At 70.3% G+C, this 56663-nt stretch carries 55 protein-coding genes and 2 tRNA genes (2 of these 57 running past the window's edge); 17 read left to right on the top strand and 40 right to left on the bottom strand.

All coding sequences use genetic code 11. The annotated features are described in order from the left end of the window. On the bottom strand, positions 1–1710 hold the 5' portion of the coding sequence (locus J8M50_RS10580; RefSeq protein ID WP_010354866.1) for a S41 family peptidase. 1488 nt of this gene lie to the left of the window's left edge; the window shows 1710 of its 3198 coding nt (coding positions 1–1710); the start codon lies at positions 1708–1710; its stop codon lies beyond the left edge, outside the window. A 66-nt stretch (positions 1711–1776) separates the two neighbouring features. On the opposite strand from J8M50_RS10580, the gene J8M50_RS10575 reads away from it, so the two are divergent. Further along, positions 1777–2133, top strand: a complete 357-nt coding sequence (locus J8M50_RS10575) for a hypothetical protein (RefSeq protein ID WP_223786191.1) — start codon at positions 1777–1779, stop codon at positions 2131–2133. Here the strand turns inward: J8M50_RS10575 and J8M50_RS10570 are convergent. The 4 genes from J8M50_RS10570 to hrcA form a co-directional block, all read right to left on the bottom strand. After that, entirely contained in the window at positions 2128–2874 is a 747-nt protein-coding gene (locus tag J8M50_RS10570) for a 16S rRNA (uracil(1498)-N(3))-methyltransferase (protein ID WP_010354868.1), read from the bottom strand. The two genes, J8M50_RS10575 and J8M50_RS10570, sit on opposite strands and share 6 nt — an antisense overlap. Continuing rightward, complete coding sequence (locus tag J8M50_RS10565; RefSeq protein WP_010354869.1) at positions 2874–3983, bottom strand: nitronate monooxygenase; 1110 nt, start codon at positions 3981–3983, stop codon at positions 2874–2876. Before J8M50_RS10565 ends, J8M50_RS10570 begins: the two co-directional genes overlap by 1 nt. A 112-nt stretch (positions 3984–4095) precedes the next feature. Continuing rightward, positions 4096–5232 (bottom strand): molecular chaperone DnaJ, encoded by a 1137-nt coding sequence (gene dnaJ / locus J8M50_RS10560; protein WP_010354870.1) that lies wholly within the window; start codon positions 5230–5232, stop codon positions 4096–4098. Continuing rightward, entirely contained in the window at positions 5233–6249 is a 1017-nt protein-coding gene (gene hrcA, locus J8M50_RS10555) for a heat-inducible transcriptional repressor HrcA (RefSeq protein WP_010354871.1), read from the bottom strand. Positions 6250–6369: 120 nt separating this feature from the next. Here hrcA and J8M50_RS10550 point away from each other — a divergent pair, with 120 nt between their 5' ends. Together J8M50_RS10550 and J8M50_RS10545 are read left to right on the top strand one after the other, a co-directional pair. Then, entirely contained in the window at positions 6370–7071 is a 702-nt protein-coding gene (locus tag J8M50_RS10550; protein WP_010354872.1) for an MBL fold metallo-hydrolase, read from the top strand. A gap of 41 nt (positions 7072–7112) precedes the next feature. Continuing rightward, on the top strand, positions 7113–7916 hold the full coding sequence (locus J8M50_RS10545; protein ID WP_010354873.1) for a DUF3097 domain-containing protein: 804 nt from the start codon (positions 7113–7115) through the stop codon (positions 7914–7916). 125 nt (positions 7917–8041) lie between these two features. On the opposite strand, the gene hemW is transcribed toward J8M50_RS10545, so the two are convergent. After that, positions 8042–9274 (bottom strand): radical SAM family heme chaperone HemW, encoded by a 1233-nt coding sequence (gene hemW / locus J8M50_RS10540; RefSeq protein ID WP_010354874.1) that lies wholly within the window; start codon positions 9272–9274, stop codon positions 8042–8044. A 30-nt stretch (positions 9275–9304) separates the two neighbouring features. Then, entirely contained in the window at positions 9305–11218 is a 1914-nt protein-coding gene (locus J8M50_RS10535; RefSeq protein WP_010354875.1) for a SpoIIE family protein phosphatase, read from the bottom strand. Positions 11219–11360: 142 nt separating this feature from the next. Between J8M50_RS10535 and J8M50_RS10530 the strand changes: the two genes are divergently transcribed. Beyond that, on the top strand, positions 11361–15314 hold the full coding sequence (locus tag J8M50_RS10530; protein WP_178855131.1) for a HAMP domain-containing protein: 3954 nt from the start codon (positions 11361–11363) through the stop codon (positions 15312–15314). Positions 15315–15405: 91 nt separating this feature from the next. Here the strand turns inward: J8M50_RS10530 and J8M50_RS10525 are convergent, their stop codons facing one another. Continuing rightward, entirely contained in the window at positions 15406–17283 is a 1878-nt protein-coding gene (locus tag J8M50_RS10525) for an AMP-dependent synthetase/ligase (protein ID WP_010358531.1), read from the bottom strand. A 200-nt stretch (positions 17284–17483) separates the two neighbouring features. Then, positions 17484–19352 (bottom strand): translation elongation factor 4, encoded by a 1869-nt coding sequence (gene lepA / locus J8M50_RS10520; protein ID WP_010358529.1) that lies wholly within the window; start codon positions 19350–19352, stop codon positions 17484–17486. 1041 nt (positions 19353–20393) lie between these two features. Here lepA and rpsT point away from each other — a divergent pair. Next, a complete protein-coding gene (gene rpsT, locus J8M50_RS10515) occupies positions 20394–20660 on the top strand; it encodes a 30S ribosomal protein S20 (protein ID WP_010355388.1) in 267 nt (88 codons plus the stop codon). Between the two features lie 440 nt (positions 20661–21100). Here rpsT and J8M50_RS10510 read toward each other — a convergent pair whose 3' ends face one another. The 9 genes from J8M50_RS10510 to J8M50_RS10470 form a co-directional block, all read right to left on the bottom strand. Then, positions 21101–21877 carry a class I SAM-dependent methyltransferase gene (locus J8M50_RS10510; RefSeq protein WP_010355387.1) on the bottom strand — a complete coding sequence of 259 codons (777 nt, stop codon included), beginning with the start codon at positions 21875–21877 and terminating at the stop codon, positions 21101–21103. 46 nt (positions 21878–21923) lie between these two features. Further along, entirely contained in the window at positions 21924–22910 is a 987-nt protein-coding gene (gene holA / locus J8M50_RS10505; protein WP_178855015.1) for a DNA polymerase III subunit delta, read from the bottom strand. 48 nt (positions 22911–22958) lie between these two features. Then, positions 22959–23204 carry a hypothetical protein gene (locus J8M50_RS10500; protein WP_040837049.1) on the bottom strand — a complete coding sequence of 82 codons (246 nt, stop codon included), beginning with the start codon at positions 23202–23204 and terminating at the stop codon, positions 22959–22961. 226 nt (positions 23205–23430) lie between these two features. Beyond that, positions 23431–25833, bottom strand: coding sequence for a ComEC/Rec2 family competence protein (locus J8M50_RS10495; RefSeq protein ID WP_010355384.1), 2403 nt, complete (start codon positions 25831–25833; stop codon positions 23431–23433). Then, complete coding sequence (locus J8M50_RS10490) at positions 25830–26840, bottom strand: ComEA family DNA-binding protein (protein ID WP_223786190.1); 1011 nt, start codon at positions 26838–26840, stop codon at positions 25830–25832. The genes J8M50_RS10495 and J8M50_RS10490 overlap by 4 nt, the downstream gene beginning before the upstream one ends. A gap of 167 nt (positions 26841–27007) precedes the next feature. After that, complete coding sequence (locus J8M50_RS10485; RefSeq protein WP_010355382.1) at positions 27008–27853, bottom strand: DegV family protein; 846 nt, start codon at positions 27851–27853, stop codon at positions 27008–27010. A 94-nt stretch (positions 27854–27947) separates the two neighbouring features. Next, positions 27948–28652, bottom strand: coding sequence for a hypothetical protein (locus J8M50_RS10480; RefSeq protein WP_010355381.1), 705 nt, complete (start codon positions 28650–28652; stop codon positions 27948–27950). A gap of 325 nt (positions 28653–28977) precedes the next feature. After that, positions 28978–29187, bottom strand: coding sequence for a DUF397 domain-containing protein (locus tag J8M50_RS10475; RefSeq protein WP_029184096.1), 210 nt, complete (start codon positions 29185–29187; stop codon positions 28978–28980). Then, a complete protein-coding gene (locus J8M50_RS10470) occupies positions 29184–30011 on the bottom strand; it encodes a helix-turn-helix domain-containing protein (RefSeq protein ID WP_029184095.1) in 828 nt (275 codons plus the stop codon). The genes J8M50_RS10475 and J8M50_RS10470 overlap by 4 nt, the downstream gene beginning before the upstream one ends. Positions 30012–30118: 107 nt before the next feature. Here J8M50_RS10470 and J8M50_RS10465 point away from each other — a divergent pair, with 107 nt between their 5' ends. From J8M50_RS10465 to J8M50_RS10440, 6 genes are all read left to right on the top strand, one after another. Beyond that, the gene (locus J8M50_RS10465; protein WP_010355378.1) at positions 30119–30376 is read left to right on the top strand and encodes a hypothetical protein; all 258 of its coding nucleotides are present in this window, start codon (positions 30119–30121) and stop codon (positions 30374–30376) included. Next, on the top strand, positions 30373–30720 hold the full coding sequence (locus J8M50_RS10460) for a hypothetical protein (protein WP_141655596.1): 348 nt from the start codon (positions 30373–30375) through the stop codon (positions 30718–30720). The genes J8M50_RS10465 and J8M50_RS10460 overlap by 4 nt, the downstream gene beginning before the upstream one ends. A 156-nt stretch (positions 30721–30876) precedes the next feature. Further along, positions 30877–31104, top strand: a complete 228-nt coding sequence (locus J8M50_RS10455) for a hypothetical protein (protein WP_010355376.1) — start codon at positions 30877–30879, stop codon at positions 31102–31104. Between the two features lie 318 nt (positions 31105–31422). After that, the gene (locus J8M50_RS10450) at positions 31423–32283 is read left to right on the top strand and encodes a radical SAM/SPASM domain-containing protein (RefSeq protein ID WP_010355375.1); all 861 of its coding nucleotides are present in this window, start codon (positions 31423–31425) and stop codon (positions 32281–32283) included. A gap of 26 nt (positions 32284–32309) precedes the next feature. Further along, a complete protein-coding gene (locus J8M50_RS10445; RefSeq protein ID WP_029184094.1) occupies positions 32310–33455 on the top strand; it encodes a methyltransferase domain-containing protein in 1146 nt (381 codons plus the stop codon). A 285-nt stretch (positions 33456–33740) separates the two neighbouring features. Continuing rightward, complete coding sequence (locus J8M50_RS10440; RefSeq protein ID WP_141655595.1) at positions 33741–34145, top strand: hypothetical protein; 405 nt, start codon at positions 33741–33743, stop codon at positions 34143–34145. Here J8M50_RS10440 and J8M50_RS10435 read toward each other — a convergent pair. Then, entirely contained in the window at positions 34142–34414 is a 273-nt protein-coding gene (locus J8M50_RS10435) for a GntR family transcriptional regulator (RefSeq protein ID WP_029184093.1), read from the bottom strand. The two genes, J8M50_RS10440 and J8M50_RS10435, sit on opposite strands and share 4 nt — an antisense overlap. A 183-nt stretch (positions 34415–34597) precedes the next feature. On the opposite strand from J8M50_RS10435, the gene J8M50_RS10430 reads away from it, so the two are divergent. Beyond that, complete coding sequence (locus J8M50_RS10430) at positions 34598–34945, top strand: hypothetical protein (RefSeq protein ID WP_010355371.1); 348 nt, start codon at positions 34598–34600, stop codon at positions 34943–34945. Continuing rightward, a complete protein-coding gene (locus J8M50_RS10425) occupies positions 34942–35151 on the top strand; it encodes a hypothetical protein (protein WP_010355370.1) in 210 nt (69 codons plus the stop codon). Before J8M50_RS10430 ends, J8M50_RS10425 begins: the two co-directional genes overlap by 4 nt. Before the next feature lie 161 nt (positions 35152–35312). Here J8M50_RS10425 and leuS read toward each other — a convergent pair whose 3' ends face one another. Then, the gene (leuS, locus tag J8M50_RS10420; protein ID WP_010355369.1) at positions 35313–38198 is read right to left on the bottom strand and encodes a leucine--tRNA ligase; all 2886 of its coding nucleotides are present in this window, start codon (positions 38196–38198) and stop codon (positions 35313–35315) included. A gap of 408 nt (positions 38199–38606) precedes the next feature. On the opposite strand from leuS, the gene J8M50_RS10415 reads away from it, so the two are divergent. Both J8M50_RS10415 and J8M50_RS10410 read left to right on the top strand, forming a co-directional pair. After that, entirely contained in the window at positions 38607–39776 is a 1170-nt protein-coding gene (locus J8M50_RS10415) for a hypothetical protein (RefSeq protein ID WP_010355368.1), read from the top strand. Further along, a complete protein-coding gene (locus J8M50_RS10410; protein ID WP_010355367.1) occupies positions 39773–41398 on the top strand; it encodes an NADH-quinone oxidoreductase subunit NuoF family protein in 1626 nt (541 codons plus the stop codon). The genes J8M50_RS10415 and J8M50_RS10410 overlap by 4 nt, the downstream gene beginning before the upstream one ends. 112 nt (positions 41399–41510) lie before the next feature. Here the strand turns inward: J8M50_RS10410 and J8M50_RS10405 are convergent. The 4 genes from J8M50_RS10405 to J8M50_RS10390 form a co-directional block, all read right to left on the bottom strand. Then, positions 41511–41583 (bottom strand) — tRNA-Ala (locus J8M50_RS10405). Between the two features lie 74 nt (positions 41584–41657). Next, entirely contained in the window at positions 41658–41891 is a 234-nt protein-coding gene (locus J8M50_RS10400; RefSeq protein WP_003976229.1) for a hypothetical protein, read from the bottom strand. 3 nt (positions 41892–41894) lie between these two features. Then, complete coding sequence (locus J8M50_RS10395) at positions 41895–42068, bottom strand: hypothetical protein (protein ID WP_010355366.1); 174 nt, start codon at positions 42066–42068, stop codon at positions 41895–41897. A gap of 69 nt (positions 42069–42137) precedes the next feature. Continuing rightward, positions 42138–43568, bottom strand: coding sequence for an MFS transporter (locus tag J8M50_RS10390; RefSeq protein WP_078480949.1), 1431 nt, complete (start codon positions 43566–43568; stop codon positions 42138–42140). Positions 43569–43673: 105 nt separating this feature from the next. On the opposite strand from J8M50_RS10390, the gene J8M50_RS10385 reads away from it, so the two are divergent. Beyond that, positions 43674–44591: a helix-turn-helix transcriptional regulator gene (locus J8M50_RS10385; RefSeq protein WP_010355364.1), complete on the top strand. Its 918-nt coding sequence runs from the start codon at positions 43674–43676 to the stop codon at positions 44589–44591. On the opposite strand, the gene J8M50_RS10380 is transcribed toward J8M50_RS10385, so the two are convergent. The 7 genes from J8M50_RS10380 to J8M50_RS10350 all read right to left on the bottom strand — a co-directional run bounded on the left by J8M50_RS10380 (position 44573) and on the right by J8M50_RS10350 (position 48741). Then, positions 44573–44645: transfer RNA gene (locus tag J8M50_RS10380), tRNA-Ala, on the bottom strand. The genes J8M50_RS10385 and J8M50_RS10380 overlap by 19 nt on opposite strands. A gap of 98 nt (positions 44646–44743) precedes the next feature. Beyond that, entirely contained in the window at positions 44744–45415 is a 672-nt protein-coding gene (locus J8M50_RS10375; RefSeq protein ID WP_029184092.1) for a histidine phosphatase family protein, read from the bottom strand. Beyond that, positions 45412–45849 carry a ribosome silencing factor gene (gene rsfS, locus J8M50_RS10370; RefSeq protein ID WP_010355362.1) on the bottom strand — a complete coding sequence of 146 codons (438 nt, stop codon included), beginning with the start codon at positions 45847–45849 and terminating at the stop codon, positions 45412–45414. The genes J8M50_RS10375 and rsfS overlap by 4 nt, the downstream gene beginning before the upstream one ends. Before the next feature lie 75 nt (positions 45850–45924). After that, positions 45925–47595, bottom strand: coding sequence for an LCP family protein (locus J8M50_RS10365; RefSeq protein WP_010355361.1), 1671 nt, complete (start codon positions 47593–47595; stop codon positions 45925–45927). Between the two features lie 25 nt (positions 47596–47620). Beyond that, positions 47621–48247 (bottom strand): nicotinate-nucleotide adenylyltransferase, encoded by a 627-nt coding sequence (gene nadD / locus J8M50_RS10360; RefSeq protein WP_029184091.1) that lies wholly within the window; start codon positions 48245–48247, stop codon positions 47621–47623. A gap of 45 nt (positions 48248–48292) precedes the next feature. Then, complete coding sequence (locus J8M50_RS10355; RefSeq protein ID WP_029184090.1) at positions 48293–48457, bottom strand: hypothetical protein; 165 nt, start codon at positions 48455–48457, stop codon at positions 48293–48295. A gap of 131 nt (positions 48458–48588) precedes the next feature. Then, positions 48589–48741 (bottom strand): hypothetical protein, encoded by a 153-nt coding sequence (locus J8M50_RS10350; RefSeq protein WP_010355358.1) that lies wholly within the window; start codon positions 48739–48741, stop codon positions 48589–48591. A gap of 141 nt (positions 48742–48882) precedes the next feature. On the opposite strand from J8M50_RS10350, the gene J8M50_RS10345 reads away from it, so the two are divergent. Beyond that, the gene (locus J8M50_RS10345) at positions 48883–49974 is read left to right on the top strand and encodes a M48 family metallopeptidase (protein ID WP_029184089.1); all 1092 of its coding nucleotides are present in this window, start codon (positions 48883–48885) and stop codon (positions 49972–49974) included. A gap of 91 nt (positions 49975–50065) precedes the next feature. Here the strand turns inward: J8M50_RS10345 and J8M50_RS10340 are convergent, their stop codons facing one another. The 9 genes from J8M50_RS10340 to rfbA form a co-directional block, all read right to left on the bottom strand. Then, complete coding sequence (locus J8M50_RS10340) at positions 50066–50347, bottom strand: type II toxin-antitoxin system RelE family toxin (protein ID WP_010355355.1); 282 nt, start codon at positions 50345–50347, stop codon at positions 50066–50068. A 4-nt stretch (positions 50348–50351) separates the two neighbouring features. Further along, positions 50352–50633, bottom strand: a complete 282-nt coding sequence (locus J8M50_RS10335; RefSeq protein ID WP_223786189.1) for a type II toxin-antitoxin system Phd/YefM family antitoxin — start codon at positions 50631–50633, stop codon at positions 50352–50354. A 72-nt stretch (positions 50634–50705) separates the two neighbouring features. Then, positions 50706–51776, bottom strand: coding sequence for an SCO2583 family membrane protein (locus J8M50_RS10330; RefSeq protein WP_010355353.1), 1071 nt, complete (start codon positions 51774–51776; stop codon positions 50706–50708). A gap of 77 nt (positions 51777–51853) precedes the next feature. Next, entirely contained in the window at positions 51854–52396 is a 543-nt protein-coding gene (locus J8M50_RS10325) for an SCO2584 family spore wall biosynthesis protein (RefSeq protein WP_010355352.1), read from the bottom strand. A gap of 100 nt (positions 52397–52496) precedes the next feature. Beyond that, positions 52497–53780 (bottom strand): glutamate-5-semialdehyde dehydrogenase, encoded by a 1284-nt coding sequence (locus J8M50_RS10320; protein WP_010355351.1) that lies wholly within the window; start codon positions 53778–53780, stop codon positions 52497–52499. Between the two features lie 60 nt (positions 53781–53840). Then, positions 53841–54266, bottom strand: coding sequence for a DUF8830 family protein (locus J8M50_RS10315; RefSeq protein ID WP_029184087.1), 426 nt, complete (start codon positions 54264–54266; stop codon positions 53841–53843). Positions 54267–54469: 203 nt separating this feature from the next. Beyond that, positions 54470–55600: a glutamate 5-kinase gene (gene proB, locus J8M50_RS10310; protein ID WP_010355349.1), complete on the bottom strand. Its 1131-nt coding sequence runs from the start codon at positions 55598–55600 to the stop codon at positions 54470–54472. Between the two features lie 68 nt (positions 55601–55668). After that, on the bottom strand, positions 55669–56274 hold the full coding sequence (rfbC, locus tag J8M50_RS10305; RefSeq protein ID WP_010355348.1) for a dTDP-4-dehydrorhamnose 3,5-epimerase: 606 nt from the start codon (positions 56272–56274) through the stop codon (positions 55669–55671). Between the two features lie 18 nt (positions 56275–56292). After that, positions 56293–56663: the final stretch of a glucose-1-phosphate thymidylyltransferase RfbA gene (gene rfbA, locus J8M50_RS10300; RefSeq protein ID WP_010355347.1), read on the bottom strand. It continues 499 nt past the right edge of the window; 371 of the gene's 870 nt are visible here — the last part of the coding sequence; its start codon lies off the right edge, out of view; it ends in the stop codon at positions 56293–56295.

Here is a 56663-nt window from a genome sequence, read left to right as displayed (position 1 = left end):
CGACGAGTACCGACCAGCCTCGACAGGGAACGGAACGATGCGATCGGCGAGCCCGTCAAGGTCGATGCGGGTCGCGGGCGTCCCCTCGCTGTCGGGCGTCTCCTCCTTGTCGGGCGCCTCGAAGGCACGCCCGTGCCGCTGAGGCCCGAAGGGGGACGGGGTCGTCGCGGCGAGGGTGATGAGGTGGGGCCGGGCGCCGGCGAGGAAGGACAGGTCGAAGGCGTGCTGGTCGTAGACGGGATCGAAGGCCCGCGTGGAGAGGAACGCGAGATGCTTGCCGTCAAGGGTGAACGCGGGAGCGTAGTCGCGGAACCGCAACGGCGTCGCCTCAGTGACGGACAGATCAGTGGTGTTGGCCAGCATCAGCTGACTGAGCGGATTGGGCCCGGGATGGGACCAGGCGAGCCACCCGGAGTCGGGAGAAAAGACCAGGTCGGACACGTCACCATCGTCGCTGCGAACGACCTCGCGAACCTCCCCGCTCTCCCGCTCGACGAACAACAGCCGCCCGTCGTGCGAGGCGACAGCGGCCCGACTGCCATCGGGAGCCATGGCCAGCTCAAGCACCCGCCCCAGCGCACCCCCCGCGAGCCGCCGAGGCGTGGCCCCCGGCGCGAGCCCGGTCGCGGGCGCGAACTCCAGCGCGTCCTCCCCCTCCGCGTCCGTCACCCACACGACCCACTCCTCCCCCTCCGGCGTACGGAAGGTCCGCGGCAGCCGCGCCCGCACCCCGGGCTCGGCGGCGAGCGCGCGGGCGGGTCCGGCGCGGTGGGTGACCCAGTGCAGGCCACCGCGTACCTCTACGGCGCTGCCGCGCGCGGTGTGGTCGGGCGCGGCCTCGCCGAGCCAGCCGGCGGGGGCGAGGGGGCGGGGCCTGCGGTCCATCCGCTGGCCGCCCAACTGGACGTCCAGGAGCCGGGGTTCGGCCCCGTCGAGGTCGTCGAGGAGCCACAGTTCGCCGCCTGACGCGTACACGAGCCGGGTGCCGTCACCGGTCAAGTGCCGTGCGTAGAAGCCGCCTTGGGGAGTGTGTCGGCGCAGATCGGAGCCGTCGGCGAGCGAGGAGTAGACGGCGCCGGTGCCTTCGTGGTCGGACAGGAACGCGATGCGGTCCCCCGCCCACACCGGCGACTCCAGGTTCCCGTCCAGCCCTTCGTGCAGCCGTACGAACTCCCCCTCACCCTCCCGGTCGATCCACAACTTCCCCGCCATACCGCCCCGGTAGCGCTTCCAGTGCGCGGCCTCGCGGCCGTGGCGCGCGGAGAGCAGGACGACGGACGGTCCGCCGAGCGCGAGGTCGTCGACGAGTCCGTACGGCAGGGTCGTCGCCGGTCCCCCGTCGAGCGGGACGGCGCGGGCCCAACTCCGGGAGCGGGACGCCTGGTCGTACGTCGACACGACGAGGACGTGCCCCTCGGGGGTCCAGCCGCACACGCGGGTGGACGAACTCCCCCAGTACGTCAGCCGGGTCGACGGCCCCCCGTCGACCGGGGCGACCTGGACCTCCCGGGCCCCGTCACGCGTCGACGCCCACGCGACCGTCGTACCGTCGGGGGATATCCGGGGCGCGGTGACGGGCATGTTGTCGGCGCTCACCCGCCACGCGCGACCACCGTCGAGCGGTGCGAGCCATACGTCGTCCTCGGCGGTGAAGGCCACCAAGTCGCCGTGCAGATGCGGGAACCGGAGATACGCAGCGGGCTGGGTCACCGGCTCACCCTATGCAGCGAACGCCCGAAGAGACACCGCTTTCGGATCACTTGCGCGCATACCCGGATGCCTGTCACCACCGGACACGGCAGGATGACGGCCATGCGCGTACGGAAACTCACGACGGACCGGGAGTACTACCGGTCCGTCCGCCACTCCCACCCACCTTGCCGGGACACCCTCACCCTGGGCCGTGACAACGTCCGGCTGCGCCTGGTCTTCGCCGAGGGCCCGGGCCGTATCCCCTCCGACGTCCACATGGGCACGGTCAGCACCGGCGGCCACTACCTCAACCTTCATCTCCCGTCCGTGGTACGGGCGTTCGCGGAGGAGGCGGAGAAGAGGGGCCTGTTCAGCCGGACTTCGGACGCGGACGGCTGGGAGCTGTTCGACGCGGTGATCCAGCGCACCACAGGTCTATGACCAGCGCCCAGTCCGCCCCAACACCAGCGCCGCAGCCGCAGTCCCCGCCGTGGACGTCCGCAACACACTCCGCCCCAACCGGCACGTCACCGCCCCCGCCTCCTCGAAGAGCGCCAACTCCTCGGGAGACACGCCCCCTTCGGGACCGACCACGAGCACGATCTCACCGGCGGACGGCAACTCCACCCCCGCGAGCGGCGCACTCCCGTACTCCCGGTCCTCGTGCAGCACAACAGCGAGATCCGCCCCCGCCAGCAGCGCAGCGACTTGCTTCCCGCTCGACAACTCCGCGACCTCGGGAAACCGCACCCGCCGCGACTGCTTCCCCGACTCCCGAGCCGTGGCACGCCACTTGGCCAGCGCCTTCGCCCCCCGCTCGCCCTTCCACTGCGTGATGCAGCGGGACGCGGCCCAGGGAACGATCGCGTCGACCCCCACCTCGGTCATCGTCTCGACGGCCAACTCCCCCCGGTCGCCCTTGGGAAGAGCCTGCACGACGGTGAGGCGAGGCACCGGAAGCGGCTCCTCGGACACCGGAGAAAGCCGGACCACGAGCCGGTCCTTGCCCTCGGCAGCGGTCACGACCCCCTCGGCCCAGCGCCCCGCGCCATCCGTGAGGACCACCGCCTCACCCGCCTGGAGCCGCTTCACGGAGACCGCGTGCCGCCCCTCGGGCCCGTCGACGACGAACTCCGCCCCGGCGCCGAGGAGTTGCTCGACCACGAAGACCGGAGCGGTCATCAGGCCACGCCCCCGTCGGCGGTGGGAGCGTCGTCGGGAAGGGGCGCCGTCGCGGCCAACGCGGTACGCGCCGCGTCCAGTTCGGCCGCGAGCACCTCGACGAGGTCCCCGGCGGGAAGGTCACGCGCCATCCGGTGCCCCTGCCCCGCCCAGAGCGCCATCCCCTGCGCGTCCCCGGCCTTGGCGGCGGCCTTCCGCAGCGGCGAGGTCAGATGGTGGATCTCCGGGTACGCGGCGGGCGCGTACGGCCCGTGCTCGCGCAGGAACCGGTTCACCAGCCCCCGCGCCGGCCGCCCGGAGAAGGCCCGCGTCAACTCCGTACGCGCGAACAGCGGGTTGGTCAGCGCGGCCTTGTGCACGGCCGCCGCCCCGGACTCCGCCGTCGCGAGGAACGCGGTACCGAGCTGAGCCGCAGAAGCACCCGCAGCCATCACCGCCGCGATCTGACTCCCCCGCATGATCCCGCCGGCCGCGACCAGCGGCAGCGACACGGCCTCACGGATCTGCGCGAGCAGAGCCAGCAGTCCGACCCCCGCACGGTCGTTCTCCGGGTTGTCCCGGTGCGTCCCCTGGTGACCGCCCGCCTCGACCCCCTGCACGATCACCCCGTCCGCGCCCGCCCGCTCGATCGCGACGGCCTCCTCCGGAGAGGTCGCGGTGACGAGGGTGTACGTCCCGGCCCGCCGGAAGTTCGCCAGCACCTCGGGGCTCGGCACGCCGAAGTGGAACGACACGACGGGTACGGGGTTGCCGAGCAGAACGGCGAGCTTCGCCTCGTACCCGTCGTCCCGTCCGCTGTCGGGGTCGCCCAGCTCCGTCTCGTACCAGGTGGACTCACCGGCGAGCTGATGCGCGTAGAGCTCGACCGCGCCCGCCTCGGCATATTCGGGCTGGGGCATGAAGAGGTTCACACCGAACGGCCGCGAGGTCTGGCCACGGACCTGCTTGATCTCCTCGTACATGCCGTCGGCCGTCTTGTACCCGGCGGCGAGGAAGCCGAGGCCGCCGGCCTCGGACACGGCGGCAGCCAGCCGCGGCACGGAGACGCCACCCGCCATGGGGGCCTGCACGATCGGGAGAGGAAAGAGATCGGTCAGTTCGGAGGACATGACGGCATGTTGTCACGTCCTCCGAACATCCTCGAACCGACCCCAGGTTTGGCACATGCCAACAAGGATCACCGGCCTGCCGCTGAGGCCCCGGCTCCCGCCGAACGCGACCTCAGCGCCCGTTGAAGGCGTCCTTAAGCCGCGAGAACAGCCCCTGCTGCCCCGGCTGGAACTGCCCCGTAGGCCGTTCCTCGCCCCTCAGCTTGGCCAGTTCCCGCAGCAGCCGTTCCTGTTCCGGGTCCAGCTTCGTCGGTGTCGTGACCTCGACGTGCACGATGAGGTCACCGCGTCCGCCGCCCCGCAGATGCGTGATGCCCCGCCCGTGCAGCGGGATCGACTGGCCGGACTGCGTGCCGGGCCGGATGTCGACCTCCTCCAGCCCGTCCAGCGTCTCCAGCGGCACCTTCGTGCCGAGGGACGCCGCCGTCATCGGGAGGGTGACCGTGCAGTGCAGGTCGTCGCCCCGGCGCTGGAACATCGCGTGCGGCAGCTCGTGGATCTCGACGTACAGGTCACCGGCGGGACCGCCACCGGGCCCGACCTCGCCCTCACCGGCGAGCTGGATGCGCGTGCCGTTGTCGACACCGGCCGGGATCTTGACGGTGAGCGTCCGCCGCGACCGGATGCGGCCGTCACCGGCGCACTCGGGGCACGGCGTCGGCACGACCGTACCGAAGCCCTGGCACTGCGGACACGGCCGCGAGGTCATGACCTGGCCCAGGAAGGACCGCGTGACCTGCGAGACCTCGCCACGGCCCCGGCACATGTCGCAGGTCTGCGCGGTGGTGCCGGGTGCGGCGCCCTCTCCGCTACAGGTGTTGCAGACGATGGCCGTGTCGACCTGGATGTCCTTGGTCGTACCGAAGGCCGCCTCGTCGAGGTCGATCTCCAGCCGGATCATCGCGTCCTGGCCGCGCCGGGTGCGCGAGCGCGGGCCGCGCTGGGACGCCGTGCCGAAGAACGCGTCCATGATGTCGGAGAAGTTGCCGAAGCCACCGGCGCCGAAGCCGCCCGCGCCTCCGCCGCCGCTCTGCGAGAGCGGGTCGCCGCCTAGGTCGTAGACCTGCTTCTTCTGCGGGTCCGACAGAACCTCGTAAGCGGCGTTGATCTCCTTGAACCGCTCCTGGGTCTTCGGGTCCGGGTTGACGTCCGGGTGCAGCTCGCGTGCGAGCCGACGGAACGCCTTCTTGATCTCATCCTGCGACGCGTCACGGCGCACGCCGAGTACGGCGTAGTAGTCCGTGGCCACTTACGACTCCGCCAGGATCTGTCCGACGTACCTCGCCACTGCGCGTACCGCTCCCATCGTTCCCGGGTAGTCCATGCGGGTCGGTCCGACCACGCCGAGCTTGGCGAGTGCCTCGCCGCCCGAACCGTAACCGACCGACACGACGGACGTGGAGTTGAGTCCCTCGTAGGCGTTCTCGTGCCCGATGCGCACGGTCATGCCCGAATCCCCGGCCTCGCCAAGCAACTTGAGAAGCACGACCTGCTCCTCCAAAGCTTCCAGGACGGGCCGGATGGTGAGGGGAAAGTCATGTCCGAAGCGGGTGAGATTGGCGGTTCCGCCGATCATCAGCCGCTCCTCGTTCTCCTCGACGAGCGTCTCCATCAGCGTGGAGAGCACGATCGAGACCGTACCCCGGTCCTCGCGCTCGAAAGCCTCCGCGAGGTCCTCGACGAGCATCGGTACGTCGCTGAACCGGCGCCCCGCGACCCGGCTGTTGAGCCGCGCGCGCAGATCCGCCAGCGACGACTCCCCGAAGGGCGCCGGGCAGTCCACCATCCGCTGCTCCACCCGGCCCGTGTCCGTGATCAGCACGAGCATCAGCCGCGCGGGCGCGAGCGCCAGCAGCTCGACGTGCCGGACGGTGGAGCGGGTGAGGGAGGGGTACTGGACGACGGCGACCTGACGGGTGAGCTGCGCGAGCAGCCGGACCGTCCGCGCCACCACGTCGTCCAGGTCGACCGCGCCGTCCAGGAAGTGGTGGATGGCGCGGCGCTCGGGCGCCGTCATCGGTTTGACGCCGGCCAGCCGGTCGACGAACAGGCGGTAGCCCTTGTCGGTGGGGATGCGCCCCGCACTCGTGTGCGGCTGCGCGATGAACCCCTCGTCCTCCAGGACGGCCATGTCGTTGCGCACGGTCGCCGGGGAGACGCCGAGGTTGTGCCGCTCGGTGAGTGCCTTGGAACCCACCGGTTCCTCGGTCCCCACATAGTCCTGGACGATCGCGCGCAGCACCTGGAGCCTGCGTTCACTCAGCACCGCGCACACCTCCAGAAGTCCGCCTTGGCACTCTTCACCTACGAGTGCCAGTGTACGGCGGTCGGGTACCACGGGGGCAAGGTCGTCCCCGTCGCCGGATGGTACGGCTAGCGTCTCTGTATGACGGTGACTTGGGAAGAGCTGGGCTGGGAACGTCTCGCGGAAGGTGTCGGCCGGGTCCGGCTGCCGGGTTGGGACTGCACGACGGGGCTGGTGATCACCCCCGGCGCGGCCCTCGTGATCGACTCCGGCTCCAGCCTGGCGGAGGGGGCTCGGCTGCGGTCCGACGCAGAGCGGATCGCCGGCGTCAATGTGACCCATCTCGCGTTGACCCACCCGCACTTCGACCACGTGTTCGGCACGGCGGCTTTTCCGGGGGCGGAGGTGTACGCGGCTCACGCCGGGTACGACGCCGACGAGCTGGCCGGGGACGCGGTGCGGGGCGGCCTCGACGCCGGGCTCGCCGAGGAAGCCGCGTCCGCACTGACCGCCCCACGGCACGTGGTCTCCGGTACGTGTACGCCGGTTCCCGGCGTCCTCCTCGCTTCGCTGGGGCCCGCGCATTCGCCGTACGACCTTGTCGTCGTCGTTTCCGGTGCCGTGCCGGTGGTGTTCTGCGGGGACCTCGTCGAGGAGTCCGGGGAGCCGCAGGCGGGGTCGGACGCGGCGGTGTCGCGCTGGCCCTCCGCGCTGGACGCCTTGCTGGCGCTCGGCGGGGAGGACGCCGTGTACGTGCCGGGGCACGGGGCTGTCGTCGACGCGGCTTTCGTACGGCGGCAGCGGGACGCTCTCAGCGAACGGTTCGGCGTGTCGCGCGCGTGAGGGGTCTGTTCGGTGCGGGGGTTTCTCCTATCGTCATCCGAATGCGCCAGTACTCTCCGGACCTCACCCCGCCGTGGAAGAAGCAGGCCCCCGCGCCCGAGATCCCGGCCGACCCCGGCCTAGTCGTCGAGGAGCCCGGCACCGGGTTCTGCGGGGCGGTGATCCGCTGCGAGGCGGGGACGGTGACGCTGGAGGACCGCTTCGGCAAGCACCGGGTGTTCCCGCTGGAGCCGCGCGGGTTCCTGCTGGAGGGGAAGGTGGTGACGCTGGTGAAGCCTTCGGGAGCTTCGGTACGTCCCACCCGCACCGCTTCCGGTTCCGTCGCCGTCCCCGGCGCCCGCGCACGCGTTGCCCGTGCGGGCCGCATCTACGTCGAGGGCCGGCACGACGCCGAACTCGTCGAGAAGGTCTGGGGCGACGACCTGCGCATCGAGGGCGTAGTAGTCGAATACCTGGAGGGAGTGGACGACCTCCCCGCGATCGTCGCCGAGTTCGCGCCCGGCCCGGACGCCCGCCTCGGCATCCTGGTGGACCACCTGCTGCCGGGCACGAAGGAGTGGCGGATCGCCCAGTCGGTGACCAGCGAACACGCGCTCGTCGTCGGCCACCCGTACATCGACATCTGGGAGGCGGTAAAGCCGTCGTCCCTGGGAATCACGGCCTGGCCCCGGGTCCCGCACGGCCAGGACTGGAAGACGGGGGTGTGCCGCGCCCTGGGCTGGCCGTCCGAGAACACGGGCGCGGTATGGCGGGCGATCCTGGACCGGGTGACGTCGTACAAGGACCTGGAGCCGGAGTTGCTGCGTTGTGTCGAGCACCTCATCGATCACGTGACCGTGCCCTGAGGCCCGCCGAGTCGTTGACGCAACGGACCTGGTGGACTGTTTCTCCGCCGACGCGGAGGTGTTCCGTCGATCAGCTCGTCCACTCGCCCGAGCAGATCATCGTCCCCGCGCCCGCGGGGTTGTGATCAGTCCACCAGATCCCTGACGACGGCGTCCGCCAGCAGCCGCCCCCGCAGCGTCAGCACCGCCCGCCCCGCCTCATACGCCCCCCGCTCCAGCAGCCCCTCCCCCAGCACCCGCCCCGCAGCGGCCAGCCCCGCTTCCCTGAGCAACGTCAGCGGTACCCCCTCCCGGAGCCGTAGCTCCAGCAGGATCCGTTCCACCCGGCGGTCCTCCTCGGAGAGCAGCTCCCGCCCGGCGCCCGGCGACTTCCCCGCGCTGAGCGCCGCCGCGTACGCTCCCGGGTGTTTCACGTTCCACCAGCGCACGCCGCCCACGTGCGAGTGCGCGCCGGGGCCCGCGCCCCACCAGTCCGCGCCCCGCCAGTACAACTCGTTGTGCAGGCAGCGGGCCGCCTCCGAGGTGGCCCAGTTGGACACCTCGTACCACTCGAAACCGGCCCCGGACAGCACGGACTCGGTGATGAGGTAGCGGTCCGCGTGGACGTCGTCGTCGGTCATCGGGACCTCGCCGCGCCGGATCCGACGCGCGAGCTGCGTTCCCTCCTCGACGATCAGCGCGTACGCACTGACGTGGTCGGGACCGGCGCCGAGCGCGGCGTCAAGGGAGGCCCGCCAGTCGTCGTCGGACTCGCCGGGGGTGCCGTAGATCAGGTCGAGGTTCACGTGCTCGAACCCGGCGGCGCGGGCCTCCCGGACGCATGCCTCGGGCCGCCCGGGGGTGTGCGTACGGTCCAGCACCTTCAGCACATGCTGCCGGGCACTCTGCATCCCGAAGGACACCCGGTTGAACCCGCCCTCGCGCAGAGCGGCGAGATAGGCGGGGTCCACGGTCTCCGGATTGGCCTCGGTGGTGACCTCGGCGTCCTCCGCGAGCCCGAACTCCTCGCGGATCGCCTCCAGCATCCGTACGAGATCCCCGGCGGCCAGCAGCGTGGGCGTCCCCCCGCCCACGAACACGGTCCGCACCTCCCGCGGGTCGTCCCCCAGCACCTTCCGAGCGAGCCGGATCTCGTCGATCAGGGTGTCGGCGTAGTTGTCCCGGGAGGCCAGCACACCCCCCGTACCCCGCAACTCGGTGGCGGTGTAGGTGTTGAAATCGCAGTACCCGCACCGCGTGGCGCAGTAAGGAACATGCAGGTAGAAGCCGAGTGGCCGCTCCGCACCCCCAGCAAGCGCGGCAGCGGGCAGCGCACCATCGTCGGGGACGGGTTCACCGTCGGGCAGTACGGAAGGCATGGGCCCATTGTCCCGCACCGCCCCCGTCACTCACTCCGCCTGGAGCACCAGCAGCGCCAGATCGTCCTCCGGCGGCTCCGAGCCGAACCCGTGGACCAGTTCCTGGATCCGTTCGGCGATCAGCTCCGCGTCGTACCCCGCGCACCCGGCCAGCGCGACGGCCAGCCCGTCCCCGTCGTCGAACTGCCGCCCGCCGTTGCGGCGTTCGGTCACGCCGTCGGTGACGCACAGGAGGCTCTCGCCGGGGAGGAGGTGGAGGACCTCGCTCCGGTAGGTCGCGTCCTCGACGACCCCGATGAGCGTCTGGGGCTGGGCGACAGGGGTGACGGTCCCGTCGGGGCGCAGCAGCAGCGGCAGGGGGTGACCGGCGGACGCGAGGGTGACCCGTACACCCCCGTCGTACGGGACCAGCTCGCCGTAGAGGAGGGACAGGAACCGCGTCTGGGGCCCCTCCCCGGGCCCGGCGGGGCCTACGTACGCGCGGGCGGCGGCGTCGGCGGCCTCGGTCGCGTCGTCGAGGAGCAGCTGGTTCAGCCGGTCGAGGACGTCCGCGACCCCGTACCCCTCCCGCGCCAGCAGCCGCAGCCACGGCCGGGCCAGCCCGATGACGACGGCGGCCTCGGGCCCCTTCCCCTGGACGTCGCCGATGGCGAAGCACCAGCGCCCGTCGTCGGCGGGGAAGAGGTCGTAGAAGTCGCCGCTGGGGCCGCCCTTCTCCCGGGGCTCGTAGATGAGCGCGCTCTGTACGCCGGGGATCTCGGCGACGGCCCCGGGCAGCAGCCCGCTCTGGAGTACGGAGCTGATGGTGACCTGTCGGGCGTACTGCCGGGCGGCGCCGACCGCGAGCGCGACCCGCCGGCTGAGGTCCTCGACGAGCCCGGTGACCTCGTCGGGGAACCGCAGGATCCCGCACCGCCCGATGACGAGCGTCCCGAGGAGCCGTCCCCCGGCGACGAGCCGGTACGCGAGGGCGGCGCCGGTCCCGCCGAGGGACTGGCCGGGCCAGGGGTGGTCGTAGGGCTGGGTGTCGGGGGGCCGCCCGTTGTGCTCGGGGGGCCGGGGCGGCGTCTGCTCCAGCTCCCGCTTGAGCGCTTCGAGGAACCCTTCGCTCTTGTGCCACACGCGCGCGAGGCGGCCGCCGCCCCCGGTGGTCTCGTCCTCCAGCCATACGGCGCACCAGTCGGCGACGCGGGGGACGACGACCTGTCCGGTGAGCGCGGCGACCAGGTCCTCGTCGAGCTGCCCGGCGAGCAGGTCGGACGCCTCGGCGAGGAAGGAGAGCGCACCGCGCCCGAGCCAGTCCTGCTCGTTCGGCGGGGGCTCGGGCGCGAGGGCGAGGGCGAGCCCGAGGGAGGGCAGGGGGGCGAGCACGGAGACGGGGCCGTGGGCGCCCTGGTCTCCGCCACAGGCGCCACAGCCGGTCCCGGAGCTGTCGTCCCCGCCACACTCCTCGTCCCCGCACCCGCCCATCTCCCCCAACCGCGCCCACACCGTCTTCCCGTCCCGCCGGTACGTCACCCCCCACTCCATCGCGAGCGCGGTGACGAGCCTCAACCCCCGCCCGTACTCGGCGGGTTCGTACGACGGATCGGGGTCCCCGTCCCGCAGCGTCCGCGACGGATGCCGGTCGGAGACCTCGACGACGAGGTCGTACGACGCCCCCGCCCCCTCCTTCGGCTCCTCCAGCCGGCAGCTGATCTCGACATCGGTCCCGGCGTGGACGACCGCGTTGGTGACGAGTTCGCTGAGGACGAGGAGGGCCTCGTCCCCGGTGCGGGCGGTGGCGTGCCAGCCGGCGGTGGCCCACTCGTCGAGCGCCCGGCCGAGCACCTCGCGCGCGGTGCCCGGCGCGAGCGCGCTCCCCGCGAGGGTCGTACCGATCCGCGCCGGCCGGCGGAGCCGGGAGCGCGGGGTCGATTCCCGTTGTGTCGGAATGGTCCCCATGAACGGCTCCCCTCCCCGAGTGGTTGTCCGGCGGTTGGTCCGGCAGTTGGTCCGGCGTTTGGTTCGAATACGCCTCGGTCGTCAGGGACAGGGTGACAGACTGACTACGCCCATAAGCGTCGAGTTACCGAAGTGGGCCGTCATGAGTGAGAACAGTGCTGTGTGTGTGCTCGAAGACGGATCATTTGAGGGCGGGATTCGAGCATCCGCGCTACGCCCTCTGCTCACCGCGCTGCTCGCGGCCCGGGACGGGGACTTAGTCCGGGCGGCGATGCCGGTGGAGGACGACGGGATCGTGGCCGAACTGACCACGGTCTTCAACCAGATCGTGGACCGCAGTACGCACTTCAACGACGAGGTGCGCCGGGTCAAGCGCGAGGTGATCCGGCACGGCAGGCTGGACGAGCGGGTCTCGGCCAGCCCGGGGCAGGGCCGTTGGACGTCACGGGTGGACGACGTGAACCAGCTCCTGGACGCCCTGGCGGCGCCGGCGGCGAACGCGGCCCGCGTCCTGGACGCGGTGGCGGGCGGCGACCTCACGCAACGCGTCGACCTGCACGACGGCACCCGCCAACTCCGGGGAGATCTACGCCGGTTGGGCCGGGCCGTGAACAAGATGGTCGACCAGCTCTCGCTGTTCACCGGCGAGGTGACCCGCGTCGCCCGCGAGGTCGGCACCGAGGGCCGCCTCGGTGGCCGCGCCAAGGTCCAGGGCCTGTCGGGGAGTTGGCGGGACGTGACGGAGGCCGTCAACACGATGGCGTCCCGGCTGACCGCGCAGGTACGGGACATCGCGCTGGTGACGACGGCGGTGGCGCGCGGCGACCTGACCCGTACGGTGACGGTCGAGGCGACCGGCGAACTCCTCGAACTGAAGCTGACCGTCAACACGATGGTGGAGCAGCTCTCGGCGTTCGCGGACGAGGTGACCCGCGTCGCCCGGGAGGTCGGTACGGAGGGCCAGTTGGGCGGCCGGGCCCAGGTCCGGGGCGTGTCCGGCGTCTGGAAGGACTTGACGGACAACGTCAACTTCATGGCCTCGAACCTGACTTCACAGGTACGCAACATCGCCCAGGTGACGACGGCCGTGGCGAACGGCGACCTCAGTCAGAAGATCACCGTGGACGCGCGCGGCGAGATCCTGGAGCTGAAGGACACGGTCAACACGATGGTCGACCAGCTCTCGGCGTTCGCGGACGAGGTCACCCGGGTCGCCAGGGAGGTCGGCACCGAGGGCAACTTGGGCGGCCGGGCCCAGGTCCGAGGCGTCTCCGGCGTCTGGAAGGACCTCACCGACAACGTCAACTTCATGGCGGACAACCTGACTTCACAGGTCCGCAACATCGCCCTCGTCTCGACGGCCGTCGCTCAGGGCGACCTCGGCAAGAAGATCACCGTGGAGGCGAAGGGCGAGATCCTGGAGCTGAAGACGACCATCAACACGATGGTCGACCAGCTCTCGGCGTTCGCGGACGAGGTGACCCGCGTCGCCCGAGAGGTGGGCACGGAAGGCAACTTGGGCGGCCAGGCACAGGTCCGGGGCGTCTCCGGGGTCTGGAAAGACCTCACGGACAACGTCAACTTCATGGCCCTGAACCTGACTTCACAGGTGCGGAACATCGCCCAGGTGACGACCGCCGTGGCCAACGGCGACCTCTCCAAGCAGATCACGGTCGACGCGCGCGGCGAGATCCAGCAGCTGAAGGACACCGTCAACACGATGGTGGAGCAACTGCGGGCGTTCGCCGACGAGGTGACGCGGGTCGCCGCCGAGGTGGGCACAGAAGGGAATCTGGGCGGCCGGGCGCAGGTGCGGGGCGTGTCCGGGGTGTGGAAGGACCTCACCGACAACGTCAACTACATGGCGGACAACCTGACTTCACAGGTCCGCAACATCGCGCAGGTGGCGACCGCGGTGGCGCAGGGCGACCTGTCGAAGAAGATCGACGTGGACGCGCGCGGCGAGATACTCGAACTGAAGACGACCATCAACACGATGGTGGACACGCTCTCCGCGTTCGCCTCGGAGGTCACCCGCGTCGCCCGCGAGGTCGGCTCCGAAGGCCAACTCGGCGGCCAGGCACGGGTGGAGGGCGTCTACGGCACCTGGAAGCGGCTCACGACCAACGTCAACGAACTCGCGCTGAACCTCACGACGCAGGTCCGCGCGATCGCCGAGGTCGCCTCGGCGGTGGCCCAGGGCGACCTGACGCGGGCGATCACCGTCGAGGCGCGCGGCGAGGTCTCCGAGCTCAAGGACGACATCAACCTGATGGTCGCCACCCTGCGCGAGACGACCCGCGCGAAGGACTGGCTGGAGTCCAACCTCGCCCGCCTCGCGTCGCTGATGCAGGGCCACCGGGACCTGATGGAGGTCGCGGACCTCATCCTGCGCGAGCTGACGCCGCTGGTGAACGCGCAGTACGGGGCGTTCTACCTGGCCGACCCGGAGGACCACACCGCCGGTCCGGCGAAGGGTCTTGCGTTCATCGCCGGGTACGGCGCCGTCGAGACGGGCGGGCTGCCGGTGCACGGGCTGGTCCGGCAGGCGGCGCGGGAGAAGAAGCGCATCCTGGTGGAGGAGACCCCGGCGGACTACATCAAGATCGCCAGCGGTCTCGGGGAGGCTCCGCCGACGACCGTCGTCATCATCCCGATCCTCTTCGAGGACACGCTCCTCGGTGTCGTCGAACTCGCCTCGTTCTCCCGCTTCTCGGACGTCCACCTCGCGTTCTTCGACCAGTTCGTGAACACGATCGGCGTCGCCATCAACACGATCATCGCCAACTCCCGTACGGAGTCCCTGCTGAGCGAGTCCCAGCGGCTCATGCGCCAGCTCCAGGAACGCTCGGACGAACTCCAGAAGCAGCAGGCGGAGTTGCGGCGCTCCAACGCCGAACTCGCGGACAAGGCGGCCCTGCTGGCGACGTCCTCGCAGTACAAGTCGGAGTTCCTGGCGAACATGTCGCACGAGCTGCGCACGCCGCTCAACTCCCTGCTGATCCTGGCCCGGTTGCTCTCCGACAACCCGGACGGCCATCTCTCCGAGCAGGAGGTGCAGTTCGCGACGACGATCCACCGCTCCGGCTCCGACCTGCTCCAGCTCATCAACGACATCCTCGACCTGTCGAAGATCGAGGCGGGCCGGATGGACGTACGCCCCAAGACGCTCCCGCTGAACAAGCTCCTCGACTACGTGCACGCCACGTTCCGGCCGCTCACCCTCGACCGGGGGCTCGCCTTCGAGGTGTCGGTCGGCGAGGACGTACCGCGCACGATGCACTCCGACGAGCAGCGCATCCAGCAGATCCTGCGCAACCTGCTGTCCAACGCGGTCAAGTTCACGTCCTCGGGCCGCGTCGAGCTACGGGTGACGCGGGCCCCCGAGGACATGGTCGCGTTCGCCGTCACCGACACGGGCATCGGTATCGCGCCGGACCAACTCCCGGGCATCTTCGAGGCGTTCCAGCAGGCCGACGGCACCACGAACCGCAAGTACGGTGGCACGGGGCTGGGGTTGTCCATCAGCCGCGAGATCGCCGGGCTGCTCGGCGGCAGGATCGTCGCCCAGAGCGCGCCCGGCCTCGGCTCGACGTTCACGCTGTACGTCCCGCTGGTCAGCCCCGGCCACCTCGCGCCGCCGGCCACGGAACCCGCCGAGACCTGGCCACCGGCCACCACGCCGGAGACCTGGCGCACCGGCCGCGCCGCCGAGGTGCTGCCCGGCCGCCGGGTCCTGATCGTCGACGACGACATCCGCAACGTCTTCGCGCTGACCCACGTACTCGGGCGGGTCGGAATGCACGTCCAGTACGCGGAGAACGGCCGCGAGGGCATCGAACTCCTGGCGTCCGACCCCGACATCGAGCTGATCCTGATGGACATCATGATGCCGGAGATGGACGGCTACGAGACGATCACCGCGATCCGCAGCTCCCCCCGCTGGACCGACCTCCCGATCATCGCCCTCACGGCGAAGGCGATGCCGGGGGACAGGGAGAAGTCGATCACGCAGGGGGCGGACGACTACGTACCGAAGCCGGTGAACATCGACGAACTGTTGGCTGCCATGGCCGGGTTACTGGAACGCCGATAGGGGCGCGGGGCTGTGTGAATTATGCGGCTCCGCCGCGTGGGCGCGAATGACCACGACGGCGCAGCACTCGCCAACGCTCCCCGGCCACCCCCTACGCTTCGCGCGTCCCCGCGTACATCTCCTCCAGCAGCCCCTTGTACGCCTTCTCCACAACAGGCCGCTTCAGCTTGAGACTCGGCGTGATCTCGCCATGCTCGACGTCCAAGTCACGGGGCAGCAACCGGAACTTCTTGATCGTCTGCCAGCGCTGAAGCCCCGAGTTCAGCTCATCCACGTACCCCTGGATCAGCTCAACCGCCGCAGGCGAGCCGACGACCTCCGCGTACGACTTGCCTCCGAGCCCGCTCTCCTCCGCCCACGCGAGAATCGACGGCTCGTCCAGCGCGATCAGCGCCGTACAGAAGTTCCGATCGGCCCCGTGCACCAGGATGTTGGAGACGTACGGGCAGACCGCCTTGAACTGCCCCTCGACCTCGGCGGGCGCGATGTACTTGCCGCCGGACGTCTTGATGAGGTCCTTCTTGCGGTCGGTGATCTTCAGGAACCCGTCCGGGGACAGCTCGCCGATGTCACCCGTGTGGAACCACCCGTCGGACTCCAGCACCTCGGCGGTCTTCTCGGGGAGCTTGTGGTACCCCTCCATGATCCCGGGGCCGCGCAGCAGGATCTCCCCGTCGTCGGCGATGCGCACCTCCGTGCCGGGCAGCGGCTTGCCGACGGTCCCCGTGCGGTACGCCTCGCCGGGGTTGACGAAGGACGCGGCGGACGACTCGGTGAGCCCGTACCCCTCAAGGATGTGGATACCGGCGCCGGAGAAGAAGTACCCGATCTCGGGGGAGAGCGCGGCGGACCCGGAGACGCAGGCGCGCAGCCGCCCGCCGAACGCCTCGCGGATCTTCGCGAAGACGAGCGCGTCGGCGGCCTTGTGCTTCGCGGTGAGCGCGAAGGGCGCCGTCCGGTCCCCGGTCCGCATGAAGTTGTCCTGCGTGACCTTCGCGTACTCCCGGCCGACCTGCGAGGCCCACTGGAACACCTTGTACTTCGCGCCGCCCCCGGCCTTGGCCTTCGCGGCGACGCCGTTGTAGACCTTCTCGAAGATGCGGGGGACGGCCGCCATGTACGTCGGCTGGACGACCGGCAGGTTCTCGATGATCTTGTCGACGCGCCCGTCGACGGCGGTGACGTGCCCGACCTCGATCTGTCCCGAGGTGAGGACCTTGCCGAAGACGTGCGCCAGCGGGAGCCACAGGTACTGCACGTCGTCCGCGCTGATCAGCCCGGTCGCGGCGATGGCCTTGGCCATGTAGGACCAGTTGTCGTGCGGAAGGCGTACCCCCTTGGGGCGACCCGTCGTACCCGAGGTGTAGATCAGCGTGGCCAGCTGGTCCTTGGTGATCGCGGCGACCTTCTCCTCGATCAGCCCGGGCTCCTTGGCCAGCCGGTCGGCGCCGCGCTGCTCCAGCTCGTCCAGCGTGAGGATCCAGTCCTCGCCGGTGTCCGCGCCGGTCGCGTCGATGACGACGACGTACGCCAGATCCGGCAGCTCGCCCCGCCGGGCGACGGCCTTGGCGAGCTGGGCCGCGTCCTCCGCGATCAGCACCCGGCTCTCGGAGTCGGAGAGGATGTACGCCGACTCCTCGTCGTTGGTCTGCGGGTAGACGGTCGTCGTCGCGGCGCCCGCGCACATGATGCCGAGGTCGGCGAGGATCCACTCGATACGGGTGGAGGAGGCGAGCGCGACGCGCTGCTCCGGCTCGACGCCGAGGCCGATGAGTCCGGCCGCGATGGCATGGACGCGCGTAGCGGCCTGCGCCCAGCTGAGCGACTTCCATTCGTCGGGCCCCTGGCCACCGGCCGCCGGCACCGGGTACCGGTACGCCTCGCCGTCCGGCGTCGCCGTCACGCGGTCCAGGAAGAGGCCCGCCACGGACGGCGGCCGGTTCTCGATCAGGGTCTGTGTGTCGCTCACGACGTCCTCCGGGGCCCGCGACGGTGCGGCGGTTGTGCTGCGCGGCTATTTAACTCACGAGTAACTACCAGGCAGGGATCAGAGTAAAGGGCGTCCGGCCCGGGCGTAAGGGGTCTCTTCCCGCTGATCCGGTACCGGTACGACAACGGGGCCCGCCACGCTCACACGCGACGGACCCCGCATACACAGGCGTACGGGCCCTACTTCTTGCCCTTGCCCGAACCCGCGTTCTCGTCACTGCTCAGGACGGCGATGAAGGCGTCCTGCGGAACCTCCACGGAACCCACCATCTTCATCCGCTTCTTGCCTTCCTTCTGCTTCTCCAGCAGCTTCCGCTTCCGGGAGATGTCACCGCCGTAGCACTTGGCGAGGACGTCCTTGCGGATGGCGCGGATGGTCTCGCGGGCGATGACCCGGGAGCCGACGGCCGCCTGGATCGGCACCTCGAACGCCTGGCGCGGGATCAGCTCGCGCAGCTTCGCGACCAGCCGTACGCCGTACGCGTACGCCGCGTCCTTGTGCGTGACCGCCGAGAACGCGTCGACCTTGTCGCCGTGCAGCAGGATGTCGACCTTGACGAGGGAGCTGGTCTGCTCGCCGGTGGGCTCGTAGTCCAGCGACGCGTAGCCGCGCGTCTTCGACTTCAGCTGGTCGAAGAAGTCGAACACGATCTCCGCGAGGGGGAGCGTGTAGCGGATCTCGACGCGGTCCTCGGAGAGGTAGTCCATGCCGAGGAGGGTGCCGCGCCGGGTCTGGCACAGCTCCATGATCGAGCCGATGAACTCGGTCGGCGCGAGGATCGTGGCGCGTACGACGGGCTCGTACACCTCCATGATCTTGCCCTCGGGGAACTCGCTCGGGTTGGTGACGACGACCTCGCTGCGGTCGTCCAGGACGACGCGGTACACCACGTTCGGCGCGGTCGCGATCAGGTCGAGGCCGAACTCGCGCTCCAGGCGCTCGCGGACCACGTCCAGGTGCAGCAGGCCGAGGAAGCCGACGCGGAAGCCGAAGCCGAGGGCGGCGGAGGTCTCCGGCTCGTAGACGAGCGCGGCGTCGTTCAGCTGGAGCTTGTCGAGGGCCTCGCGCAGCTCCGGGTAGTCCGAGCCGTCCAGCGGGTACAGGCCGGAGAAGACCATCGGCTTCGGGTCCTTGTAGCCGCCGAGGGCCTCGGTCGCGCCCTTGGCCTGGCTGGTGACGGTGTCGCCGACCTTGGACTGGCGGACGTCCTTCACGCCGGTGATCAGGTAGCCGACCTCGCCGACACCCAGTCCGTCCGCGCCGAGCATCTCCGGCGAGTTGGTGCCGATCTCCAGCAGCTCGTGGGTCGCGCCGGTCGACATCATCTTGATGCGCTCACGCTTGTTGAGCTGGCCGTCGATGACACGGACGTACGTCACGACGCCGCGGTACGAGTCGTACACCGAGTCGAAGATCATCGCGCGGGCGGGCGCGTCCTTGACGCCGACGGGGGCCGGGACCTCCTGGACGACCCGGTCGAGCAGCGCGTCCACGCCGATGCCGGTCTTGGCGGACACCCGCAGGACGTCACTCGGGTCGCAGCCGACCAGGTTCGCCAGCTCCTCGGCGAACTTCTCCGGCTGCGCGGCCGGGAGGTCGATCTTGTTCAGCACCGGGATGATCGTGAGGTCGTTCTCCATCGCGAGGTACAGGTTCGCGAGGGTCTGCGCCTCGATGCCCTGTGCCGCGTCGACGAGGAGGACGGTGCCCTCGCAGGCCGCGAGCGAGCGCGAGACCTCGTACGTGAAGTCCACGTGACCCGGGGTGTCGATCATGTTCAGGATGTGCGTGTTGCCCTTGTCGTGGGTCGGCGCCCACGGCAGCCGCACAGCCTGCGACTTGATCGTGATACCGCGCTCGCGCTCGATGTCCATCCGGTCGAGATACTGAGCACGCATCTGCCGCTGATCCACCACACCGGTCAGCTGGAGCATCCGGTCGGCAAGCGTGGACTTGCCGTGGTCGATGTGAGCGATGATGCAGAAATTCCGGATCAGCGCCGGGTCGGTACGACTCGGCTCGGGCACGTTCTTAGGGGTCGCGGGCACGCAGGGTCCTGTCTCTTGAGGCGCCTTGTGCCTCGGGTCGGATCGATACGTAGCTTCTATGGTCCCATGGGCGGGGGGTGGGGGTGGTTCGGGCGGGGTGGGGCGGGGGGTGTGGTGCCGGGGCGGGGGGGCGGGATGCCTGGGGGCGGGGGCCTGACGCCGGGGTCGGGAGGCGGGACCCGAGGTCGGGAGACGGGGCGCCCGGGGTGGGGACCCTAACGTCGGGGCCGGTAGGCGGGGCGTCTAGGACGGGCAGCCTGACGCCAGGGGCGGAGTCCATGACGCCGGGGGCGGGAGGCGGGACGTCTGGTTCAGGAGGCGGGGTGTCTGGGGTGGGAACCTGAACGCCGGGAATCGGGAGGCAGGGCGCCCGAGGGTGGGAATCTGACGCCGGGGGGGCGGGGGCGCTGCGCTCGGGGCGGTGACTGTCGTGGGGGTGTTGCTCGGGCGGCGGGTGGTGGGGCGGCCCTTGTGGTGCGGGGCGTTGGTCGTGTTGCAGCCGCCGGTGACTCGGGTGGTGACGGGGCGGCCGTCGCCCCCCGGGGCGGGGCTACGGAGGCGGGAGGCTGGGCGCCTGGGGTGGGGAGTGTGACGCCGGGGATCGGAGGCGTCGCGCCGATGCGGAGTCCGTGACGCCGAAATCGGGATTGCGAGACGTCTGGTTCAGAGGCGGGACGCCTGGGGTGGGAACCTGACGCCGGGGATCGGGAGGCAGGGCGCCCGGGGTGGAAGCCTGACGCCGGGGGCGGGAGGCGGGATGCCGAGGTCGGGAGGCGAGGCGTCTGAGGGGGGAGTGTGACGCCTGGGGCGGGGAGCGCGGCGTCGGTGTGGGCGGCTTGGCGACGTGCCTCTCGCTCCGGGGGCCTCGGCGGGGAGGCAGTCGGTCCCTCGGGCCGGGCGGCCCCGGTTTGGGTCGGGCGTAGGGCCGCTGGTAGTGTGGACAGCTGTGTCTCTTGCCCTCTCAGCGCGAGGCACAAACCCAAGAAATCACCTGGTGAAGCCCGCGAGGGCAGCTCACCTGAACCTGAAAAGGCTCAATCAGTGGCGAACATCAAGTCCCAGATCAAGCGGATCAAGACCAACGAGAAGGCCCGGCTGCGCAACAAGGCCGTCAAGTCCTCCCTGAAGACCGCGATCCGCAAGGCCCGCGAGGCCGCCGCCGCGGGTGACACCGAGAAGGCCACCGAGTACCAGCGCGCTGCCGCGCGTCAGCTCGACAAGGCCGTCTCCAAGGGCGTCATCCACAAGAACCAGGCTGCCAACAAGAAGTCGGCGCTCGCTTCCAAGGTCGAGGCGCTCAAGGGCTGAACACCTTCCTGATCTGACCGCCGACGGAATCTAGCGGGCCCTCTCTCCTCCGCTCCCGTCCGGCACCCAACCGATCACGCGCGGCCTGCGTTCGCCACGCGGGCGTGATCACCAAGCTCAAACCAAAGGCCCCGGCCCCCACCCTTCCCCAGGGCGTGAGCCGGGGCCTTCGGCGTACGCGGACGGGGTTGACGCACTGCCCCCGGCGGCCGGAACCCTGGCGGGGCGATGTCGATGCCCCGGAACCCCTACGCCTGCCCCTCGGCGGACGAGCAAGATACGGACAGCCCACCAGCCCGGCCTGTACGAAGCCCCTGCCCCCGGCACAGAGCCGCCCCCGATGCCCTCTGCATATCCCGGCGGCGCCAACGCCCTCGACGCCCCGCCCCGAAAGACACCACACCGTAAGGGCGCCCCGCGTCGACCCCGCCGTACCGTCGTCACCCCGTCTTCGCCGCCCGCACCGAGTACACCCGAGGCACCCCCCGCCCCGCAGGAAGCCGGAAATGGCCACGGTCATGCTCGTGCAGAAACTCCACCCTGAGGCCGGCCGCAGCCAGAGCGCTGACCACCTCACCGACCCCGTGCCTCCACTCGACGGTCAGCGTGGCGTCCATGGACGCGGCGGCATCGGCGTACGTCCCCGGCGCATCGACCACGAACGGCTCACGGCGGAAGTAGTCGCTCTCCACAGTGACCCCGTCATCGGCAAGCAACTCGGCGACGGGATGATACTCAGCCAGATACAGGAACCCGCCCTCGGCGACCAACGCGGCAACCGTCCGCGCCCACCCGGCGATATCAGGAAGCCAGCACAGCGCACCGAAGCCGGTGTACACGATGTCGAAGCGCTCCCCGCCGACCGCCTCGACGGCGTCGTACACATCCGCCGTCACGAACCGCGCCGTATCCGCACCGACCCGCCCCGCCAACTCCCCGGCAACCGCGACAGCGGCCGGCGAGAAGTCGAGCCCGGTGACGACGGCGCCGCGCCGGGCCCAGGACAGGGTGTCCAGCCCGATATGGCATTGCAGGTGAAGCAGGCTCTTCCCCCTGACATCACCGACCTCGTCGACCTCGAAGCCCTGAAGCGATTCCCGGCCCGCGACGAAGGAGGGCAGGTCGTAGAAAGAACCGGCCGCATGGATCGGAACACGCTCGTCCCAGTTGGCGCGGTTGACCGCGAGCCAGTCGGCGGCGTCCGGAGTCGTCGTCATACCGGAAACGCTAGCCAGTCCCACGGACGACGATCAATCCGTTTCCCTACCGCCCCCGGGACCGAGCCGCCCGGGCGATCGCCACGACCGCCTTCTCCAGCGCGTACTCCGGGTCGTCCCCCCCGCCCTTGACCCCGGCATCCGCGTCAGCGACGGCCCGCAACGCCACCGCCACCCCGTCCGGCGTCCACCCCCGCATCTGCTGCCGGACCCGGTCGATCTTCCACGGCGGCATCCCCAGCTCCCGCGCGAGATCAGCCGGCCGCCCCCCACGCGCTGACGACAGCTTCCCGATCGCCCGCACCCCCTGGGCCAGCGCACTGGTGATCATCACCGGCGCCACCCCGGTGGACAGCGACCACCGCAACGCCTCCAGCGCCTCCGCCGCCCGCCCCTCGACGGCCCGATCGGCGACGGTGAAGCTGGACGCCTCGGCCCGCCCCGTGTAGTACCGCCCGACAACGGCCTCATCGATGGTCCCCTCGACGTCCGAGGCCAACTGGGACACCGCGGAGGCCAGCTCCCGAAGGTCACTCCCGATCGAGTCGACCAGCGCGGAACACGCCTCCGGCGTCGCGGACCGCCCGGTGGCCCGGAACTCCTGCCGGACGAAGGCCAGCCGGTCCGCGGGCTTGGTCATCTTCGGACAGGCGATCTCCCGCGCCCCCGCCTTGCGCGCGGCCTCCAGCACGGCCTTCCCCTTGGCCCCACCGGCATGCAGCAGCACGAGCGCGATCTCCTCGACGGGCGATCCCAGATACGCCTTGAGGTCCTTGACCGTGTCCGCCGAGAGATCCTGCGCGTTCCGTACGGTGATGACCTTCCGCTCGGAGAACAGCGAGGGACTCGTCAACTCGGCCAGCGTCCCCGGCTGCACCTGCTCCGCCACCAGGTCCCGCACATCCGTGTCCTCGTCGGCCTCCCGGGCCGCCCGCACGACATCCCGCACGACCCGGTCGAGCAGCAACTCCTCCTGCCCCACGGCGAGGGTCACAGGGGCGAGGAGATCATCATCAGCACGTTTCTTGGCCATCCCCACAAGCATGTCACGCACCACCGACAACCCCGCCCCAGAGGCGTTCTACGGCTCCTCCCGCCACCCCTCCCACTCCCGAGCGAACGCGTCCAGTTCCTCGGCCCCGAGCCGCCCCGCCTCGTCCCCGAGCACGACGAGCCACTGCGCATCCTCCGCATCGTCCTCCCCCGCCAGCGCGTCCCGCACGACCAACGGCTCCTCCACCACCCCGAACCGCTCCCGCAGCTCCTCGACAACCTCCTCAGCGGTATCCCGATCCGGCAACACCAGCACATGTCTCACATCACTCACAGGCTCATTCTCCGCCACCCCACACGCACCCCGACCCGACCCACACCCACCTCCTGCCCACGCACCCGGCCCCCGGCGGCCCGCTCCCAGAGTCACCCCTTTCCGGCCCGCCCCCACCCGCCTCCGGCCGACGCACCCCGCTCACCGCACCCGACGACCCTCTCCGAGAGCCACCCTTCTCACGCCCCCTGTCCGGCCCGCCCCCTCCCGACCTCCCCGCCCACACTCACCCACCCCCCATAACCCGCACCCCATCCCCCACCCCACCAACCACCAACCCCCCATCCCGATCCGTACGCATCACCACAGCCCCCGCCTCCCGCAACGCCGCGACCGTACCCGGCGCCGGATGCCCGTACGAATTCCCCGCCCCGCAAGAGATCAACGCCACCCGAGCCCCCACCGCCCGCATCAACCCCGCATCCTGATGCGCCGACCCATGATGAGCCACCTTCACCACATCCACCCCACCCCGCAGCACCCCCGCCAAGGCCCCCGAGTCAACCATCGCCCGTTGCCCCACCGGCTCCAGATCCCCCAGCATCAACACCCGCAGCCCACCCACCCGCACATACATCGCCACACTCGCGTCATTGGCCCCCTCCCCGACCACCCCTTCCCCCGGCGGCCACAGCACCTCCCACTCCAGCTCCCCCACCCGCCGCCGCTCCCCGGCAACGGCCCGCACCACCGGCACCCTGGCTTCCCGCGCAGCCCTCCGCACGAACCCCACCTGATCCACCGGCTCCTCGAACCCGGTCACCTCGATCGCCCCCACGGCCCGCCCCCGCAACACCCCCGCCAGCCCGGCCACATGATCGGCGTGAAAGTGCGTGAGCACGACCAACGGCACCCGAGTGACCCCCAACTTCCGCAGACACCGGTCGACGGCCCGAGGATCAGGCCCGGCGTCCACGACAACCCCCGCCCCCTCCCCCGCCGCCAACACAGCCGCATCCCCCTGCCCCACATCGCACACCGCCAACTTCCACCCGGGCGACGGCCACCCCGTCACCACCCGAGTCACCGGCGGCGGCTGCAACACGACCAGCACCAGCAGCACCCCCAACACCCCGCACCACAAGGGCCGCCCCACCACCCGCCGCCCGAGCAACACCCCCACGACGGTCACCACCCCGAGCGCAACGCCCCCACCCCACCCCCCGGGCCAATCGACCCCGGCACCAGGCAAAGCCGCCCCGGCCCGAGCGACATCAGCGATCCACCCGGCGGGCCAACCGGCGCACCACGCAAGCACCTTGGCCACCGGCATCGCCACCGGCGCCACCGCGAGCGCCGCGAACCCCAACACCGTGGCCGGCGCGACCGCGAACTCCACCAGCAGATTGCACGGCACCGCCACCACACTCACCCGCGCCGACAGCACCGCCACCACCGGCGCGCACAGCGCCTGCGCCGCCCCCGCAGCGGCCACCCCCTCCGCCAGCCGCGCCGGTACCCCCCGCCGCCGCAACGCCGCACCCCACCCCGGCGCCACCGTCAGCAACGCCCCGGTGGCCAGCACCGACAGCAGGAACCCGTAACTCCGGGCGAGCCAGGGGTCGTACAGCACCAGCGCCAGGACGGCCGCAGCCAGTGCGGGAAGCATCGTCCGGCGCCGCCCGGTCGCCAGCGCGACCAGCACCACCGCCCCGCACGCCGCCGCCCGCAGCACGCTCGGATCGGGCCGGCACACCACGACGAACGCCAGCGTCAGCCCGCCCCCGAGAACCGCCGTCCCCCGCAGGGACACCCCGAGCCGGGGCGCGAGCCCACGCCGCTCGACGTGCTGGGCCGACCCGGGCGGGCCGAGCAGCAGGACGAGGATGATCGTCAGGTTGCTCCCGGAGACGGCGAGGGTGTGCGCGAGGTCCGTCTCCTTGAACGCCTCGTCCAGCTCGGCAGAGATCCGCGAGGTGTCCCCGACGACCAGCCCCGGCAGCAACGCCCGCGCGTCGCCCGGGAGTTCCTCGGTCGCCTCCCGCAGCCCGGCCCGCAGCCGCCCGGCCACCCGCTGCACCCAGGACGCCTCCCCCACCACCTCGGGCCCCGCGTCCCCCCGTACCCGCAGCACCGCCGCCACACCGTCCCCGCCGCCCATCGGCGGCACCAGCTTCCCGGCGACCCGCACCCGCGTGGACGGCAGCAGCCCCAGCCACCCGGCCCCGCCCTCCCCCGACACGACGACCAGCACCGGCGCCCGCGTCCCCACCTCCCGCCCACCGGCCCCCACGACCCGCAGCACCTCGGCGTCCACCACCACCGCGTCCCGCGACATCCGGTCCCCCGTGACCCTCGGCCGGGTCCGCCGCGCGTCCGAGGTGATCCGTACGTCCGCCCGTACGTCGGCGAACTCCGCCGCCAACTCCGGTACGGGCCCGCGCTGTACGTCGTCCCCGTGCACCCCACCGACCACCGCAGCCGCGCCCGCGCACAACAGCACCCCCGCCCCGGTCACCCCCGACCACCCGGACCGCCGCCCCACGAGCAGCACCCCGGCCACCACCACACACCCCGCCGCGACCGCCAACGCCACCCCCAACGACACACCCAGCGCCCAGGCCGCCGTCCCCCACGCCGCCAGCGCCGGCGGCACCAGCCGCAGATCCGCCTCCCGCTCCCTCTTCATGGCCGCACAAGCTCCCGCAACTCCGAGAACCGCCGCTCCCCGATCCCGTTCACCTGCCGCAACTCGTCCACCGACCGGAACCCACCGTGCTGCGTCCGGTAGTCGAGAATGTGCTGAGCGAGCACGGGCCCCACCCCGGGCAGAGCATCGAGCTGCTCCAGGGTCGCGCCCCCGAGCGAAACCGGCACACCGCCCCCACCCCCGGCCACACCCCCGGGTACGCCGCCACCAGCCGCACCCCCGCTCCCCGGTACGACCCCGGCGACAGCAGCGGCACCGGGCACCCCCACCGCCACCTGCTCCCCGTCCACCAGAAACCGCGCCTGATTCAACCCACTGACATCAGCCCCCGGCCGCACCCCACCCGCCGCCCGCAAGGCATCCACCACCCGAGCCCCCGCCGGCAACCGATGCACACCGGGATCGCGAACCTTCCCACTGACATCGACGACGATCTCGGCACCGGCCGAGGGCACACCCCCGGCCCCCAAGACCCCCGCACCCGCACCCGCACCCGCACCCGCACCCGCACCCGCAGCACCAACCCCCTTCCCCACACCCGAAGTTCCACCACCCCCCACCTCCGCAGCCCCCGACTCGACCACAGCCGCCCGCACCACCTCCGGCGCCCGCACACCCTGCGTCCGCCCCGCCCAAAAATGCTGCCCCGCGAACACAGCAGCCACCACCAACACAACGCTCAACGCCACAACACCCCGCCGCTCCACCCCACACCGAGCCTGCACCCACACCGGCAACCGCTCCACCACAGCGGCCCTCACCCGCCCGCGCCGCCCCACACCGTCACCCCGAGCACCCCCGACCGACCCCACCACATCCCGCCCTGCAACCTCCCCGACCCCCAACTCCCCAGCCCTCTCGCCCCGTTCCCCGAACAACACCTCCACCCTCCGCCGCGTCTCCGCCACCGACTCCCGACGCCGCCGCCCGCGGACACGGCTGTCAGAGCCGGGCCCCCGCCCGGGTCCACTGGTCGCGATCGTCATACGCGCTGAACGTGCTCGAAGTGCCATGCCCCGAGCATCGACCAATCCCCGCCCTCACGGAGATCTCACCCGAATTCAGTGGACAACCTCCCACCTGTGGATAACTCGGTCACCCACACGAGTGACACCCCCGCGCCCCAACCCCCCACCGCCCCCTCCCTGCTGCCCTACCGAGGCGAAACCACAACCCCCAACAACCCAGGCCCCGTATGCGCCCCAATCACCGCCCCCACCTCACTGACATGCAACTCCCCCAGCCCCCCCACCCGTTCACGCAACCTCTCCGCCAAAACCCCCGCCCTCTCCGGCGCAGCAAGATGATGCACAGCGAGATCCACAGCAGCCGCCCCCGCCCGCTCCACAGCCAACTCCTCCAACCGCGCAATCGCCTTGGAAGCCGTACGCACCTTCTCCAACAGCTCGATCCGCCCCTCATCAAGCTGGAGCAACGGCTTCACCGCAAGCGCGGACCCGAGCAACGCCTGAGCAGCACCGATCCGCCCACCCCGGCGAAGATAGTCAAGCGTGTCGACGTAGAAGTACGCAGCGGTCCCGGCCGCCCGCTTCTCAGCAGCAGTAACCGCCTCATCAACCGTCCCCCCGGCCTGCGCAGTCTCAGCAGCGGCGAGCGCGCAGAACCCGAGGGCCATGGCGACCATCCCGGTATCGACAACACGCACGGGTACGGGAGCCTCACGCGCGGCAACGACCGCCGCGTCGTACGTCCCCGACAACTCGGCGGAAAGGTGCAGCGAAACAATGCCGGTGGCACCCGACGCGGCAACCCTGCGATACGTCTCCGCGAACACCTCGGTCCCGGGCCGGGAAGTCGTCACCGGCCGCCGTTTCTGAAGCGCCTGCGCAAGGGACCGCGTCGAAATCTCGGTGCCCTCTTCCAGCGCCTGATCCCCGAGAACCACGGTCAACGGCACCGCCGTAATACTGTGCCGCTCCATCATCGGCTGCGGCAGGTAGGCCGTTGAATCCGTGACGATCGCGACATGGCGGGACATGATCTGGAGGTTACCTGGCGTATCGGGCGACCGTCAGCCCGGCCCCTCGCCCGAGCCACTCCTTGACCGAATCAAGGTGTACGGGGCCTGCCGCTCAGGTCGTGCTCTCCGGCCGGGTCTTCTTCTCCCAGGGGTACGCCGGACGCGGCGGCTGAGGACTGATCGCGGGCGCCGGAGTCTCCCTCGAAGCACCCTCGGGCCCAGCCTGCCAGGCCGGCCCGGCCTGACCGGAACGGCCGGCCTGCGGAACATCGTCCGTGGTCCAGTGCCGCAACGCCCCCGCCTCCACATCGATCTGCGCGCTCAACGAGTCCAGCTCGTCCTCGGCGAACCGACTGGCCCGATCCCGCGCGGCCCACCGCAGCGAGTCGGCGGACGCGGTGATCCTCTCGGTACGCTCCCGCAGCTCCGGAAGTCGCTGAGCGAGGGTGCTGCGGTCGGGGTCGGACTCCAGCCGCTTGAGTTCGTCATCGAGCTGATGCCCATGCGCGCTGAGCCGCTCGAAGAGCCCCAGCGACTCCTTCAGGGACTCGTCCTCGGCAACCCCGGCATGCAACGCGTCCTGAGTAGCCCGCATAGAAGTCCGCAACGTCAACCGAAGCTGAGCGATCTCCCCCGCAGGCCCGAGCCTCCCGAACGACTTGGCCCGCAAGGTGTGATCCTCAACAGTCCGCCGAGCCTGCCCAATGGTCCGGTCCACACTCCGCTTAGCGGCCCCCACAGCCTTGACGGTCCCCCAAACCCCCAACAGAAACAGCACCAGGAAAACCAACGCAACCACAACGATCACGGCTTCCACAGCGCTCCTCCATCCCCGACCCGACGCACCCGCGCCGCCTTCTCAAGATAAACGCCGCCCCCACCCCCCAAAGTTCCCCCAACCCTGACCTTCCCCCCACCCACCCCGTAGGGGCCTGCCCTGACGACCACCACAGACCGGGCACAGACTCGGGCGGAACGCCCGAAGCGAAGCGGAAGACACACTGCACGACCTTTGCCGGGAGGCTCGCCCGCGCTGACCTCACCGACCGCACGCCCGAGATGAAGCCCCGCTACTCCTGCCGGATCGGGAGGGGTAGCGGGGCTTCCTTGGTTCTGAAGAGCCAGGGGATGGAGGCGAACAGTCAGACCGTGTCGAACTCTCCGATCTTGATCCCGGCCACGAATGATGAGAACGCGACCGAGCGGAAGTCCAGCACCGGGCCGCTGGTGCGCTTGGAGTCGCGGACCGGCACCGTGCCGTGTGTGGCGACGAGATTGACCGCAACTTCAACACACTGGCCGCCATTGCCACTGTACGAAGATGTGAACCAGCGAGGATGTTCGGTACTCACGGGGTGCCCTTTCGCAACTTTCTGATCAAGGCCGCGGATTCCGCCTGCGAGAGCGCTTCGGCCTGTAGCTGATGGTAGGCCGCGAGGATGGGCAGTACGAACGTGCTTTCGCGTTCAAGGTGACCCCGGTGGGTGGACTCGGCGTACGACAGTATCGATCGGTCAGGAAGCGTCAGCAGGGTGACTGGCAGGCTGAACGGTCGGCGTGCCCCCATGGAGAACGGCGCGATCTGGAACACGGTGTGGGGCAACTCGGCGAACGCCAGCAGTCGTTCGTACTGGGCATCCATGACAGCGGCAGTCCCCATCGGCCTGAGAATGCAGCCTTCATCGAGTACCGCGATGATCAAAGGCGAGGGCATGCGGACCAGGGACGCTTGGCGCCGCGCCACCAACTCCACGCGTTCTTGAGCCTGTTCGGGAGTGATCGCCGCACGCCTTACGGCGTCTGCTTCAAGCGCCGCTGCGTACTCGGGAGTTTGGAGGAGTCCGGGAATGACACCCACCTCGTACAGCCGGACTTCCGCCGCCCGAGCTTCGTGAGCAAGGTACTCCGGGAACCCTTCGATCAACGCCGTATGGCGTACCGACCGGCTCATGCGTTCAAGCATGTCGCCGGTGCCGAACACCCTGTCAAGACTTGCTGCAAATTGGGGAGTTGGAGGGCGACGCCCAGTTTCCACGGCTGAAATATGGGTGGCTGAGCAGCCGGCGCGCGCAGCTAGATCGTCCTGAGTCCACCCCCTTGCGTCCCGTAACCTGCGCAGTTCAATGCCGAACTTTGCACTGGGAGACCCCTCAGGGTCCAGCTCTTTGCGGTTCAACGGGTCACCGTCCAACTATCTAGCCAACTTCTGCAAGTTGAAGACTTCCCGACTCTAGGCCACGCTGAACCGCCCCGGTAGTGAAACCACTACGGAAAGGAGCGGCCGTGTCCGGCAAGACCCTGTCTGCGGCGCGGAACCCCCCACCCGTTCCGACTGTCGGCACGATCATGATCGACGAGCACGACCGCGTCGGAGAGTTTCGCGGCGAGGCACACGGCCAGTGGTGGTTGCGGCCCCTCAAGGGCGGAACCGAGTGGACGGTGAAGCCCGGCGAAGCCGAGCCGGTGCCCCCGGACTGGCGGCTCCGCGCGAAAGTTGCCCTCGCGAACGAACGGACCGCGTGGCGGAGGGAGTTGACGTGACGTCTCAACTTCCTTTGCTGGTCGGGTACTTGTGCGCGGTGCGTGCCGAAGGCCGTGTGCAGGGCACTGGCCGCGAGGCGGCGTACATCTTCGACGCCTTCCAGACGATCTCGCCGGTCCTCGCGCTGCGCTGGCTCCGTCACCAGGCCCTGTATCTCGCTCATCGTGTGGACCCCGACCCGTCATCGGTTGGCTGGGCTCCCCCCCGGGCGTTCCGCGCGTGTGTGTCCGACTGTGACCCCGCCGGCGAACTCCGGGCGTGGGCCGCGTATTTCGTACCGCACCGCGAGGCGCAACGGCATCTGCGGGAAGGGAATCCGCTCACGGCCGTGGTGGAGACGTAGACGCGCAGTGCCGGTTCCTGCTGTCCGCGCTGCCGATACACGCGCCGGTGAGCAGTCTCCACCCCGAGCCCCCGCCCTGGTCGCAAGAGTCGTACCGACGGCGGCACGATTCTTCCCCTTCCGACCAGGGCGGGCCGAAACACCGAAGGAGGCGCCGTGCCCCGTCGTACGCCTGAGGAAGTCCGCGCTGCGGAAGCGGAGTTCATCGAGCAGCGTGAATCGGTGATCGAGCGCTACAAGCGCGGGGAGTCCGCCGCTGCTCTGTCCCGCAAGTTCCGGGTGAGGTCGTCGTGGATCACCCATCAGTTGCGGACGTGGGGCGTTGAGGTCCGTGACTCGTCGGCTGCCGGACGCGTGAACGGCGCCGGTGGCTGGTCGCACTGAAGACGCCGCCCCCTGCCACATGAATGCGCTCTGGGGCAGGGGGCGGGACCAACCCTGGTCGGCTTTCTGCATAGCGCCTGACGGCAGACCGGGGCCACATCGCAAGGGCACAGGGAGCACAACACATGAGCAAGGCGAGAAGCGTCGTTACCCGCGCGGCAATCACGATAGAGGCGGACCCCCACGCCCCGATCCTCACGCGCGGCGAACCCGCCGTCTGACAACCGCATGCACTCCCGTCCGGCTGCCACGCATCCCGTGAAGCGAGGCAGCCGGACAGGTCGCACCGCCACGGACCAAGGCAAGGGAAGGGGAACCATGACCACGCTCATCGAGCCGCCCGCCGTACCCTCGCTGCCCGCCATCCGGTCGCTGGAACTAGAGATTACCGGGAAGTGCCAACTCACGTGCACGCACTGCTTGTCGGAGTCCGGCCCGCAGGCCACGCACGGCACGATGACCCCCGAGGACTGGCGTGCGGTGATCGTCGACGCCGCCGCGCTCGGCATCGAAACCATTCAGCTCATTGGGGGAGAGCCGACCGTTCACCCGCAGTGGCGGGAGTTCACGGAACTCGGTCTCTCCTTGGGGCTTCGGGTGGAGGTGTACTCGAACCTGTTCCATGTCGCCCCGGACTGGTGGGAGTTGTTCGAGCGGGACGGCGTGACTCTGGCGACGAGCTACTACAGTGACGACCCCGCCGAACACGACAAGGTCACCGGTCGCAAGGGGAGTTACGCCCGTACTCGGTGCAACATCCGGGAAGCCGTCACCCGGGGAATCACGCTCCGGGCGGGAATCGTGGACATCCTTCCGGGGCAGCGCGTCACTGAGGCCGTCGCGGAACTGAAGTCCATGGGTGTGGAGCACATCAAAACGGACCGGGTTCGCGCCGTGGGCCGTGCCGCACTTCCCGGCACCGCACCGTCGCTGGACGAGCTGTGCGGCAAGTGCACCCGAGGACGCGCCGCCGTTCTCCCGAACGGGGCCCTTGCCGGATGCGTGCTGTCGCGCGACTTCCCGGTGGGCAACGTCCGGGAAACTCGGCTCGCCGATCTGCTGGGCGGAAAGGCTTGGAGTGACCTGGCGGCACTCATTCCGGCGCCCCGTGCCGCATGCCAGCCGAACGACTCCGACGACTGTGACCCCGCCAGCACCCCTTCGTGCGACCCGCAGTGACCGGCAGGACCGCTGAAAGGACTTCGATGGACTGGGAAGAGCACGCGTCACGGCTAGCGTCACGCGTCACCGATCCCGATTCCCGCTGGGTCGGCGCAGTGGCACACATCCCCCGTCACGAACTCGTCCCCCGCTGGTGGGAGCACACCGGCGGGAAGTGGCAACTCCGTGACGGGCCGTCCGCTCCTGAGGCATGGATGCGCGCCGCGTATGCGGACCGCTCGTTGGTCACCCGGGTCGGCCCGCTGCATGCGGACCGGGCGAGCCCCGACGACCGGCCGCAGGGGTGGCCCACATCGTCCGCCACGCTGCCGACCCTGGTGGTGCGGATGCTGCGGCACGGACGCCTCGGGGACGGGCTGTCGCTGCTGGATCTCGGGACGGGGGCTGGTGGGCTCGCCGCGTATGCCTGTCACCGGCTCGGGGATCACTGCGTGACCAGCCTGGATGTGGACCCTTACTTGGTCAGTGCGGCTGGGGAGCGGCTCGCCCGCATGGGCTACCAACCGAAGATGGTCACAGCCGACGCCACCGAGTGGGTACCGGGCACGTACGACCGGATCGTGGCTACCGTCGCGCTCTCCCCCGGTCCCGGACTCCGGGCCGTGGTCGGGGCACTGGAACCTGGCGGGCGCCTCGTGACGACGCTCGCCCGTACCTGCCTGCTCGTCACCGGCTGGAAGGACCAGTCAGGGGACGTCGTGGGACGGGTAGAACGGGACATGGCCGGCTTCATGCTCACCCGCTCCGGCAGCGACTTCCCGCCTGCCCGAACCGAGTTGTTCACCCTCGCCCACAACGCGGAAGGAGAACACCGCAGCAGTGGTCGCTATCCCGTGGTGGACATCGAGAACGCGTGGGAACTGCGTTCCATGCTCGAAGTCACCACGCCCGGTGTGGAGATCGACTACCGGTCCGAGGGGGAAAGCCGTACGGCCTGTCTGATCCACCCGGACGGTTCTTGGGCACGCGCGTCCGCCGAACGGCTCGACGACCCCCCGGAAGTCCACCAGGGCGGCCCGCAGCGCCTGTGGGATGCCCTCGAACGCATCCGCGACCGCCTCAACACCGAGGGCTCGTTGCCTCTGCTCGGCGCGAACGTCCGCATCACGCCCGACGGAGTGTGTCATCTGTCGCGCGGACGCTGGAGCGCGTCCATCGGCGAGCAATAGCCCCGGTACGGAGGACGAGTCCCGTCGTCCGCCGCACCGGACCCGTGGCGCCCCTGACCGGCCGGCGCCGAGCACGGTACGCGGAGACACGCCCCGGCGCCGGACCGGTCCGCCCCCTGTGCAGGGTGCCGCTTCGCCCCGAGCGGTGAGAGCGCCACACCCCGCCCCGCCTGTGTGCCCCGTGGCGCGCGGGCGAGGCTTCTTCCCCTCTCCCACACTCAAGGATGACGTCCGGCGATGCCGCTGCAATGCACTGCCTTCACCCCGGTCCCGCAAGGCCAGGGGATGGCCGCCGTCGTGAGGATGACGGACATACCCGATGACGAGATCGGGGACATACTCGCGGAGTTCCCGGATTTCTCGCTGTGTGACCTGGGGGAGCACGACGAGGTGACAGGGCACGGCTCTGTGCTGTGGGTTCTCAAACCCCCGCAGGAGACGGCGCTGTGGGTGCGCTGGGTGCAAGTCGACGCAGGCGTCATACACCGGTTCGAGCTCTTGCCGTTCTGTCCCGCCAAGGCTCCCGAGGACTCCCGAGACGGCGACACCGAATGCGCGCTGTTCGCAGACCACCCCACAGGCCACAGCTGGGACGTGACAGACCCCTTAAAAAGCGCACTCGCGCGTCTCACCCCAGCCGACTACCGGAGATTGATCGGGCTCGACGACCATGACCGACCCGAGGACTAGTCGCCCTGGCGCTCGTCCTCGCCGGTCGGCTCCGAGGGACCGGCCACGAACGACCCCTTGCCCCAACGAGTCTCGATGAGCCCCCGCTCCCGCAGGATGCGCACTGCCCGCCGGGCGGTCTCCCGCGCCACTCCATGGCGCTCGCACAGCTCCGCTTCGGACGAGATCGGCTCGCCCGGCGTCTTCCCCTTGATCTCTTCGGTGAGCGCGTCGAGCACGTCCATGTAGGGGGCGCGCGGCGTGTACGGCTGATCGGGGCGGCGAGGCATGTGCCGAGCGTAGACAACAGGCCAAAACCCAGGCGACTCAGACAGGCAAATGAGTTAGGCGTGTAGATGAGTTAGACGTGTTGGTCTAGCGTGACCCTTGAACACGAAAACGCCCCGAGTGAACCGGTCCTACGCGGTCCGCCCGGGGCTCGCCGAGACAGCTATCTAGGAGCTGACTGACGTATGCGCGATGCTATCGCCCGCGCCCTCACCTGGGTGCTCGCCGTCCTCACCCCCCGCCGACGCCCCGGGCGTCACAGCGCCGAATTCCTCACGGTGCAACCGCAGATCACCGAGGCCACCCCGGACGTCATCCCCGCCTCCCCCTGGTCCCGCCCGTGGACCAGCGCCACGAAAGCCGAAGCCGCCGCACGGTTCCGGCAACAGGACGCGGACACCCTCGAACTCCACCGACAGCAGGAACGGCGCCACGCGCTCACGCTCGCCACGATGGGCATCGACTACCCGTACATCTACCCCGACGCCCCGTTCGGCCCCGACGCGTTCGCCACGGCCGGGGCGGACGTATGAACCGCGACGCACTGACCGGCGAACTCCCCGCCCGCTCCGGCGCAGTGTGCTGCCACTGTGAACGGTGGAGCGCTGCGGCGATCCCATGCCGCTACATCGAGCGCGTGAGCGGCCCCGGGGTCACCTTGTACGCCTGCCCCGACTGTGTGGTCATCGTCGGCGTGGGCCCCGTGGCAGACGACGTGATCCACAACACCCCGTCCTGACAGATCAGCCCGGAGCCCCGTTCGACCAACGTCGGACGGGGCGCTGCTGCATCCGCGAGAAACCCATCCACCAGAACCCCAACCACCCACCACCCCCAACGCAAAGCGCGCCCCACCCCGACCCCAGCCGGAACAGAGCGCGCCCGCGCAAACACCCCACCTCACCCAGTAACGATGTTCACCAACTTCGGCGCCCGAACGATCACCTTCCGCACAGCAGCCCCATCCAGCGCCTTGACCACAACCTCATCCCCCAGCGCCACCTTCTCCAACTCCTCCTCGGAGATCCCCGGCGACACCTCCAGCCGAGCCTTGACCTTCCCCTTGATCTGAACGACGCAGGTGACGGTCTCATCGACGACGTACGCGGGATCGGCGACCGGCAGGTCCTGATGGACGACGGACGACGTGTGCCCCAGCTTCCGCCACAGCTCCTCGGCGACATGCGGAGCCAGCGGAGCGACCAGCAGCACCAGCGCCTCGGCGACAGACCGGGAAACAGGCCCCCCCACCTTGGTCAGATGGTTGTTCAGCTCGGTGATCTTGGCAATGGCGGTGTTGAACCGCAGCCCCTCCAGATCACCACGCACCCCGTCGATGGCCTTGTGCAGGGCACGCAGAGTGGCCTCGTCGGGAGCGGCGTCGACAACGGTCACAGCACCGCTAGCCTCGTCCACGACGTTCCGCCACAGCCGCTGCAACAGCCGGAACTGCCCGACGACGGCCCGCGTGTCCCAGGGCCGGGAGACGTCCAGCGGCCCCATGGCCATCTCGTACAGCCGCAGCGTGTCAGCCCCGTACTCCTCACAGATCTCGTCCGGAGTGACGGCGTTCTTCAGGGACTTGCCCATCTTCCCCAGCAGCCGGGAGACCTTCTCGCCCGCGTACCAGTAAGCACCGTCCCGCTCCTCGACCTCGGCGGCCGGCACCGGGAACCCACGCTCGTCGCGGTAGACGTACGCCTGGATCATCCCCTGGTTGAACAGCTTGTGGAACGGCTCGGCGGACGAGACGTGCCCCAGGTCGAACAGCACCTTGGACCAGAACCGGGCGTACAGCAGGTGCAGGACGGCGTGCTCGGCGCCACCGACGTACAGGTCGACGCCACCGTGCGGCTGACCGGCACGCGGCCCCATCCAGTACTGCTCGATCGAGGGATCGACCAGCTGCGTGGAGTTGTGCGGGTCCAGATACCGCAGCTCGTACCAGCAGGACCCGGCCCAGTTGGGCATGGTGTTGGTCTCACGCCGGTACTGCTTGGGCCCGTCGCCCAGATCCAGCGTGACGTCGACCCAGTCCTGCTTGCGGGACAGCGGCGGCTCGGGCCGGGTGTCCGCGTCGTCCGGCTCGAACGTACGCGGCGAGTAGTCGTCGACCTCGGGCAGCTCCAGCGGCAGCATCGACTCGGGCAGCGCGTGCGCGACGCCGTCCTCGTCGTACACGATCGGGAAGGGCTCGCCCCAGTACCGCTGACGGCTGAACAGCCAGTCCCGCAGCCGGAAGTTGACGGTCCCGCGCCCGATCCCCTTGCGCTCCAGCCACTCGGTGATCCGCGCCTTGGCCTCGGCGACGGGCAGCCCGTCCAGCGAGATCTCGCCGTTGGCGGAGTTGACGATCTTCGCGTCGTACGAGGAGAAGGCGTCCTCCCACAGCGCGGTGTCGGTGCCGCGCCCGTCGGTCGGCTCGACGATGCAGGTGACCGGCAGCTCGAAGGCGCGCGCGAACTCGAAGTCGCGCTGGTCACCGGCGGGTACGGCCATGATGGCGCCGGTGCCGTACCCCATCAGGACGTAGTCGGCGATGAAGACGGGCACCCGCTCGCCGTTGACGGGGTTGACGGCGTACGCCCCGGTGAAGACGCCGGTCTTCTCCTTGGCCTCGGCCTGCCGCTCGACGTCGGACTTGGCCCCGGCCTGCGCGCGGTACGCGGCAACGGCGTCGACGGGGGTGGCGTGCCCGCCGGTCCACACGTCGTGCGTGCCCTCGGGCCAGGCGGCGCCGGTGATCTTCTCGACCAGGGGGTGCTCGGGAGCCAGGACCATGTAGGTCGCGCCGAACAGGGTGTCGGGCCGGGTGGTGAATACGGTGATCCGATCATCGGACTCCACCGAAACGCCCTCTACGGCGAAGTCGACCCGGGCACCTTCACTGCGCCCGATCCAGTTCCGCTGTTGCAGCTTGATCGCCTCGGGCCAGTCCAGCTCATCCAGATCATCCAGCAGCCGATCGGCATACGCAGTGATCCGCATGTTCCACTGCCGCAGCTTGGTCTTGAACACGGGGAAGTTCCCGCGCTCCGACCGCCCATCAGCGGTGACTTCCTCGTTCGCCAGCACGGTCCCCAGCCCAGGACACCAGTTGACCGGCGCCTCGGAGGCATAGGCCAGCCGGTACTCCCCCAGCAGATCGGCCCGCTCGACAGCGCTCAGCGCCCCCCAGGACCCACCCCCGGGAACCGCCCGCTCACCGCTCTCGAACTGAGCGACCAGCTCGGTGATCGGCCGAGCCTTGCCCGCCTCCTCGTCGTACCAGGACTCGAAGATCTGGACGAAGATCCACTGGGTCCACTTGTAGTACTCGGGGTCGATGGTCGCGAACGACCGGCGCTTGTCGTGGCCCAGCCCCAGCCGCCGCAGCTGGGCCCTCATGTTCTCCATGTTGGCCTCGGTGGACACGCGCGGGTGCGTGCCGGTCTGCACGGCGTACTGCTCGGCGGGCAGCCCGAACGCGTCGAAGCCCAGGGTGTGCAGGACGTTGTGCCCGGTCATGCGCTGGAAGCGGGCGTAGACGTCGGTGGCGATGTACCCCAGCGGGTGGCCGACGTGCAGCCCCGCGCCGGAGGGGTACGGGAACATGTCCATGATGAACTTCTTGGGCCGGGCGACCAGCGAAGGGTCACCGGCCAGGTCGCCCGTGGGATTGGGCGCCGAGTACGTGCCTTCCGCGTCCCAGAAGTCCTGCCAGCGTGCCTCGATGTCGGCCGCCAGCGCGGCCGTGTAGCGGTGCGGCGCAACCGTCTCGGCGGTTGCGGGGTTCGTCTCGCTCATGATCCTCAAAGCTCCATCGATCGTCATCTGCCCAGCGGGGCCCGGAAACGAAAAATCCCCTCGCACAGGAGGGGAAGCCACGCCGACTCCGACCACACTCAGTGGCGGTCGGGACTGGTCAGCGCGGCCCGCTAAGCAGAAGGCGTACGGCACGCATGTCGTCAGGGTACCGCAGGGCTTGAGCAAGCTGCGACGAACCTGCGTATAGCTGTACGACACCGCGAGCACGGGAGCAAAAACTGACTACCGTTCAAAAATTACCTGACACAACACCCCCTATAGGGACATCGCTTCGGCCGCCCCTCCCTTAGGTAACAGCCCAATAACTCAAACTCGTACCCATCGGTATGGCGCCCACTTAGAGTTCGGCAGCGGGACCGCTTTCCCGGACTGCTCGGAGTTGCCCCCATGAACCCTCGTCGTAGTAACACCTCGCTCCCCCAGCCGGGGCGGTCCGCGTACGGGATCGCGACGGCTGTCGTCCTCGTCCTCATACCCGTGGTGGTCGTCCTCGGAGGCACCTGGCTCCAGGACTTCCTGAACTTCGGTGCGGGCGTGCTCTCCCTGGTGAGCCTCACCTGCTCGGTGATCTGGGGACTCGTCGCCCAGGACCGGCTCATCCTCAACACCCGTCAGCGGATCCTGGCGCAGGGCATCCACCGGGTGACCGCCGTCGCCTCGATCGCGTTCCTGCTCGTGCACATCACCATCAAGGTCGCGCTGGGGCACGCCGCCCTCATCGGCGCGATCATCCCGTTCAGCCTCGGCATCACCGGCATCGGCGGCCTGATCGGCCTCGGCTCGCTCGCCGCGCTGCTGATGATCTTCGTCGGTGTGACGGGCGCGCTGCGCAACCAGTTCGCCTCCCCGGCGGCGACCGCCGCGCGCTGGCGGATGATGCACATGATGGCGTACCCGGCGCTGTGCGCGGCCCTGGTCCACGGCCTGTTCGCGGGCCGCGCCGCGAAGCCGTTCTTCATGATGAGCTACCAGCTCTGCCTGGTCGGCGTCATCGCCGCGCTCGCGCTGCGCGCGGCTCCCCGCTCCTTCAAGCGCAAGGTCGCCGACCGCCTCGGCGCGGTCATCGGCTCCGAGGGCGACATGCGCGACAACCTGGAGCAGAGCCGCGCGCGGGTCTCCGAGTCCGGCCCCCGGGAGCGGCCCCCGCGCGCCGAGCGCGAGCGCCCGTCGGCTCCGCAGACGTCGTCGCTGTTCGGTACGCCCGCCCCGGAGGCCGGCGGTTTCGCCGCCGCGTACCGCAACGCGCCGCCCACCCCGCAGGCGCCACAGCCGTCGTACGGCGCGAACATGCCGTACGACACGCAGGCCACGGCGGCGATGCCGCGCATGGACGGCCCCGGCTCCACCTCGGGGAGCTGGCCCGTCCCGTCCCCGCCGCCGGTCGGGGAGGCCCCGCCGTCGGCGTACGACCCGATGCAGGACACCGGGTTCAACATCCCGGTGTACGAGACCCCCAACCCGAACGCCCCCTACGACAACGCCCCCGGCAACGCCGCCCAGGGCCCCACGCCCGGTTCGGGCGAAGCTTGGAACACGCCTTCCGGAGGCTATAGGTGAACGAGGCCCTGCCCGACGTCCCAGAGGTCCGCGTGGTCGGTCTTCCGCAGCTCACGTCGGGTTTCGACCTTGTCGAACGGCTCGATCTGCCCATGCATCTGAAGGTGCACGGGCCGCTGGAGCCGATCGGCGGCGAGAAGCTCGCGCAACTCGCCGAGCGGATCAACCTCAAGGGGCGCGGCGGGGCGGGCTTCCCGTTCCACAAGAAGCTGCGCTCGGTCGCGGACGCGGCGATCAAGAAGGGCATCCGGCCCGTCGTCGTCATCAACGGCAGCGAGGACGAGCCGGCCTGCCGCAAGGACACGGTGATGATCAACCGTGCCCCGCACCTCATCCTGGACGGCGCGCTGCTGTGCGCCGAGGCGCTGGGTGCCCGCACGCTCGTGGTGGGGGTCACCCGTGAGTCGACGCAGCGCTCGATGGAGGCGGCCCTCGCGGAGCGCGGCCTGAGCGACAGCCGGCGTTCCGCGCTACGCGCGTTCGTGCAGCGCAACCCGATCCGCATGGTGACGGGCGCCGCCGCGTCCCTGGTCCGCTCGATCGACGGCGGCCCCGCGATCCCGCCCGGCCGCAAGACCAGCGCCTCCCAGAACGGCGTCGGCGGCGCCCCGACGCTCCTGTCGAACGCCGAGACCTTCGCCCAGCTCGCCATCGCGGCCCGCATCGGCCCGGAGCGGTACGGCAACACAGGCCTGTACGACGAGCCGGGCACCGTCATGCTGACCGTCTCCGGCGCGGTGGCCCGCCCGATGGTCATCGAGGTCCCGACGGGCGTGCCGCTGCGGTACGTCCTCCAGCTCGCCGGCGCCCCGCCGGTCCCGCAGGGCGTGCTGACGGGCGGCTACCACGGCAAGTGGATCGACGCGGCGACGGTCAACGAGGCCGTCGTCTCCCGCAACTCCCTGGACGCCGTGGGCGGCGCGCTGGGCGCGGGCGCGATCCTGCCGATCAGTCAGGAGACGTGCCCGCTGGGCGAGTCCCTGCGCGTGGCGCAGTGGCTGGCCGACGAGAGCGCGGGGCAGTGCGGCCCCTGCTACCTCGGCCTCCCGGCCGCCGCGCGCGGCATGGAGGACATCCTCAACGGCGGTGGTCCCGCCGCCCTGGAGGCCCTCAAGCAGGTCGCCCGCAACGTCAAGAGACGCGGCGCGTGCTCGCACCCCGACGGCTCCGCGATGTTCCTGGAGTCGACCATCAAGGCGTTCACGGACGACCTCGCCGCGCACGTCCTCGGCAACGGCTGCGGACGGCCTGTGGAGGGCGTCCTGCCGCTCTTCGAGGACGGCCACATGCCGGCCGGCATCACCAGCGGAGCCCCCGCCGAGGACGCCTCCGGCAGCCGCCAGAAGATCTTCGTCGACTGGACCCTGTGCCGGGGCCACGGCCTGTGCGCGGACATCCTCCCCGAGGTCTTCCAGCTCGGCGCCGACGGCTTCCCCACGGTCGCCCAGGCAAAGGTCCCCCGCTACGCAGAAGCCAAAGCTCTACGCGCGGTGCGCCGCTGCCCCGCCCTGGCCCTCCGCATAGAGGAGGACACCCGGGGCCAGGCCCCCGCAAAGAACCTCCCGGTCCTCTCGAACCGCGAGGGCGGCGGGGGCAGGGGACGGCGGGCACTGGGCCGCTGACACGCCGAAGGGGCCGTCCTCCTGGAGGGCGGCCCCTTCTTTGTCGTCGTCTCGCGCGCGGGCACGAAAAATCCCGCCGGACCCATGAAGGATCCGGCGGGATCTCGATAAGTGGAGCTAAGGAGAATTGAACTCCTGACCTCCTGCATGCCATGCAGGCGCTCTACCAACTGAGCTATAGCCCCGTGCTGCGGTCCGCCGGGTCTCCCTGGCGGCGACGCCAACATTACACGGTCACCGGGGTGCTCCACCAAATCGATTACGCGGTGACGAAGGAGTAGAAGCGCTTGAGCGTGCAGTGCTCTTCGAGGAGGCGGCCGTAGATCGGCTCGCCCTCCAGTTCGCGGTACGTCTCGATGGGGTCGCCTTTTATGATCAGCGCCCGCGCGCATTCCTCGCACCAGTACTGGTAGTCGGGGTTGACCGGCTCCATGTCACGGACGATCGGGGTGCCGCTCCCGCACCAGTCGCACTTCCGCCTGTGTGCACCCATCGATCAGCTCCAGCTGTGGCCGCAGGCCGTGCACACGTAGGAGATCCCGCCGTTGTCGCCGAGGACCTGTGCGACGTGCGCGGAACCGCAGGAGGGGCAGCTGAGCCGGGTGGCCGTGTCCCGTGTCGACGCCGCATCGGAGAGGTGGCCGACCTCTCCGAGGATGCTCGCAGGCATCACTGCTCCCTCCCGTCGGGCCGCGCTCCCATCCGGCCGTTTGATTCTGCCACGGCCGGACCGACACGGTCAGCGACGCCTCAGTACCAGTCCGGACACGGCTCCCGCGACGGCGGTCGCGGCAAGCGCGTACATGCACACGAGAAGCGCTTCCGAAGAGGTATACGCCCGAGGCCCCCCATGTGACTCAAGGCGGTTCAGGAAGAGTGTGCCGAAGGCCGAGACCCCGACGAGCTGCCCGAGCTGGGTGACGGTCGCGAGCAGCCCGCTGGCGTCCGCCGCGTCCTCGGGACGTACGGCCGCCAGCGCGCGCGTGAGGGCCGGGCTGAAGGCCATCGCGAGCCCTGCCCCCAGGCCCGCGTACGCGACGTACACGGCCGCCCCGCCATGGCTCCCGTCCCGCAGCGCGAGCCCCACCCCGGCCACCGCCGCCGCGACGAGCGCGAACCCGCCCGGCACCAGCGCCCGTTGGAGACCGGCCGGCCACCTCCGCCAGGTCAGCCCGACCACCCCGAACACCACGGCGGTCGGCCCGAACGTCAGCCCCGCACGCAGCGCGCTGTACCCGAGCCCGGCCTGGAGATGCAGCGTGAGGACGAACAGGAACCCCCCGTTGACGGCCATCACGGCCGCGATGCGTACGACGGCCAGGGCCGTACCGGGGTGGCGCAGCACCCGGGGCGCGATCAGCGGTACGCCCCCGCGCCGGGCGAGCCTCGACTCGTGCCCGCAGAACAGGGCGAACACCACAGCCCCGGCGGCCAGCGACAGCCAGGACCACGCCGGCCAGCCCTCCTCCTGCCCGAGCACCAGCGGGACGGTGACGAGCGACACGGCCGCCCCGAACAGGACCTGTCCGGGCCAGTCGAGCCCCCGCGCGGCCCCGGCACCACCCGCACGCGGGAGCACGCGAGGCCCGACGACCAGCAGGAACAGCCCGACCGGCACGTTCACCAGGAACACCGGCCGCCACCCGGTCCCGAACAGGTCCGCGCTGACCAGCACCCCGCCGACGACCTGCCCGGCCGCAGCGCCGACCGCGAGGACGGCCGAGTACACCCCGAGCGCCCGCACCCGGGCCTCCCCGGTGAACGACCGCTGGACGATGCTCAGCACCTGCGGAATCATCACCGCCGACCCGGCGCCCTGCACCAGCCGGAAGACGATCAGCTCGGCGACCCCCTGCGCGAGCCCGCACGCGAGCGACGCCCCGGTGAACAGCGCGAGCCCGGCGAGATGCACACGCCCGTGCCCGAACCGGTCCCCGAGCCGGGCGCCGGTGATCAGCAGGACCGAGTACGTGATCGCGTACCCGGCGACGACGAGCTGGAGTTCGGCTCCCGAGGCACCGAGGTCGGAACCGATCGTGGGGGCCGCGACGTTGACGATGAAGACGTCGAGCAGGGCCATGAAGAGAGCGGCGAGCACGGCGGCGAGCAGCCGCCCGGAGCCACTGTCAGTGGCGGGGGTTCTACTTGGAGCAAGTGGTGTGGTGGTCATGCCCCAGAGCGTGACCCCGGTTCGGTACGGGTGCCGAGAGCCCACTGATGCTGGTACTGACACCACTAGGAAAGCAACTGGCGTAAAACGGGAGGGAGTTCGAGGATGGGGGACGTGACGATGGGAACGATGGAGACGGCACCAGCACCCGCACGCCCCGCCCAGCGCCGCCGCCCCGAGCTGGCCTCCTTCCTGCGCACCCGCCGCGCCCGCCTCACCCCGGCGGACGTCGGCATGGCCCCCGGCCTGCGCCGCCGCACCCCCGGCCTGCGCCGCGAGGAGGTCGCCCAGCTCTCCGGCGTCGGCGTCACCTGGTACACGTGGCTGGAACAGGGCCGCCCGATCAACGCCTCCGCGCAGGTCCTGGACGCGATCGCGCGGACCCTGCGCCTCGACCAGCCGGAGCGCGAGCACCTCTACCACCTCGCGGAAGTCCCGTTCACGGCCCACCCGGAGGCCGAGGTCCTCTGCATCCCCCCGGAGGTCCAGGGCATCCTCGACGCCCTCGCCCCGCGCCCGGCGGTGGTCTACAACGCCCGCTACGACATCCTCGCCACCAACACCCCGTACCGGGCCCTGTTCTTCCGCGCCGGGGAGGGCGTACCGAACGCCCTGTGGCGCCTGTTCACCGCGAGGGACGAGGAGTGCCCCCTCGCCTTCCGCGACCAGGAACTCCCGGTGATGGTCGCCACGATGCGCTCCGCGTACGGCCTGCACGCCGGCGAACCGGCCTGGGAGACCTTCGTGACCGGCCTCTCGGAGGCCAGCCCCATGTTCGCCCGCCTCTGGAAATCCGGCGACGTGGTGGAACCCGGCCGCCGCGTGAAGGTCTTCCGCAACTGCGGTGTCGGCGAGCTGCGGATGACGTCGATGTCCCTGTCGATCGACGGAATGCCGGAGTGCCGGATCGTCGTCTACACACCCAGCGACGAGGAATCGGCGGAGCGGACGAGGCAGTTGACAACGAAAGATCCCGCCCCCACCGGGGACGGGATCTTGAGAAGTGGAGCTAAGGAGAATTGAACTCCTGACCTCCTGCATGCCATGCAGGCGCTCTACCAACTGAGCTATAGCCCCTCGCGTTCTTCCCGTTCCGTCTGGCCGGGCGAACAAGAAGAACTTTAGCCTGCGACCTGCCGGAAAGTGAAATCCGGGGTGCGGGCCGCCGGGGACGCTCAGTCGTCGTCGCCGAGGACCGGTTCCGGGAGGGTTCCGGCGTTGTGTTCCAGCAGCCGCCAGCCGCGAGCGCCCTCACCGAGGACGGACCAGCAGCAGTTGGAGAGCCCGCCGAGGGACTCCCAGTTCCCGGAGTCGAGCCCGAGGAGGCGCCCGATGGTCGTACGGATCGTGCCGCCGTGGCTGACGACGACGAGCGTCCCGTCGTCGGGCAGCTTCTCGGCGTGACGCAGGACGACGGGAGCCGCGCGGTCGGCGACCTCGGTCTCCAGCTCGCCGCCACCCCGGCGCACCGGCTCGCCGCGCTTCCACGCGGTGTACTCGGCGCCGTGCCGCGCGACGATCTCCTCGTGCGTCAGCCCCTGCCAGGCGCCCGCGTACGTCTCGCGCAGCGCCTCGTCGTGGGTGACGTCGAGGCCGGTGAGCGCGGCGAGTTCGGCGGCCGTGTCGGCGGCGCGGGAGAGGTCGGAGGCGACGATCGCGTCCGGCGTGAGGGAGGCCAGCAGGCGGGCGGCGCGGCGGGCCTGGGCGACGCCGGTCTCGGTCAGGGCGACGTCCGTCGTGCCCTGGAAGCGGCGCTCGACGTTCCACGCGGTCTGGCCGTGCCGCCACAGGATGACCCGGCGCCCCCGGCCGGGCCTGCCGTCGGCGACCTCACCCGTGGCGCTCACCACTCACCGCCGGCGCTGTCCTCGGCAGCCTGGAGCTTGGCGTGCTCCGCGCCCTTGCCGCGGGTCGCCTTGGCGTCCTCGGGGAGGTCGAGCTCGGGGCAGTCCTTCCAGAGCCGCTCCAGCGCGTAGAACACGCGCTCCTCGCTGTGCTGGACGTGGACGACGATGTCGACGTAGTCCAGCAGCACCCAGCGCGCCTCGCGGTCGCCCTCGCGGCGTACCGGCTTGGCGCCCAGCTCCTTGCTGAGCCGCTCCTCGATCTCGTCGACGATCGACTTGACCTGGCGGTCGTTGGGTGCCGACGCGAGCAGGAAGGCGTCGGTGATGGAGAGCACATCGCTCACGTCGTAGGCGATGATGTCGTGCGCGAGCTTGTCGGCCGCGGCCTGCGCGGCGGCCGAGATGAGGTGGACAGAGCGGTCGGTGGCGGTCACTGCACGGCTTTCCCTAGACGGTCGGTTACCCCTCAAGGGTCTCACGGCCCGCCGAGCGCGCTCACGCGACGAAGATCAGGACGCCGACGGCTTGTAGTCCTTCCCCAGGATCACGGTGACGTCCCCGCCGGACGCCGCCGCGGATTTCTTGACGGCGCCGGCGGCCAGGCCCAGCGTCTTGGCGACCTCGGTGGCGTTGTTCTTCTCGGCGTCGTCGCTGTAGGTGACGGACGAGGCGGAGGCGGTCGAGGTGACCGTGCCGCCGTCGAGGACGGTGAAGCCGCCGTTGAGCAGGACGACACGGGCGTCCTCGGAGTCGGCCTTCTTCCCGGTGGCGTTCTGCACGGAGACGCGGACGGCCGCGCCGGGGTCCGGGCTCTTCGCCGTACCGCCGAGGACGTTCTTGACGACCTCGGTGCTCGCCTCGGCGCTGAGCGTGCCGTCCTTCTGGACCGGGAGGGTGTCGGTCTTGTAGTCGCCGCCCTTGGCGAGGGAGGCGAGGTTCGCGAGGAAGGCGCCGAGGTCCTTGTCCGTGAGGGACGGGTCGAGGATCTGCGCGAGCGTCTGGACGGTGATCGTCGCGGCCTGCGCGTCGGAGGACACCTTGCGCAGCACCCCCTGCACGACCTGCCCGAACCGGGCGAGCTGCGCGTCCTGCTTCTCCTCCTCGCCCCGGTACGTGGCGTACGCGACGGCCATCTTGCCGCTGAGCGACTGCTTCTCCCCCTTGTTGACCAGCGCCTCCCCCTTCTTCGAGGCCGGGTCGGGGACGGTCGCGTCGGTGTCGACCTCGATGCCGCCGACCAGGTCGACGAGGTTCTGGAGGTAGGGGGTGTCGAGGCGCCAGGTCCCCTCGATGTTCGTCCCGAGGACGGTGTCCAGCGCGTCGCGGGTGCCCGCCGAGCCGTCGTCGTCCACGGACTTCGCGAGCGTCGTGCTGTTCCCGTCGTCCGTGGTCACGACGAGGGAGTTCGGCAGCAGGACCGTCGTCCCCCGCTTCGCGGTCGTGTTGTCGACGAGCAGCAGCGTGGAGGTGCCGCCCTTCGCGGTGTCGTGGAGGTGGACGACGACGACGTCCCGCTTCTGCGCGGCGCCGCCGGTCGTGGCGGTGGCCTTGCTGTCCGAGGAGGACAGGCCGGGGAGCTTCCCGGCGTACGCGAGATAGCCGACGCCGCCGACGGCGGTCAGCGCGAGGACGACGACGAGCGCGACGAGCCGGCCCTTCGCACGCCGCTTGGCCTCCTCGCGGCGTTCCGTGCGGTTCTCGGTGAAGTTCAGCCAGTCGATGACGTCCTCGGAGTCCGCGGTGGGCTCCTCGACGAACGCGAACTGCTCGGTCTTGTAGTCCGGTTGCTCCTGTGCGGGGGCGTCCTCGGCGGGCGCCGGGGGTGCCTCTTCCTCGACGGGGGTGGACTGCTGGGGCGGGATGTAGGCGGTGTTCGTGTCCGTCGCGGTCTGCTGGCCGTACGCGTCGTACGAGGGCTGGGTGCCGTACGCGTCGTAGCCGTAGCCCTGCTGGTCGTACGGCTGTTGCTGGCCGTACTGCTGCTGGGGGTAGGCGGGCTGCTGGCCGTAATAGTCGTACGTCTGACCCTGCTGCTGGGCCGCGTACGGGTCGTAGGGCTGCTGCTGGGGGACCTGTTGCTGGGGGCGGCCGTAGACCGGGCGGCCGTAGTCGTCGTAGCCGACCACGACGTACGGGGTCTCCTCGTCGTCCGACTGGTCCGCGTCGTAACGGTTGTTCACCGGTGCCCCTCTCGGCCTGCTCGCCTCACTCGCCGCGGTACAGCTCGCGCTTGTCGATGTAGCGCACGACGCCGTCCGGCACCAGGTACCAGACGGGGTCCCCCTTCGCGACGCGCGTGCGGCAGTCGGTGGAGGAGATGGCGAGCGCGGGGACCTCGACGAGGGAGACGATGCCGTCGGGCAGGCCGGGGTCGGCGAGGTTGTGGCCCGGCCGGGTCACGCCGATGAAGTGCGCCAGCGCGAACAGCTCGTCCGTGTCGCGCCAGGTGACGATCTGCGCGAGCGCGTCGGCGCCGGTGATGAAGAAGAGGTCCGTGTCCGGGTTGAGGGCACGCAGGTCGCGCAGGGTGTCCACGGTGTAGGTGGGGCCGCCGCGGTCCATGTCGATGCGGCTCACCGAGAACTGGGGGTTCTCGGCGGTCGCGATGACCGTCATCAGGTAGCGGTCCTCCGCCGGGGAGACCGCGCGGTGGCTCTTCTGCCAGGGCTGGCCGGTCGGGACGAACACGACCTCGTCCAGGTGGAACGCCGCGGCGACCTCACTGGCCGCCACGAGGTGTCCGTGGTGGATCGGATCGAACGTCCCGCCCATGACGCCGAGGCGGCGCTTGCCCGGGGTCGACGGGCCGGTAGGCATGTCCTGCTCTCCCATGCGGCAGACCCTACCGGCACCGGGTGAGGGGCCGGCCGGGGTGTCTCAGCGGTCGCGGTTGAAGCGGGTGGTGATCCACAGCAGGAGCAGCAGGATGCCGAACGCGGCACCGCCCGTGACCAGCGGGTCCAGGCTCTGGTGGTTGCCACCGTGCTCCTCGCCCTCGGCGGCGAGGGTGACCAACTGAACTGCGGTGCTGTGAAGGCTCATCTTCGGCAGACCTATCCGAGTGTGGGCGGAGTAAAGACGTCCGCCCATGGTACGGGGACGGGCCGTCGGCGATCACGCCGACTCCGCCATCGGGAAACAGAGCGAGGGGCGCGGGGAACTTTCGCGGGGTGTCAGTCGTCTTTCCGCTTGTAGCCCCGCAGCAGGAACCACCCCGTCAGCACACAGCCCACGACCATCACGAGAAGCACGATCCGGAGCAGGTTCCCCGGCCCCTGCTGGTCGGCGGCGGCTGCGGCGAGCCAGGCGGCGGGGGTGTGCTCCATGGTGCGGGACTCCTTTAGATGTAGTGCCCGTCCACCGTAACTCCGCCTAGGCTGGCAGCAGCCTCGGGGGCATAAAAGACCGCACAAGGGTCAGCAAAGGGGCCGTAAGCGGCTCACTCCACTTCGCACATGGGGGACGACATGTCCGACGACGGCCAAGAGCAGAGCGGCCACGAGAACGTGCCCAGCAGGCAGCGCAGGCGATTCCCGGAGATCTCCTCGCGTGCCTACGAACACCCCGCCGACCGTTCCGCCCTGGTCGCCCTGCGCAAGCTGAGCGGCTTCGACACGGTGTTCAAGGCGCTCAGCGGGCTCCTTCCGGAGCGCAGCCTGCGCCTCCTCTTCCTCTCCGACTCGGTCCGCGTCTCGGAGCAGCAGTTCGCGCACCTCAACGACATGCTGCGGGACGCCTGCGACATCCTGGACCTGGAGAAGGTCCCGGCGATGTACGTCAACCAGGACCCGCAGCCCAACGCGATGTGCATCGGTCTCGACGAGCCGATCATCGTCGTCACCACGGGCCTCGTCGAACTCCTCGACGAGGAGGAGATGCGGGCGGTCGTCGGCCACGAGGTGGGCCACGCGCTCTCCGGCCACTCCGTGTACCGCACGATCCTGCTCTTCCTCACGAGCCTCGCGCTCCGGGTCGCCTGGATCCCGCTCGGCAACCTCGCGATCATGGCGATCGTGACGGCGCTGCGCGAATGGTTCCGCAAGTCCGAACTCTCCGCCGACCGCGCCGGGTTGCTCGTCGGCCAGGACCTCCAGGCGTCCATGCGCGGCCTGATGAAGATCGCGGGCGGCAACCATCTGCACGAGATGAACGTCGACGCGTTCTTGAAGCAGGCCGAGGAGTACGAGGAGGGCGGCGACCTCCGCGACTCCGTCCTCAAGATCCTCAACGTCCTGCCCCGCTCCCACCCCTTCACGACCGTCCGCGCGGCCGAGCTGAAGAAGTGGGCCGAGTCCCGCGACTACCAGCGCATCATGGACGGCCACTACCCGCGCCGCACACAGGACAAGGACACGTCGGTCACGGACTCCTTCCGCGAATCGGCGGCCAGCTACGCGTCCAACGTCAAGAACTCGAAGGACCCGCTGATGAAGCTGGTCACCGACATCGCCGGCGGCGCGGGCGATTTGGGCGGCCGGGTGCGGCGGGGGTTCGGGGGGCGGACTTCGACGCCGACGAAGGACCGGCCGCAGACGGATACCGAGGGGGACGAGCAGTAGGACTTCGGGGGCATCCTCGTATCGGCTGCTTTCGGGTGGCCGGTACGGGGTTCCACTTCACGATGCCGTACGCCTGCCGATGATTCGAGGGCTACGGAACCTGGCGGTAAACGTCGCGGCGGTTGCCGACGGCCAGGACCCACACGATCAGTCGACCGTCCTCGACGGTGTAGACGACGCGATAGTCACCGACCCTGAGCCGCCAACGGGCACTGTGTCCCTGGAGCGCTTTGATGTCGAACGCGGTGGTGTCCCCCGCGTCCATCGCCTTCTGGAGTTCGGCGAGGCGATGCAGGACACGGAGGGCATCCGGGCGCGGGATCTTGAGCATGCCCCGCTGCGCGTGCGGCGTGAAACGTGTGGCGTACCCCACGAGGTCACCCCTGGTGGGTACGGAGCAAGGCGGCCATCTCTTCGAGCGAGACCGACCCCTGCACGCCCTCGGACTCGGCTTCGTCGGCCAGCCGGTTCAGCCACGCCTCCTCGGCGTTCTCCGCGACCTCACGCAGGCGCTGGTACTCCTGGATGTCGATCACGACGGCTTCCTGCTTGCCGCGCCGGGTGATGATCGTCGGGGTCTCCTCCCGGCGAGCACGATCGATGACGTCAGCGAGGTGACTACGGACCTCGGCCATGGATTCAACCACCGGATCACTCATGCACCCAATGTACTAGATGTACATGAACCCTGCGGGGCTAGGCCGAAGAACCCTCGGTACCGGCCGGTTCTCTCACACCTTCGGCAGCGCACCCCCCGCCAACGTCCCACACAACGCCGCCGTACTCCCCGTCCCGTACGGGTCCGTTCCCGCTGGGCCCGCTGTGCCTGCCGTCTGGCCCGCGAGGAGCGGGCGTAGGTAGCCGATCGCGTCCGAGGAGCAGGCCAGGGGGCCCGCCTGGATCGAGGAGACCAGGAGTTGGGTCTGGCGTAGGCGTAGGTCGTCCTGGTCGAAGCGGAAGTGGAGTTCGCGGCGGACGGTGAACAGGGACGCCTGGGCCGCGGACGCCGATGCGGGGCGGAGGGCGTAGACGTACGTGTGGTCCGCCGTGACTTCCAGGGTCTCGGAGTCCGTCTCGGCTATGCCCAGGGTGCCGCGGACCCGGATGCCGGGGTCGGCCAGCTTGACCTGGTGGGGGTCGAAGCGGACCAGCCAGCCCGTGGGGGCGTGGAGGCCGTCGGCCGAGGGGTGGGTGAAGCTCGCGTCGAACTGGTCGAGTTGCGCGGAGTCGAGCAGGACCCGGGCCGCGCGGATCTCCTGGCCGAGAATCACCTCCGGATACAGCGCCGAGCGGACGATGTACTCCTTGGCCGTGGTGAGCGCGGTGACGACCTGGCTGTCGGAGAAGTGGGCGGTGCGCCGCGCGGCGGGCAGGGTGACCCCGTCGGCGCCGGTCTTGAACCCGGCGGCGGGACTGTGCGCGAAGAGATACCCGGCGTCGGCGGCGCCGGGTACGGGAGACTGCGGGGCGAGCGGCACGACGGTCATCCGCAGGGGCTCGACCGCCCGCCGGGCACCCGGCGACTGGTAGGGGCTGCGGACCCCCATGTAGATGGCCGTACCGAACGCGATCGTGATCAGCAGGGCGAGGAAGAGGACCTGCCGGGTCAGTCCCCGGCGTAAGGGCGGGGGCCGGCGCCGTACGGCGGGCGCGTGGTCGCCGATGCGCTCCTGGGCGGAGTACTCCTGGATCCGGGCAGCGCGGACGAACGACTCGTCGAAGACGACGGATCGGTACTCGTCCTCTCCACCGGCAGGAGTGCCCTCGGGTGTCCCCTCCGGTGGGTCTCCAGGCCCGCCCATACCTTCAGAGTAGGTCTCAGGAGCCTCGGGTAAACGCCCAGTCGCAGGACAACTTCTGACAGGTTCTCAGCAACCGCTCACGGCGCCTGCGGGACCACCGAGACGGCCGGCGGAGCGGACGGCGTCGCGTCCGCGCCGGTGGACGTGGGCGGCGCCTGCCGGCTGCCGCCGCCCGAGGAGGAGCCCCGGTAGACGGCGGTGAAGGCGAGCGCGACCATGCCGATGCCCATGACGAGGGCGAGGAGCCAGGCGACGGGCCGGTGCCAGCGGACCTGTTTGCCGTACGCCCCGTAGAAGCCGTACGACGCGGGGGCGCCGTAGCGCGCGTCGAGGACCTCGGGGTCGTCCAGGTCATCGAGGTCGTCGGCGTCCCGGCGGGGGCCGTCGTCGTAGCGCTCGGGGCGGGGTCTGGTGCGGCGGGACTCCGCCTCGGCCTCGGCTCTCGCCTCGGCGGCGGCCAGGAGGCGTTCGACGGCGGACGGCTCGTGGTGCACCGCCGCCTTCACGAAGGCCTCGTCGAAGACCACGGAGGCGAACTCTTCGTCCGACACCCCGCGGTCGTGGTCGTCGTCGGGCTGTCCGCCGTCAGGGAACGGCGTGCCCCCCACGTCCTCCGGCACATGTCCAGAGTAGACCTGGGGGGTCCGTTTGGGCAGACGGTATGAATATTCGGCCACCCGATGAGACGCCTCTCACGCCGATCTCACGCCGGACAGACCGTCAGCGGACGTGCCCGTCCCCGGTGACGATGTACTTCGTGCTGGTCAGCTCCGGCAGCCCCATCGGCCCCCTGGCGTGCAGCTTCTGCGTGGAGATCCCGATCTCCGCACCGAACCCGAACTGCCCCCCGTCGGTGAACCGGGTGGACGCGTTCACGGCGACGGTCGTCGAGTCGACCAACTGGGTGAAGCGGCGCGCGGCCTGCTGGGAGGTGGTGACGATCGCCTCCGTGTGGCCGGAGGTCCACAGCCGGATGTGCTCGACGGCCTTCTCCAGCGAGTCGACGACGGCCGCGGCGATGTCGTACGACAGGTACTCGGTCTCCCAGTCGTCGGCGGTGGCCTCCACGACCGTCGCGGTGGAGTCCTTCGCGTACGCCATAACCCGCTCGTCGGCGTGCACGGTCACCCCGGCCTCCGCGAGCGCGTCGAGGGCGCGGGGCAGGAACTCGGGGGCGATGTCCTGGTGGACGAGGAGGGTCTCGGCGGCGTTGCAGACGCTGACGCGCTGCGCCTTGGAGTTGATGAGGATGTCGATCGCCATGTCGAGGTCGGCGTCCGCGTCGACGTACACGTGGCAGTTCCCGGTCCCCGTCTCGATGACCGGAACCGTCGACTCGGACACCACGGTCTGGATCAGGGAGGCGCCGCCGCGCGGGATGAGTACGTCCACGAGCCCGCGCGCCCGCATCAACTCCCGTACGGATTCCCGGCTTTCACCGGGCACGAGCTGTACGGCGTCGGCGGGGAGGCCCGCTCCGCCGACCGCGTCGCGCAGGACCCGGACGAGGGCGGAGTTGGAGGAGTAGGCGGAGCCGGAGCCGCGCAGCAGGACGGCGTTGCCGGACTTGAGGCACAGGGCGGCGGCGTCGACGGTGACGTTGGGCCGGGCCTCGTAGATGATGCCGACGACGCCGAGGGGCACGCGCACCTGGCGCAGGTCGATGCCGTTGGGCAGCGTGGAGCCGCGCACGACCTCGCCCACCGGGTCGGGCAGCGCGACGACGTCCCGTACGTCGGAGGCGATGGCCCGGATGCGCTCGGGCGTGAGCGTCAGCCGGTCGATGACGGACTCGCTGGTCCCGGCCTCGCGCGCCCGCGCCACGTCCTCCGCGTTCGCCTCGACGATCTCCCCGGTGCGCACCTCCAGCGCGTCCGCGATGGCGAGCAGCGCGTCGTCCTTCACGGCCCTCGGCAGCGGCGCGAGGTCGGCGGCGGCGGCCTTGGCCCGGTAGGCGGCCTCGATGACCGGGGACATGGCGTCGTACGGAGAGAGCGTGGTCATGGGGGAAGCGTAGTGCTCCGCGAGAGGGCGTCCAGCGCGTGGTCCACACCGCGAGACGGGTCAGAACGGGTGCACGCCGACCGGGGTCGCCGGGAGGGGGCCGTAGCCCTCCGCCACCCGTTGGTGGTAGGTCTCGCGGTTGATGACCTCCAGGCCGACGATCTCCCAGGCGGGCAGATTGGCGGTCTGGCGGTGTTCGCCCCACAGGCGCAGGGCGACGGCGGCGGCGTCGTGGAGGTCGCGGGCCTCCTCCCAGTAGCGGATCTCCGCGTGGTCGGGGGCGTAGCGGCTGGTCAGGAGGAAGGGGTGGTCGTGGGCGAGCTGTTCCAGACCCCGGCGCAGGTCCTTCACCGGGACGGCCGCGCCGGAGACGCTGAGAGTGACGTGCCAGAGGCGGGGGAGATCCTTCGGTTCCTGGTACGTCTCACCCGCCACGACGCTGGTCAGTCCCCCACGGACCGTCGGCCCGGGGCGCGTTCGACTCACGACGGCCTCCTTGACAGCTTGCACCTGGAACACAGTTGAGCAGGCCGCCGCCGTCCGCGGGCCACTTTCACGGAACGTCCCCCGGCGGTACGGGAGCCGTTCGAACGGATGCCATGACGCTCGTACGACAAGACGACGGTCGGACGGCTCTCCCGTGCCCTTGTTCCCGTCTCCTGTGCCCCTGTTCCCGCCCGGCACACCTCTCAGGACGGGGCCAGCACCACCAGGTCGTCCCGGTGCACGACCTCCCGCTCGTACGCCGCGCCCAGCTCCCGCGCCAGCTCCCGCGTCGACCTGCCCAGCAGCTGCGGGATCTCCTTCGCGTCGAAGTTGACCAGCCCCCGCGCCACGGCCCGCCCGCTCGCGTCCCGCAGCTCGACCGGGTCCCCGGCGCTGAAGTCGCCCTCCACCGCCGCGATGCCCGCCGGGAGGAGCGAGGTGCGGCGCTCCACGACGGCCTTGACCGCGCCGTCGTCCAGGGTCAGCGAGCCCTGGGGGGTCGAGGCGTGCTGGAGCCAGAGCAGGCGGTCCGCCGAGCGCTTGCCGGCGGGGTGGAAGTACGTGCCCGTGTCGCCGCCGGTGAGTGCCTCCGCGGCGAAGACCGCGCTGGTCAGGACGACCGGGATGCCGGCCGCGGCGGCGATTCTGGCCGCCTCGACCTTCGTGACCATGCCGCCCGTGCCGACGCCCGCCTTGCCTGTGCTGCCGATCTCCACGTGTGCGAGGTCCGCCGGGCCGTGGACCTCCGCGATCCTCGACGTGCCCGGTTTGCCGGGGTCGCCGTCGTACACGCCGTCCACGTCCGAGAGGAGGACGAGGAGGTCGGCGTGGACCAGGTGGGCTACCAGGGCCGCGAGCCTGTCGTTGTCGCCGAAGCGGATCTCGTCCGTGGCGACCGTGTCGTTCTCGTTGACGATCGGGAACGCGCCCATCGCCAGCAGCTTGTCCAGGGTGCGGGACGCGTTGCGGTGGTGGGCTCGGCGGCTCATGTCGTCGCTGGTGAGGAGGATCTGGCCGACTCTTACGCCGTGGCGGGCGAAGGAGGCGGTGTAGCGGGCGACGAGGAGGCCCTGGCCGACGCTGGCTGCCGCTTGCTGGCGGGCGAGGTCCTTGGGGCGGCGGCGCAATCCCAGGGGGGCGAGGCCCGCTGCGATTGCGCCGGAGGAGACCAGGACGATCTCCTTCTCGCCGCCGCTGCGGTTCTTTGCAAGGGCGTCGACCAGGGCATCGACTCTGTCGGCGTCGAGGCCGCCGGAGGCGGTGGTGAGTGAGGAGGAACCGACCTTTACGACGATCCTGCGTGCGTCTGTTACCCGCTGCCTTGCCGCTGTCACCTGCGTGTCCTCACGTGCGTCTGGGATTCGCAATGTACGTGAGGAGATTGGGGTGGTGCGCGGTTGTTTCAGAGTGCGGAAGCCAGTGAACGCCTGTACGCCACGCAGTCCTCGTACCTCGGCAGGATCCCCAGCTCCTTCGCCTCCGCCAGCGTCGGAGCCTCCGCGTCCTTCGCCGACAGTTCCGGCTCGCCCGGCACCGGCCACTCCACGCCGAGTTCCGCGTCCAGCGGGTGCAGGCCCCGTTCCCGCTGCGGTGCGTAGCCCTCGGAGCACAGGTACGTGACCGTCGCCCCCTCGGTGAGGGCGCAGAAGCCGTGGCCCAGGCCCTCCGAGATGTAGACGGCGTTGCGGGTCTCGTCGTCGAGGCGCATCGCCTCCCACTTGCCGAACGTCGGGGAGCCGACGCGGATGTCGACGATGACGTCGAGGACCGCGCCCTTCACGCACGTCACGTACTTCGCCTGGCTCGGCGGCACGTCCGCGAAGTGGATGCCGCGCACGACTCCGGCCGCCGAGACGGAGAGGTTGGCCTGCCGCAGGTCGAGGGCGTGGCCGACCGCCTCCTCCAGCGCTTCGGCCTTGTACAGCTCCATGAACATGCCCCGGGCGTCGCCGAACTGCTGCGGTACGAACTCCCAGGCGCCCTCGATGGAAAGCGGGTTGACCTTCATGGAAACAGGGTCCTTCTCTCAGGCTTCGTACGTGAGCAGGTCGAGCAGGTAGTCGCCGTACCCGCTCTTGAGCAGCGGCTCGGCGAGGGAGCGCAGCTGGTTGTCGTCGATGAACCCGGCCCGCCAGACGGCCTCCTCGATGCAGCCGATCTTCATGCCCTGGCGTTCCTCGACGACGCGGACGAACTCGGAGGCCTGGACGAGGGACTGGAAGGTGCCGGTGTCGAGCCAGACGGTGCCCCGGTCGAGGACGGAGACCTGGAGTTCGCCCCGGTCGAGGTAGTACTTGTTGACGTCGGTGATCTCCAGCTCGCCGCGCGCGCTGGGCGCGAGCCCCTTGGCGATCTCGACGACGCGGCTGTCGTAGAAGTAGAGCCCGGGGACGGCGT

Source organism: Streptomyces acidiscabies (genome assembly GCF_020010905.1).
Lineage (GTDB): Bacteria > Actinomycetota > Actinomycetes > Streptomycetales > Streptomycetaceae > Streptomyces > Streptomyces acidiscabies.
Note: the sequence above shows the minus strand (reverse complement) of the source record. Positions and strands in the feature narration are given on the sequence as shown.

What these genes read in the sequence shown, in the direction of transcription:
- J8M50_RS10530 (WP_178855131.1), top strand. Translation starts at nt 11,361, where the DNA reads ATGAGTGAGAACAGTGCTGTGTGTGTGCTCGAAGACGGATCATTTGAG.
- J8M50_RS10400 (WP_003976229.1), bottom strand. Translation starts at nt 41,891, where the DNA reads ATGGGTGCACACAGGCGGAAGTGCGACTGGTGCGGGAGCGGCACCCCG.
- J8M50_RS10450 (WP_010355375.1), top strand. Translation starts at nt 31,423, where the DNA reads ATGACCACGCTCATCGAGCCGCCCGCCGTACCCTCGCTGCCCGCCATC.
- J8M50_RS10350 (WP_010355358.1), bottom strand. Translation starts at nt 48,741, where the DNA reads ATGGAGCACACCCCCGCCGCCTGGCTCGCCGCAGCCGCCGCCGACCAG.
- J8M50_RS10430 (WP_010355371.1), top strand. Translation starts at nt 34,598, where the DNA reads ATGCGCGATGCTATCGCCCGCGCCCTCACCTGGGTGCTCGCCGTCCTC.
- J8M50_RS10545 (WP_010354873.1), top strand. Translation starts at nt 7,113, where the DNA reads ATGCGCCAGTACTCTCCGGACCTCACCCCGCCGTGGAAGAAGCAGGCC.
- J8M50_RS10535 (WP_010354875.1), bottom strand. Translation starts at nt 11,218, where the DNA reads ATGGGGACCATTCCGACACAACGGGAATCGACCCCGCGCTCCCGGCTC.
- J8M50_RS10330 (WP_010355353.1), bottom strand. Translation starts at nt 51,776, where the DNA reads ATGGGCGGGCCTGGAGACCCACCGGAGGGGACACCCGAGGGCACTCCT.
- holA (WP_178855015.1), bottom strand. Translation starts at nt 22,910, where the DNA reads ATGGCCAAGAAACGTGCTGATGATGATCTCCTCGCCCCTGTGACCCTC.
- J8M50_RS10445 (WP_029184094.1), top strand. Translation starts at nt 32,310, where the DNA reads ATGGACTGGGAAGAGCACGCGTCACGGCTAGCGTCACGCGTCACCGAT.
- hemW (WP_010354874.1), bottom strand. Translation starts at nt 9,274, where the DNA reads ATGCCTTCCGTACTGCCCGACGGTGAACCCGTCCCCGACGATGGTGCG.
- J8M50_RS10355 (WP_029184090.1), bottom strand. Translation starts at nt 48,457, where the DNA reads ATGAGCCTTCACAGCACCGCAGTTCAGTTGGTCACCCTCGCCGCCGAG.
- J8M50_RS10320 (WP_010355351.1), bottom strand. Translation starts at nt 53,780, where the DNA reads ATGACCACGCTCTCTCCGTACGACGCCATGTCCCCGGTCATCGAGGCC.
- J8M50_RS10415 (WP_010355368.1), top strand. Translation starts at nt 38,607, where the DNA reads ATGAACCCTCGTCGTAGTAACACCTCGCTCCCCCAGCCGGGGCGGTCC.
- J8M50_RS10390 (WP_078480949.1), bottom strand. Translation starts at nt 43,568, where the DNA reads ATGACCACCACACCACTTGCTCCAAGTAGAACCCCCGCCACTGACAGT.
- J8M50_RS10485 (WP_010355382.1), bottom strand. Translation starts at nt 27,853, where the DNA reads ATGTCCCGCCATGTCGCGATCGTCACGGATTCAACGGCCTACCTGCCG.
- J8M50_RS10570 (WP_010354868.1), bottom strand. Translation starts at nt 2,874, where the DNA reads ATGACCGCTCCGGTCTTCGTGGTCGAGCAACTCCTCGGCGCCGGGGCG.
- J8M50_RS10495 (WP_010355384.1), bottom strand. Translation starts at nt 25,833, where the DNA reads ATGAAGAGGGAGCGGGAGGCGGATCTGCGGCTGGTGCCGCCGGCGCTG.
- J8M50_RS10565 (WP_010354869.1), bottom strand. Translation starts at nt 3,983, where the DNA reads ATGTCCTCCGAACTGACCGATCTCTTTCCTCTCCCGATCGTGCAGGCC.
- J8M50_RS10550 (WP_010354872.1), top strand. Translation starts at nt 6,370, where the DNA reads ATGACGGTGACTTGGGAAGAGCTGGGCTGGGAACGTCTCGCGGAAGGT.
- J8M50_RS10425 (WP_010355370.1), top strand. Translation starts at nt 34,942, where the DNA reads ATGAACCGCGACGCACTGACCGGCGAACTCCCCGCCCGCTCCGGCGCA.
- J8M50_RS10345 (WP_029184089.1), top strand. Translation starts at nt 48,883, where the DNA reads ATGTCCGACGACGGCCAAGAGCAGAGCGGCCACGAGAACGTGCCCAGC.
- J8M50_RS10575 (WP_223786191.1), top strand. Translation starts at nt 1,777, where the DNA reads ATGCCTGTCACCACCGGACACGGCAGGATGACGGCCATGCGCGTACGG.
- J8M50_RS10510 (WP_010355387.1), bottom strand. Translation starts at nt 21,877, where the DNA reads ATGACGACGACTCCGGACGCCGCCGACTGGCTCGCGGTCAACCGCGCC.
- J8M50_RS10440 (WP_141655595.1), top strand. Translation starts at nt 33,741, where the DNA reads ATGGCCGCCGTCGTGAGGATGACGGACATACCCGATGACGAGATCGGG.
- J8M50_RS10435 (WP_029184093.1), bottom strand. Translation starts at nt 34,414, where the DNA reads ATGCCTCGCCGCCCCGATCAGCCGTACACGCCGCGCGCCCCCTACATG.
- J8M50_RS10490 (WP_223786190.1), bottom strand. Translation starts at nt 26,840, where the DNA reads ATGACGATCGCGACCAGTGGACCCGGGCGGGGGCCCGGCTCTGACAGC.
- J8M50_RS10335 (WP_223786189.1), bottom strand. Translation starts at nt 50,633, where the DNA reads ATGAGTGATCCGGTGGTTGAATCCATGGCCGAGGTCCGTAGTCACCTC.
- nadD (WP_029184091.1), bottom strand. Translation starts at nt 48,247, where the DNA reads ATGGGAGAGCAGGACATGCCTACCGGCCCGTCGACCCCGGGCAAGCGC.
- leuS (WP_010355369.1), bottom strand. Translation starts at nt 38,198, where the DNA reads ATGAGCGAGACGAACCCCGCAACCGCCGAGACGGTTGCGCCGCACCGC.
- J8M50_RS10395 (WP_010355366.1), bottom strand. Translation starts at nt 42,068, where the DNA reads ATGCCTGCGAGCATCCTCGGAGAGGTCGGCCACCTCTCCGATGCGGCG.
- rfbC (WP_010355348.1), bottom strand. Translation starts at nt 56,274, where the DNA reads ATGAAGGTCAACCCGCTTTCCATCGAGGGCGCCTGGGAGTTCGTACCG.
- J8M50_RS10385 (WP_010355364.1), top strand. Translation starts at nt 43,674, where the DNA reads ATGGGGGACGTGACGATGGGAACGATGGAGACGGCACCAGCACCCGCA.